Here is a 41,065-nt window from a genome sequence, read left to right on the forward strand (position 1 = left end):
GGTCGTTGGTGTCGTAGCGGCTTTCGCGGCCCATTTCCAGCACGTCGCGCAAGCCCTCGGTGGCCAGCAGCCCCACCTTCGCGCCGGTGCGTTCGAGCACGGTATTGGTGACCAGCGTGGTGCCGTGCACGATGCTGGCGATCTGCCCGGCCTGCGTGCCGGTCTCGTCCAGCAGGCGCGCCACGCCTTCGATGATGGCGCGGCTGGGCTGCTCGGGCGTGGTCAGCCGCTTGCCGGTGCGGGTGATGCCGCGCGTCTGGTCGTGCAGCACGAAGTCGGTGAAGGTGCCGCCGATGTCGACGCCGATGCGGGTGGTCTTTTTCATCGTCTTCATCGGGCCGCTCCGGCGCCGGCCAGGCCTTCCATCTGGCCGCGGTAATGGGTGGCGGCCGTTTCGCACGACACGTAGCCGTAGTCGATGTCGCGCCGGATGTCGGCCGCCGCGCGTTCTTCGCACGGGCCGTAGCCGCCGCCGCCGGCGAACCACAGCGACACGCTGGCGCCGGGCGCGAGTTCCAGCCGCGACTTCAGGTCCACCATGCGGCCGTCGTCCAGCGTGACGGCGGTCGGCGCGCCGGGCCCGCCGCCGCCGATGCCCAGCGCGGGATGGCGCTGCCTGTCGGCCGAGATGGCGACGTGGATCGGCTCGCCGGCGGCGTTCTCCACCTCGCACAACTGCCCCAGGCCGCCGCGGAATTTGCCTACGCCGCCGGAATCGATGCGGAATTCCTTCTTCCTGACCAGCAGCGGCGTCACCGCCTCGAGCGCCTCGATGCTGCCGGCCCCGGAATTGGTGGGGAAGGCGGTGGTCGACAGCCCGTCGCCATGCGCCGACGCCCCCATGCCGCCGCTGGCGAACAGGTTCTGCGAGAAGCGGCCGCGGCCGTGCTGGCGGCCGGTGAAGCGCACGCGCATGGCCGGCGCGCCGCCGCTGTCGGCGATGACCCGCTCCGGGATGACCTGCGCCAGCGCCTGGTAGATCGCGCAGCACAGCAGGTGGCCGGTCAGGTGGCGCGCCGCGACCGCAGCGGGATGGCGGGCATTCATGATGCTGCCCTCCGGCGCCTTGACCTCGATCGGCCGGTAGGAACCTTCGTTGCGGCGCGTGTGCGGGTCCAGCAGGCACTTGATCGGGTACACCGAATAGGCCTGCGTGTAGTTCATCGTGCAGTTGGTGCCGCGGTCGACCTGCGGCGAGCTGCCGGCATAGTCCACCGTCATCGAATCGCCGGCGATGGTGACCGCGCATTCGATATGGGTCGGGTGATGATCGAAACCGTCGGCATCGATGGCCGCGGCATAGCGGCCGTCGGGAATCGCGGCGATCGCGGCGCGCATGGCCGCCTCGGTGCGTTCGTGCACCGCCCGCGACAGCCGTTCGAGGGAATCCTGCCCGGTGTCGGCCAGGAAATCGACGGTGCGCCGGCGGCACACTTCATTGGCGGTGACCTGCGCCTCCAGGTCGCCCAGCACCTGTTCGGGCACGCGCACATTGCCCAGGAACAGCCGCAGCAGGTCTTCGTTGCGCTTGCCCGCGCGGTAGAGATGCATGGGCGGAATGCAGATGCCTTCCTCGTACAGCTGCCGGTTGCCGGCGCCCAGCGTGCCGCCCACGTCGGGCGAGTGCGCCGCCGAACCGGCGAAACCCACCAGCGCGCCGCGAAAGAAGATGGGCGTGACCATGGCGATGTCCGGCAGGTGGCCGGTGGCCAGCCAGGGATTGTTGGTGATCATGCAATCGCCTTCGCGCCAGTCCTGCGCCGGCACGGCGGCGAGGAAGGCGCGCGCGGTGCGGGGAATGAGGCCGGCGAAGGCCGGGATCCCGCCGCTGCATTCGGCGATCGATTCGCCGCGGCGGTTCATCAGGACCGTGGCGAAATCGTTGGACTCCCGCACGATGGTCGAGAACGCCGTGCGCAGGAGGGTGGTGGCGGCTTCGTCGGTGATCGCGATCAACCGGCTCCACCAGATTTCCAGGGTGATGGGGTCTATCCCGTTCTGATTGTCTCGGAGCATGTCTTTCCAGGTTTCTTCTCGTATCCCGCGCCGCGTGAAGCGGCGGCTCGGAAACCCGGACTTTAAGAAATGTCGCCGGCGCGCGGTTTAGTTTTGGAGACGCCGACGTTTTCCGAAACGCGAAAGCTCGTCAGGGGCCGGCCAGCAGCCAGGTCCGGACGGCCTTGCGCTGTACCCAGTCGCGGGTCAGCGCGTCGAACTCCCTGAAATGCGCCGAAGCCAGGTGCGCGGCGATCGCGTCCGCGTCGTCGTAGAGTTCGTAAAGGAAGAAGGCGCCCGCATCGGCGGGATCCCGGCAGACGTCGAAGCGTCTGCAGCCCGGTTCATCGCCGAGCGAGCGCCGCGCGTTGCGCGCGATGGCCCGGGCGAAGTCTTCGGCCCGCTCGGGCTTGATCTGGAAGTCGACGAGCAATGCGTGGGTCATGATGCCGCATCCGTGGGGCAGTTTGGAGGGACGGTGGCCGGCTGCGCGCCGCCGTCAGGCATGGGCCGGCCGCAGGGCGCCGGCGACGGCCTGCGCGATCGCGGCCGTGCCGTCGGTGCCGCCGAATTCCATCGGCCGCACCTGGCCGGACGCGAATACCTGTTCGACCGCATGCTGGATCATCGCCGCGCCGTCGGCCAGCGCTGCGTCGCCGCTGCGCCCGGCCAGCCATTCCAGCATCATGGCGGCCGACAGCAGCATGGCGGTCGGATTGGCCTTGCCCTGGCCGGCGATGTCGGGCGCCGTGCCGTGCGCCGGCTGGAACAGGCCGTACCTGTCGCCGATGTCGCCCGACGGTGCCATGCCCATGCCGCCCACCAGCGCCGCGATCAGGTCGGACAGGATGTCGCCGAACATGTTTTCGGTGACCAGCACGTCGTAGGTCCACGGCTTCATGACCAGGTTCAGGGCCATGGCGTCGACATAGCCGCTGTCGGCGGCGATTTGCGGGTGGCGCGCGGCGACTTCCTCGAACACCTTGCGGAAAAAGGCCATCGACGCGAAGACGTTGGCCTTGTCGACGTTGGTCACGCGGCCGCGGCGGCCGGAGCGGGCGGCGCGGCGCTCGGCCAGCCGGAACGCGAATTCGCAGATGCGCGCCGTGCCCTGCCGCGTGATGCGCATGGTGTCGCGCACCTCGTCATCGCCCCGCACGTCGCCCCGGCCGCGGGCGTAGAAAAGGCCTTCGGTGTTCTCGCGCACCAGCACCAGGTCGATGTGCGCGGCCTCGGGGCGCGCCAGCGGCGTGGGCAGGCCCTCGAAGGTGCGGATGGGGCGCACGCCGGCGTACAGGTCCAGATGCATGCGCAGGTCGATCTGCGGGATGATCTCGGTGCCGTCGGCGCCATGCACGTGCGGCAGGCCCATCGCGCCGAACAGGATGGCGTCGGCCTGTTCGCAGTGCCGCAGCGTGGCGTCGGGCAGCGCGACGCCGCTGTCGAGGTAGTGCTGGGCGCCGGCCGGCAGCCACTGCAGCTGAAGGATGCGGCCGATGCGGCGCTGCACGGTTTCCAGCACCGCGGCGGCGGCGTGCATCACTTCGATTCCGATGCCGTCGCCGGGCAGGACCGCGATCCGGTAGCTTTCCATGGTCGATTCCGTTTTTCCTGGTGAATGTGGGCGCCCGCCGCGTGCCGGCGGGGATTGTGCCCGCGTTAATGTATACGTTAATTTATTGGTTGTCACCACGAACGCCATCCCCACGACATGTCGTCGCCGTCGCTTCCCTTTCTCGATCCCGCTGCCTGTGGCTGGATCGGCCACGGCCTGGTCCGGCCCGAATGCGTGCTGGCCACGCGCACGGCCGGCCTGTTCACGGCCGACTGGCGCGGCGGCGTGGCGCACCTGCGGCCGGACGGCAGCCAGGCGCTGTACCGGGCGCAGCCCGTCGACGGCGAGGCGCTCAAGCCCAACGGCATCGCGCTGCGGGCGGACGGCTCGTTCCTGCTGGCGCACCTGGGCGACGGGCGCGGCGGCGTGTTCGAACTGCGGCGCGACGGCGCCACCCGGCCGCTGCTGACCGCGGTCGACGGCAGCGACCTGCCGCCGACCAATTTCGTCCACGAGGACGCGGCCGGGCGCATCTGGATCAGCGTGAGCACCCGGCTGCGCCCGCGGGCGCTGGGCTACCGCGCGGGCTGCGAAGACGGCTTCATCGTCTTGCTGGACCGGCGCGGCGCCCGCATCGTGGCCGACGGCCTGGGTTATGCCAACGAGGTGGCCCTCGATCCCGGCGGGCAATGGCTGTATGTCAACGAAACCTTCGGGCGCCGCCTGTCGCGCTTCAGGCTGCTGCCGGGCGGGGATCTCGGCCCGCGCGAGACGGTGGCGGTGTTCGGCGAGGGCACCTTCCCGGACGGCCTGTGCTTCGATGCCGAGGGCGGCGCCTGGGTGACCAGCATCGTCAGCAACCGGCTGCTGCGGGTCGCGCCCGACGGCAGCACGCGGCAGTGGATGGAAGACGCCGACGCGGCCTGGCTGGCAAGGGTCGAACAGGCGTTCCGCGGCGACGCGATGGGCCGCGAACACCTCGACAAGGTGCGCAGCCGCCGCCTGCGCAGCACGTCGAGCCTGGCCTTCGGCGGCGAGGACTTGCGGACAGGCTATATTGGCTGCCTGCTGGGCGATGCCATCGCCGTGGTCGCGATGCCCGTCGCCGGTATCCCGCCCGTCCACTGGAACTATTCATGAAGAGCGAAGCCGCGCCCGACGCCGACGTTCCCACCCTGGTGGAACAGGCCTACAAGGCCATGCGACAGCGCATCCTCGACAACGTATGGCAGCCTGGCTTCCAGGCGCTCGAACAGGAACTCGCCCTGCAACTGGGAATGAGCCGTACCCCGGTGCGCGAAGCGGTGATCCGGCTGCAGAACGAGGGGCTGGTCGAGGTGATTCCGCGGCGCGGGGTGCGCGTGCTGCCGGTGTCGTCGCAGGACATGGAAGAGATCTACGCAATTCTGACCGCGCTCGAATGCCTGGCCGCCGAGACCGTGGCGCGCCGCAAGCCCTCCAGCCAGGAACTCAAGCCGCTGCGCGATGCGACCACCCGGATGGAAAAGGCGCTGGCCAGGAACGACCTGGAAGCCTGGGCGCGGGCCGACGAGGATTTCCACTATGCGCTGGTCAGCCTGTCGGGCAACAGGCATCTGCTGAGCGCGGTGATGGGCTACCGCGACCGGGTGTATCGGGCCCGCATGTTCACGCTGCGGCTGCGGCCGCCGCCGGTGCATTCCACCCGCGAGCACCTCGCGCTGGTGCAGCGCCTGGCCGACGGCGACGCCGTGGGCGCGGCGCGCGTCAACCGCGAGCATCGCCAGCGCGCCAGCCGAGAACTGGTCGGCATCTTCCGCAATTTCCGCCTGCAGCAGATCTGAAGCCGCGGCCGTTCGCGGCCGGTCGTTTGGGATAACCCTATATCGACCCCTAGGGGGAAACTGCTATCTTTTACGTATACGTTAAATAATTTTCTAATGAATTTACATGACCTCGAAACCGGGTACCACCCTTAGCGAACGCGCCAACCGCTGGCTGTCGCACCTGCGGCACGAGGACGTGCCGGACGACGTGCGCCGCGCGACCCGTTCCAGGATCCTCGACATACTGGGCCTGATGCTGGCCGGCTCGTGCCGCCCGCCGGGCCAGGCGGTCCATGCCGCCGCGCTGAAGCTGGGCAGCGGCAACGACAGCCGCATCCTGTGGTACGGCGAGCGGACCTCGGCGTCGCTGGCCGCCCTGGCAAATGGCACCATGGCCCATTCGCTGGAGTTCGACGACACCCACAACCAGACCATCGTGCACGTCAGCGTGACCCTGGTGACCGCCGGGCTGGCCATCGGCGAGATGCTGGACATCCCCGGGCGGGAACTGGTGACCGCGCTGGCGGGCGCGGCCGAATTGTCGTCGCGGGTCGGCATGCTGGCGCCCGGCAGGCTGGAGCGGGTGGGCTTTCACCCGACGGCGATCGCCGGCGCCATGGGGGCCGCCTTCCTGGCGGCGCGTCTGTTCGGGCTGGGGGCCGAGCAGGCCAGGGATGCGCTGGGCATCGCGGGCAGCAAGGCCGCCGGGCTCATGGAGTGCTGGTCGGACGGCTCATGGGCGAAATTCATCCATCCGGGCATTGCCGCCGAAGCGGGCATCGTGGCCGCCACCCTGGCGCAGCAGGGCTTCAAGGGCCCCGCCACCATTTTCGAAGGCCGCTTCGGCCTGCTGGCCTCGCATGTCCAGGATCCTTCCTACGAAGTGGACTGGGACGGCTTCAGCCGCGGGCTGGGCGAGCATTGGGAGAGCCGGAACATTTCGTTCAAGCCCTATCCCTGCGGCCACGTGATCCATCCTTTCCTGGATGCGCTGCTCGATCTTTACCGGGAAGGACTGCGCGCCGACGAGGTCGACAGCATCGTCTGCCCGATCGCGGCCTTCATGGTTCCCATCGTTTGCGAGCCGGCCGCCGAGAAGCTCAATCCCCGCTCGGACTGGCAAGGGCGCGTCAGCCTGCAATTCGCGCTGGCCGACGCGCTGGTCCACGGCCGCTGCAATGTCCACAACTTCGCCACGCCCAGCCTTGCCGACCCGCGCGTGCTGGCGCTGGCGCGTCGCGTTTCTTATCGCATCGACGAGACGGCGCCGGGCCGCGAGCAATTCAAGGGCTGGGTCATCGTGCGCACCCGCGACGGCCGTACGCTGGAGCGCATCGTGCCCAACAACTGGGGCAGCCGCGAGAACCCCATGACCGCCGAAGACGTCGAGGACAAGTTCCGCACCAATGCGGGCCTCGTATTCGGGCCGCAGCGCATCGAAGCGGCGATCGAGGCCGTGCGCCGCATCGATTCGGAAATGCGCGTGCGCGCGCTCGTGGATTCATGCATCCGGTAGGAAAAGAACGACAGACTGGAGGAGGCCAGCATGACCGATAGACGCCGCTTTCTGCGGACCACCGCCCTGGCCGGCCTGTGCGCCGGGGCCCTGCCCGGCGCGGTGCGCGCGGCTGCGGGCGCCGGCGCGGAGCCGGCATTTCCCGGCAAGCCGATACGCGTGGTGGTGCCGTTTACGCCCGGCGGCGGCGCCGACATCGTGGCCCGCGTCATCCTGCAGCACGCCGGCCCTAAGCTCGGCCAGCCGTTCGTGGTGGACAACCGGGCCGGCGGCAGCGGCATCATCGGAACCGAAGCGGTGGCCAAGGCGCCGCCCGACGGCTACACGCTGCTGATGGGCCAGACCGGGCCGAACGCCATCAATCCGGCCCTGTACGCAAAGCTGCCCTACGACGCCATCAAGGACTTCGCGCCCATCACGCTGACCACCGCCTATCCGTATGTCGCGGTGGTGGCGCCGTCCCTGAACGTCGATAGCCTGCAAGCCTTGGCGGCGCTGGTGTCGGCCAAGCCCGGCACGCTGGCGTTCGGGTCGGCCGGCGTCGGCAGCTCCACCCACCTGGCCGCGCTGCTTTATCTGGGGCGGGCCCGGCTCAGCATGATCCACGCGGCGTACAAGGGGACCTCCGCAGCGTTGGCGGACGTGGCCGGCGGCCAGATCGCCATGATGTTCGCCGACATCACCTCCGCCTCGGCGCTGATCCGCTCCGGCCGCCTGCGCGCGCTGGCGGTGACGGGAAGCCAGCGCTCCCGGCTGTTCCCCGACGTGCCCACGGTTGCCGAGGCGGCCGGCCTGCCGGGCTTCGAGGCGTCCGCGTGGCACGGCTTTCTCGCGCCCGCCGGCACGCCGGCGCCCATCGTGCATACCTTGCATGAAGCGCTGGTCGGCGCGCTCACTTCACCCGAGGTGCGCGGCCGCTTTGCCCAGGACGGCATCGAGGTGGTCGGCAACACGCCGGAGCAATTTGCCGGCTTCCTGCGGGAAGAGATCGGCAAGTGGGGCGCCGTCGTCAAAGAGGCGGGCATCACGCCGGAATAGCGGGCGCAGCAGGCCTGGCCGCGCCGCCTGCGGCGCCGATCGTCACCCGACGCGGCACTGCTCCAGCACGGCCGGATCGGGGTCGACTCCCAGCCCGGGGCCATCCGGGATGTCGAGGAAGCCGTTTTCCGGTATGACGGCCTTGCCCAGCGGACTGGCCCCCAGGTCGGCCAGCGAATGTTCGATCAGGGTTTCGTGCTCGAAGGTGGCGGCGATATGCAGCGTCGCCAGCAGGCCGGGCCCGAAGTACGGGCAGTGCGGCACCAGCTGCGCGCCGTGGCGGCGCGCCAGTTCGACGATCTTCATGAACTCCGAGACGCCGCCGATCTTGGTGATGCTGGGCTGGGCGATGTCGACCGCCTGCGCGTCGAACAACTGCTCGAAATGCTTGGCGCTCATGGCGTTTTCGCCGGCGGCGATGGGGATGCCGGCGGCCTTGCGGACCGCGGCCAGTCCGGCGAAATCTTCGGGCGGCCAGACCGGTTCCTCGAACCAGGCCAGCCCGTAGGGCTGCAGTTCGCGCGCCACGGCGATGGCCTGCTCCACGGTCCATGGACAGTTGGTATCCATGGTCAGCGGCACGTCGGGGCCCAGCGCCTCGCGCGCGGCCCGCACGTGCGCCACCTCGGTCTCGTGCAGCTTGACCAGGCGATGGCCGCGCTGCTTGGCCCGCAGCGCGTTTTCCGCCACCAGCGCGGAATCGCCATAGCGTATCAGGCTCGCATAGGTGGGCAGCCGCCTGTGCCGGGCGCCGCCGAGCAGCGCCGAGAGCGGCTTGCCGGCGCGCTTGCCGGCCAGGTCCCACAGCGCGATGTCGAGGCCGGACAGCGCGTAGGTCAGGGCGCCGGTGCGGCCGAGCAGGTGGAACTGGCGCTCCATCGGCCCCATCACCGAGGGGATGTCGGCTTCGTCCTTGCCGATGGCCAGCGGCGCGACCAGGCTTTCGATCGCGGCGCGCGCTGCCGGCCAGATGGTGTAGCCGAACGCCTCGCCCCATCCCACCAGGCCGTCTTCGGTTTGCACGCGCACCAGCAGGATGTTCATCTTGCGCGGATGCCCGCAGAACAGCGGCTTGGGGCCGAACATCTCGTAGGGGATGTCGAGCACGATCGCGTCGACCGAACGAATCGTCATAGGTTTTCCAGAGTCGATGATGGGAAGGCGTGAGGCTCTATTCTGCCGTAAGGTGGTTGGCGCGGATCAGCTCGCTCCAGCGGCGGTGTTCGCCGTTGACGAACGCGGTGCATTGCTGCGGCGATCCGCCCATGGTTTCCGCGCCCTGGCGTTCGATCAGGGTCTGCTGGATCTTGGGGTCGGCCAGCACTTCGTTCATCGCGCCGTTGATGCGGTCGATGATGGCCTTGGGCGTGCCTTTCGGCGCCATCAGCACCTGCCAGGTGCCGATGTCGAAGCCCTTGGCCACGGTTTCCGACACCGTCGGCACGTCGGGCAGGACCGCCGAGCGCTTGGCCGTGGACACCGCCAGCGCGCGCACCTTGCCGGCCTCGATCATGGGCTTGGCCGCCTGCAGCGCGCCGGCGAACATGAAGCTGATGTTGCCGGCGATCAGGTCGGTGAGCGCGCCGGCATTGCCCTTGTAGGGCACGTGCGTGTATCGCAGGCCCAGTTCCTTCGCGAACAGCACGCCGGCAAGGTGGTCGGGCGAGCCGCCGCCGGACGAGCCCTGGAAGTACTTGCCGGGATTGGCCTTGACCAGCTGGACGAATTCCTGCGCCGTCCTGGCCGGGAAGTCGCTGCCGACCAGCAGCGCCAGCGGCACCTTGACCGTGCAGCTGATCGCTTCGAACGCCTTGTCCGGGATCAGGTCGGGGCGGTTGTAGAGGTCGGGCATGGTGGCCACCGTGGCGGTGCCGTACAGCAGCGTGTAGCCGTCGGGATCGGCGGCGGCCGCCTGGGTCGAGCCGATGGTGCCGCCGGCGCCGGGCCGGGTGTCGACGACGATCGACTGCCCCAGCTTCTTGGCCAGGTCGTTGAAGATGATGCGCGCGACCACGTCGGTCGGGCCGCCCGGCGCCCAGCCGCTGATGACGCGGATGGGCTTGGCGGGAAACTCCTGGCCGAGCGCGCGGCCGCCCGACACGGCGGCCAGCGCCATGGCGATCGCACCCGCGGCGGCCGGAATGAAGTGCTTCATGACGTCTCCTTGCTGTTGTTGTATGCGGCGGGGCCGCCCCGGGATTATGGGAGCCGGTTTTCCGCGGAAGAAGGAGCGCCTGGTTCAATTAGAATGAACCTCCGGTGCGGTCTGGTGACTGGGGCGCGATGGATACCACCTATTTGCGGACATTCGAACTGGTCGTGCAGACCGGCTCCATGGCCGAGGCCGCGCGGCGCCTGCACCTGTCGCCGACGGCGGTGGCCAAGCAATTGCATGCCCTGGAGCGGGAGTTCGGCGTCGCGCTCACGGCCCGCTCGGGCCGGACCGTATTGCCGACCGAGGCCGGGCACAACATCCTGGCGCTGGGCCGCTCGGTGCTCGGCGACATCCAGGAGATGAAGCGCCGCGCCCGGGCCGGGCAGGCCGCCGGCGAATTTCGCCTGGGCAGCATCAATACCTTCCTGCACGGCCTGGTGCCCGACATGCTGGCCAGCCTCGTCCACCGGCATCCCGGCCTGCGGGTATTCGTGCAGCCCGGCAGCTCGGCCTATCTGTACGACGCGTTGCACAACGAACAGGTCGACGCGGCCATCTGCCTGCACCCCCAGTTCGAACTGCCGAAGACGCTGTGGTGGGCCGGCCTGCGGCGCGAGCCCCTGGTGGCTCTCGTCCCGGCCGCGCTGCGGCACGAGGATCCGCATACCCTGCTGGAACGGGAACCGCTCATCCGGCTGGATCGCCGGCAATGGGGCGGCCGGCTGGCCGAGGAATACCTGCGGCAGGCCGGCATCCGGCCCATCGAGCGCTTCGAACTGAGTTCGCTGCCTGCCATCTCGAAGATGGTGGATCGCGGGCTGGGCGTATCCCTGGTTCCCGATATCGAACAGGGCTGGCCCGCCGGCCTGCGGATCCGCAGACTGGCCCTGCCGCTGCCCACGCAGCCGCGCGAGGTCGGCCTGCTGTGCCTGCGGTCTTCGTCGCGCCTGGACCTGGTGCAGGAACTGGTGGGCGACTATCACGCCGCGCGGCGGGCGGCCAGCCAAGCGCCGCCCGCGGCCGCGGCCAGCCCGCCGCCAACGAACTGCGCGCTGGCGGCACCGTAGACGACGGTCTGCTTTCCTACGCGGCAGCGGCCGTCGCCGGGGCCTGCCGCGCCTTGCGCCGGCGCGCCAGCCACAGGTAGACGCCGCTGCCCAGCACCACGATCGTCTCCACGTCCAGCGCTGCCCACAGCAGTTTCAGCGGCAGGCCGCCGTAGTCGCCGAAGTGCAGGGGCCGCGAGATTTCCAGGCTCCACAGGTACCAGGGCGGCGCGCCGATATCGACCAGCTGGCCGTCGGCGGCGTCGATCAGCACGGGATGCAGCAGCTGCGAAGTGGCCGGCGTGTTGCCGTGCAGATAGACGGCGTAGTGGCGCGGGGTGGCGAACATGGAGCCGGGAAAGGCGACGAAGCTGATGTCGCGGCCCGGCAGGAAGGCCGTCGCGCGGGTGACCGCGGCCTGCAGCAGGTCCGGGTCGCGCACGGGAGCCAGTTCGCCGTATTGCGCCTTCAGCGTCCGCGACACGTCGCGCTGCCAGGCGCCGAACACCAGCGAGTCGAGCGTGTTGACCACGCCGGTTGCGCCTACCACCACGGCCCAGGCGATGGTGGTGATGCCGGCCAGGTTGTGCAGGTCCAGCCATGCCACCCGCGCGGCCCGCGCGCGGCGCACGGTGCCGAATGCCAGCTTGCGCGTGAAGGGGGCGTACAGCACCACGCCCGACACCAGCGCCGCCAGGAACAGCAGGCCCATCGCGCCCAGGAACAGGCCGCCCCAGAGGCCCGACAGCAGGTCGGTATGCAGGGCCAGCAGCACCGCCATCACGCCGCCGTGGCGCCAGTCCTTTTCGCTCCAGGCCTCGCCCAGCAGGCGGTATTCGCTGTCGACGATGACGAAGGGCTTGTGGCCGGCGGCGGCCGGGCCGCGGCCCAGTCCGACGCGGAACTGGCCGGGTTCGTCGGCCCAGGCGACGAACTGCACGCGGCGGCCGGGATAGGCCTGCCGCACGGTGCGGATGACGCGGTCCATGTCCACCACCGCGCCGGCCGGCGGCGGCGCCGCGCTCTCGCGGCCCGCCAGCCAGTCGTCGATTTCATCGTGGAAGATCAGCGGCAGCCCGGTCAGGCACAGCATCAGCAGGAACACGGTGCATATCAGGCTGCTCCAGGTGTGGACCGCCCGCCAGCGCCCGATGGCGCGCGACGACAGCATGGCGTCCGCCCTCAGTAGCGGACCACGGCCGTCAGCACGGCGGCGCGGCCCGGCCCGAGGTCGCCCATGAAGTAGTGGACCTTGGTGTAGTAGACCTTGTCGAACAGGTTCTGCAGGTTCATCCGGAACTCCAGCCGCGGGTTGACGCGCCAGCCCAGCATGGCGTCGAAGCGCCAGTACGAGGGCGCGTAGCAATCGCGGTCGCATGCGGTGCCGAAGCGCTTGTCGACGAAGAAGGCGCCGCCGCCCACCGTCCATCCGGGCAGGAAGCGATAGGTGGACCACAGGCTCAGGCTGTTCTTCGGCGTGTCGGGCAGCGGCTGGCCGACGTTGGCGTCGTTGTAGGCGCCGCGCGCGATCTTGCTGTCCAGGTAGGTATAGCCTGCGAACACCTGCCACTCGGGCGTCAGGCTGCCCGACGCGCCCAGTTCGAAGCCGCGCACCCGCGTGCGGCCCACCGGCTCGACCACGCCGGGCTCCACCTGCACGCTGGCGTTCTTGCGGTCGGTGGCGAAGGCGGCGGCGGTCAGCGACAGTTTCTCGTCCAGCGCGTCCCATTTGCCGCCCACTTCGTAGGTCACGCTGCGTTCCGGATCGAGGTTGCGGTTGGCGGCGCTGACCTTGTCGTAGTCGCTGTTGCCCAGCGCCGCCGGCGTCGAGGCCGAGGCGGTGCTGACGTACAGGCTGGCCTCGCGGCGCGGCTTGTAGACCAGGCCCAGCTGGTAGTTGACGAAGTTGTCTTTCTGGCTGGCCTGGACCGCGCCCTGGCGGATGCTTTCGGTGCGGTAGGAATCCCAGCGCAGGCCGGCGTTGACCAGCCAGTGCTCGGTCAGCGTGATGGCGTCGAAGACGTAGGCCGCCTTGGTGTTGGTCTGGTAGTAGGTGGGGTTGTTGTTGCGGGTGACCGAGCCCGTCCACGGGTCGCCGGGATCGGGCGAGTACAGGCTGGTGCAGTCGTAGGAGTCGAACAGCGAGGGGTAGCCCTGGCACTGCGGCACGGCGCCGGTCTGCACCGCGGCGGCCGCGTTGGCGCTGGCCACCGTCCAGCCGTCGACGTTCCATTTCTCGCGGCCGATCTCGAAGCCGGCGTCGAAGCGGTGCTTGACCGAGCCGGTTTCGAGTTCGCCGAACAGGTCGGTCTGGTTGGCCAGGGTCTGGGTGCGCGTCCATTGCGACTTGGCCTGGCGGAACACCGTGCCCTGCAGCGTGCCGGGCATGTTGATGCCGGCGTACAGCGGCGAGGCGCCGTTCGGCGCCGTGGCCACGTAGCTGTTGGTGGACTGGCCGTAGCGGGTCATGTTGCGCAGCGTGAGCGAGTCGCCCAGGTCGTGCTCGATGCTGGCGGTGCCGATGTCGGTGCGCGTGTGGCGGAAGTCGCGGCCGCTCAGGCCGTAGAAGGCGTGGCGGTCCACGCCTTCGTACGGCGCGCCGGTGCGCGGGTCCAGCGGCACGCTGTAGTCGGGCATGCCGTCGTCCTGCAGGTGGTAGTAGCTCAGCGTGACCCGCGTGGGCGTGCCCAGGCCCAGGGCCAGCGAGGGCGCCAGGCCCCATTTCTGGTAGTCCACCGCGTCGTCGCGGCCGGCCACCTTGCCCTTGTCGCCCATCGCGTTCAGGCGGAAGGCCGCGTGGTCGGACAACTGCCAGTTGCCGTCGACGGTGGCGCGGCCGCTGGGCGCGGTGCCGGCGCTCAGCTCGCCCACCGCGAAGTTTTCCAGCCGCGGCGCCTTGGTGACGATGTTGATGCTGCCGCCGCCGCCCCCGCGGCCGAAGTAGACCGAATCGGGGCCTTTGGTCACCTCGACCTGTTCGAGGTTGAATACTTCACGCGTTTGCGCGCCGATGTCGCGCATGCCGTCCACCAGCATGTTGGAGGTGGAGTTGAAGCCGCGGATCACGGGGCGGTCGGCGATCGGCACGCCGCCTTCGCCGGCCGCGAAGGTGATGCCCGACATGGTGCGCATCACGTCCTGCAGCGAGGTGGAGGCCGTGTCTTCGATGACCGCCTTGGGGATCACGTTGACGGTGCGCGGCGTGTCGCGCAGTTCGGCCGTGAATTTGGGCGAGGCCGCGGCCGGGGCCTGGTAGGCGTTGGCGGTGCCGACCACGTCGACCGGCGGCAGCGTGGCGGCGGGCGGGTTGGCGCGGGCGGCGGGCGCGACGGCGGGCAGGGCGGGCGCCACCGTCAGGTCGCCTTGCGGGCCGACGATGAGCCGCAGGCCGGAGGGGCCGAGCGCCAGCCGCATCGCCTGTTCCACGCCGTAGCGTCCGCGCACGGGCGGCGCGGTCAGGCCGCGCACCAGCTCGGGCGGCACGGTCAGGCTGCGCCGCGCTTCGGCGGCGATGCGGTTGAGCGATTCGCCCAGCGGGCCGGCGGGCAGGTCGAAGTCGTAGCCGGCCTGGGGCTGGGCATAGACCGGCCCCAGCATGGCGAAGGCCAGGGACGAAGCGAGGCAGAGCGGAGCGGAGGAGCGGGAGGCGATGGCCATGGCGGTTCGGGGCAACAGGAGTGGTTCTTCCCGCTCTGTGCCGCGAGGGGCTCCGGCCGGACAGCTATTTACATACTGTTACGTTCGATCGAGGTCTATGGTGGTGAGCCAGCCGCCGTGGCGCACCACCCGCAGCGGCAGCCGGCGCGCCAGGATGTCCAGCGTGGCGGCGGCGTCGTCCAGGGACCATACGCCTTGCACGCGCAGGGCGGCTGCGCGGGAGGAGATGCGGATCAGGCCGCGGTCGTAGGCGCGAAGCTGTTCGACCACGTTGCCGAGGGGCTCGTCCAGCGCCTCGACCAGGCCGCGCTCCCAGGCCGCCGCCGCGCGCACCCGGCCCGGCGGCAGCGGGCCGGAGCCGTCGGCGCCCATCCACCAGCCTTCGCCCGCCTGCAAGCGCTGCCTGGCGCCGTGGCCGGCGCGCAGCATGACCGCGCCGTGGGTACAGACCGCCACGGTGCGCCCGGGCGCGCGGGCCAGCATGAGGCCGGCCGGCGTTTCCGCCTGGACGGCCAGCCGGCAGAACGGCGCCTTGGCCAGGAAAGGCGTTTGCGCGGCTGCCGCCTCGAGCTGCATGCGGCCGCGCGTTAGCGTGATCGCCCGGCGCGAAGATTGCAGGTCGACGTCCACCGCCGAACGCGCGTCCAGCAGCAGGCGCGAACCGTCGGCGAGCGCGACGCCGCGCCGTTCGCCGGTGGCCGTGGCGTGGCTGGCGAACGCCGCCTCCAGCGGCCATTGCCGCTGCGCCGCCAGCAGGGCCAGCCCCGTCGCGCCGCACAGGCCGGCCACGCCGAGCAGCCATTCGCGCCGGGCCGGGGCGGGCAGCGCCAGCGCCTGGCGGACGGCCTCGGCCTGGCGCGGGTCGCGGCGCACCACCGCCTTCAGGTCCCCCAGGCAGTCGGCCAGGCTGCGTTCCACCTTCTGCCAGGCGCGTTCGTGTTCGTCGGCGGCCCGGCGCCAGGCCAGACAGGCGTCCTCGTCGGCCCGGCTGGCGCGGCCGGACAGCAGGCGCGTCTTCCATTCGACCGCGCGTTGCAGGACCGGATCGGCGATCGCGCTCACCGGACACCTCCCGCTTGCCGCGCGGCAGCCTGGCCGCTTCCGGCATCGGCGCGGGCCGCCAGGTAGTGCAGCAGCGCGCGCTGCACGTAGCGGCCCACGGTGCGGACCGATACGCCGAGCCGCGCGGCGATGGTTTCATGGTCGAGTTCGTCGACCGTGCTGTAGAGGAAGGCCAGCCGGACGGGCACCGGCAGGCCCTGCATCCAGGCGTCCAGCGACTGGATGGTCTGCAAGACGATCAGCTGGTCTTCGGGCGACGGCGCGCGGGCGGCGGGCAGTTGCTGGAGGCGGGCCAGGTAGGCCGCCTCCAGCTGGCGCCGGCGGAACAGGCGCCACATCAGGCGTCTGGCGATGACCGTGAGGAAAGCCTGGGGCTCCCGGATCGCCGCCAGGTCGCTGCGCTGGATCACCTGCACGAAGGTATCGGCGGTGACGTCTTCGGCGTCGGCCAGGCAGGGCAGTTGCCGGCGCACGCGGCCCAGCAGCCACGGCTGGTATTCGGCGTAGAGACGGGAAACGGCATCGGCCATCGGACCGGAGGTTTTCATGCGCGGCGCCCGGATGCGAATGAGACTCAGGGGAACTGATATTGATTCTCATTATATATGCGGGGCGCGGCCATGTTTCCGGACGGCCTTGCGGCCGCCGCCATGCCACAGTCATTCGACGGTCATGCGCCGCGAGCGGACCAGCTGGGTGTACTTGGCGCTCTGCTCCTTCAGGTACTGGGTGTACTGCGCGGGCGACGCGCTGACGTTCGGATCGATGCCGCGCTCGCGCAGGCTCTTCTGCAGCTCGGGATCGGCCATCGCCTTGCTCAGCGCGGCGTACAGGCGATCGACCACCGGCTTCGGCGTTCCCGCCGGCAGCACGACGCCGTTGAAAGTCACGTCCTCGTACCTGGGCAGGCCCGATTCGGCAATGGTGGGAACGTCGGGAAAGGCCGGCGAGCGCGTCGCGGTGGTCACGCCCAGCGCCTTCAGCCGCCCGGCCTTGATGCCCGGCGCCGAACTGCCGAGCGAGTCGAACATCATCGTGATCTGGCCGCCCATGACGTCGGACAGCGCCTGCGCATTGCCCTTGTAGGGCACGTGCAGGATCTTGATGCCGGCCAGGCTGGCGAACAGTTCGCCGGCGAAATGGCTGGTGGAGCCGGCGCCCGCGGTGCCGTTGGTGGCCTTGTCGGGGTGCTGCCGCAGCATGGCCAGCAGTTCTTCCACGTTGGATGCGGGGACGCTCGGATTGACCACCAGCACCATCGGGATGGTGACGGTGTTCGACAGGCCGACGAAGTCCTTGAGCGGGTCGTAGCCGATGTTGGGAATCAGCGCCGCGGCCGACACGAAGGTGTTGCCGATGGCCAGCATGGTATAGCCGTCGGGCGCGGCCTTGGCGACCGCGACGGTGCCGACCACGCTGCTGGCGCCGGGCCGGTTCTCCACCACGACCTGCTGGCCGAGTTCCTTCGACATGCCCTGGGCGAGCAGACGCGCGACGATGTCGACGTTGCCGCCAGGGCTGAGCGGGACGATCAGGCGCAGCGGCCGGCTGGGGAAGTCGTCGGCGGCCAGCGCCTGCGGCGCGGGCGCGATCAGCGCGGCCGCCAGGCACAGGGCGGCGCCCAGCGCGGAGCGCCGGTGGCTGCCGCCGGCGGACGGGCGGCGTACGGAATGAGGCATGGTTTTCCTCCTTGGGCGAATGGCGGTTCGGTTTTCAGTCCCGTGCGATGGGTTCGATGTGGGCGAAGCGGTCGTAGCGTTCGTAGATCGTCCGGCGGTCGTCCTTGCCTTCGATCAATTCCTTGCGCTGTATCTGTTCGATCTCGTCGACCCTGGCGGCGTAGTCGGCCACGCGCGCGGCATGCTGCCGGGGGACGATCACCACGCCGTCGCGGTCGGCCAGCACGAAGTCGCCGGGATGGACCGGCACGCCCGCGCTGGTCTGGCCCGGCAGCGTGATCGGTACCTCGAAATGGGTGATCGACCATCGGCCGGCGGAGCTGGCCGGCGTGACGAAGCGCTTGAAGACCGGGATGCGCTGGTCGACCAGCGACTGGGCGTCGCGCGTGGCGCCGTCCAGCACGAAGCCGGCGCAGCCGGCGGCGACCGCGCTGATGGCGAAGTTCTCGCCCATCAGCACGGCCTCGCCGTACCGGCCGCTGTCGACGACCATGATGCAGCCCGGGTAAAGGTGATCGAACAGCTCGTAGCGGGGCTGGGGAAGACGCGGATCGGGCTTGGGCAGCGCGCCGAGCCAGGTCTGGCCTTTCACGCAGAACGCGGGACCGCACAGCGCCATCGACGATTCGAGGCCGGCGATCGAGGCGTCGACCGCCTGGTGCGGCAGGCCCATGACGCGCAGCACGTCCCAGACGACGCCGGTGGGAAGCTTGGCCAGCCGCGCGGCGAGCCCCGGATCGGCCGCTTCGGGCCGGGCAGAACGGATGGCGTCGTTCATGCGGCCCTCTCGTCGGCGATGGGCACCCGGCGCATCGCGCGCTTCTCGGTGGAGGGAAAGTCGTTGCGCGCGTGCTGCAGGATCCGGTTGTCCCAGACGATGAAGTCGCCCACCTGCCATTTGTGCTCGTAGTCGTCGGGACGGCGCTCGATGTGATCGAACAGCTGGCCCAGCAGCTCATCGCTTTCGGCGCGAGGCATGCCGACGATCGATACCGTGAACAGGCGGCACACGAACAGGATCTTCTTGCCGGTCGCGGGGTGGGTGAGGACCACGGGATGCACGGCGGTGGTCGCGGTCGGCGCAATCGCGTCGCGGCTGGGCGGCTTGTTGGCGGTATTGGCCGAATAGTCGTAGACGTGCAGCGCCTGCAAGCCTTCCAGCCGGCGCCGGGTCGACTCGGGCAGCGCCTCGTAGGCCGCGGCCATGTCGAGGAAGCGGGTCTCGCCGCCCTGCGCCGGCACCGCCATCGCATAGAGCGAGATCGCCTTCAGCGGGTGCGGCAGGAACATGTGATCGGCATGGAACAGCAGTTCGCCGTCGGGCAGGCGGCCCTCGGGGTGCACGTTCGAGATCAGGGTGAAGCGCTTGCCGCCTTTCATGTTGGCCCCGGCATCGGAAATGCGGCCGATCCGCTCGGCCAGGCCGACGCTTTCGTCTTCGCTCAGCTCGTGGCCGCGCACCAGCACGAAATGCTTTTCGTCGAAGGCGCGGCGGAATGCGGCGATGCCGGCGTCGTCAGGCCTGCGCGGATCGAGTCCGCGCAGTTCGACCCCGAGGGTCGGGGAAAGGGGATGGATGGATAGGCTCATGCGTGCTCCTGGTGTGAATACATGGCGCGCCCGCGGCAGGGGATGCGGGCCCGGTAGATCGCGCCGGTATCGATTTCCGTGATGTAGATCGTGTCCGGTTCGGCCGGATCGAAGGCGACGTTGGTGACGCTGCGTCCGCCGACCGCGACGCGGGCCACCGGCACGCCCAGCGGGTCGAACACCCAGACGGCGCCCATGCCGATATGGGCCACCACCAGGTGGCCTTCGTCCGATATCGCCATGCCGTCGGGGCCGGTGCCGCCGGAAAGGTGGATGTACACCCCGACCCGGCCGGCCTCGCCGCCGGGGTACAGGTTCTGCGGCACGCGCCAGACCGCATTGGCGCGCGTCACGGCAACGTAGAGGTTGGCGTCGTCCGGCGTCAGCACCAGGCCGTTCGGGCTGGGCAGGTTGTCGAGCAGCAATTGCAGCCGGCCGTCGGCGCGCAGGCAGAACAGCCGTCCGTCGGGCTTGTCCATGGCGGACTGCCCCTGGTCGGTGAAGTACAGATCGCCGTTGGCCGCGAAGAACAGGTCGTTCAGGCCGCGGAACGGCTCGCCGAACGCCCGCGGCAGGCGGGGCTCGATGGTGCCGGCGGCCAGGTCGGCCACCAGCAGGCCGTCGCGGTCGGCGACGAATACCGTGCCGTCGCGGTGGATCTTCAGGCCGTTGGGATTGCCGCGATACTGCAGCGCGACCGAAAAGCGGCCGCCGCGGTCGACGCTGAGGATGCGGGAGTTGAGCAGGTCGACGCACAGCAGGTCGCCGGCGCGGGTGAAGGAGGGGCCTTCCAGCAGGTTGTCGCGGCGCACGCCGTGGCGGTCGACCGGCTCGGCCAGGCGCAGCGCGGGAGGGAGAAGGGCGAAACGTTCTGCTTCGATGACCGTGGGGGATGGGAACATGAAAGACTCGTATCGGCGTTGCGCGCGATGGCGCGGTTCAAAGGACGGTCGTGACCGCGCGGCTCAGGCCCCACGGCACGGCCACTTGCGACTGCGGACCGGCGCCGCCGGCGACCGCGATCAGGATGTCTTCCGGCCGGTGGCAGACCGGGACCGGATCGAGTTCGCGGAAGGCCTCCGGCCAGGTCGGCGAAAGCCCCCGTCCTTCCAGCAGCCGGCGGGGGTTGCGCGCCCGGCGCCAGATCCAGTCCTGCAGCCGGGCGCGGCTCCAGCCGGCGCGTTGCAGGATGCCCGCGTGGTCGGGGCACAGGATCACCAGCAGTTCGGCCGGGCAATAGGCATTGTTGGCGGCGATCGAGGTGGCGGCCGCCGCCAGGCCGTCGGCCAGGCTCTCCGGGGTGCGGCTGCGGTGGTCCATCAGGTTGTGCGGCGTGGCGCAGCGATGCACGGTGACGGTGCTGCGGCCCGGGCCGGCGAGGACTTCGTGCAGCGCCGGCCAGTCGCCGCAGGCCGTGTCGGCGAAGCAGATGCCGAGCTCGGCGACCGAGCCCTGCGTGCCGAGGTCGGTGCGGCCGGGGATCGATCGCAGCACGTTGATCAGGCACAGGTTGACCGCGCGCGAGACGGCCAGGTTGGCGCGGTGCCCCAGCCCCAGGCAGCCCGCGCCGGAAGCGATGCCGGCGCGCGCGGCCGCCGGGCCGCTGGCCAGGATCATGGTGGCGCTGGGATGGGTGGTGATGGCCGCCTGGTGCAGGCGGAAGGCCGGTTGCCCCATCGCCCGCAGCGCCGCCAGGACCACCTCGAATTGTTCGGGCTCGCAGCCCGCCATGACCGCGTTGACGGCGGCGAGCCGGACCGTGACCGGATGGCCGCCGGGCGGCAGCGGCGGGATCGGCGCATCGTCGGCCGGGCATCCGGCCCGTTGAAGCATCGCCTCGACCAGGCCGCGGACGGGAGGCACCAGCGGCAGGCCGTCGCCCAGATGGAAGGCCGCGCTGGCCTGCATGAAGGCCATGGCGCCGAAACCCGCGGGCAGGGCCGCCGCCTGCGCCCAGCGGCGCCTGACTTCGGCGGCGTCGGGAAAGAGCTCGAGGGCGTCGCCCGCGGCGGGTGGCGCGGTCAGCGCCCGCGCCACCGCAGGCGCATGGGCGGCCACCGCCGCGGCCGCCTCGGCCGGGGTGTCGTGCGGACGGATGCCGAGGTCGACCAGCGGCAGCCCCGGCATCAGTTCGGCCGCATAGCTGCGCGCCAGTTGCACGCCGGGATCCGAACACAGCGTGACGGTCGGCAGGCCGGCGCGCTCCAGCTCGATGGCCAGCGACACGGTGGGCTGGGTGATGCCGGATTCGGCCAACCCGATGACCACGCCCTGCGGCCTGGCGGTGGCCACGGTGGCGGCGAACTCGCGCAGCTGATCGCGCGTGCAGGCCATCAGGTTGTAGCCGAAACGCGTGAGCGCGCCGTGCCGCAGGACGCGTTCGAGGGCCTGCGCAATGGCACTGTAGGGCGACACGCTCATGCGCGTGTTGTCCACCAGGGCCAGTCTCGCGCCGTCCAGCGTCGCCAGCCTGGCGGCGGTCGGCGCGGGCGCGTGGCGCGCGTCGGGATAGGGCAGATCGAAATCCGCCGCGCCGCTTGCCGCCGGGGTCATGGCAGCCGTGTCCTCGCTACTGGGGGGAGATGCCGAGCCGGCTGACCATGTCCGCATTTTCTTTGATCTCTTTTCCGAGGATGTCGTCGGTTTCCACCGGACCATGCCGCATGGGCTCGCCGCCCACCTTGGCCAAGGCCTGCCGGAACGTCTGTGTTTCGCGGACCTTCTCGACCGCCTGATACAGCCGCCGGACGATCGCGTCGGGCGTGCCGGCGGGCGCGAACAGCCCCATCCACAGGCTGTAGTAGGCCTCGGGCGCGATGCTGGAGACCGGGGGTACGTTCGGCAGCACGGACGACGGCACCGACGAGATGGCGAGCGCGTTCAGCTTGCCCGCGTTGATGTGGCCGATCGCCGAAGTGATCTGGGTGTATCCGTAATCGACGCGGCCGGCGATGACGTCCGCCAGCGCATCGGTGGTGCTCTTGTAGGGAATGTGGCGCACCTTCATGCCGGTGGCGATGTGCAGCTTTTCGGCGCCGATGTAGGTGCCGGTGCCGACGCCGGCCGACGCGAAGGTCAGCGCGCCGGGCCTGGCCCTGGCGGTGTCCACCAGTTCGCGGATCGTCCTGATGCCGCTGCCGGCCGAGGCGACCAGCACGTAGGTCATGTCGGCGTAGATCGATACGCCCCGCAGTTCGCTCATCTTGTACGGGACGTTCGGGGTGTACGCCGGCACCGAGGTGATCGACGAGGCGTGCACCAGCAAGGTATAGCCGTCGGCGGGGGCGTTGGCGACGTAGGCGGTGCCGACCGATCCGGCCGCCCCGGGCCGGTTCTCGACCACGATGGCCTGGCCGAGGGCGGCGGCCAGCGGCGTGGTCAGCAGCCGGGCCGCCACGTCGACGCCGGTGCCGGGGCCATAGGGCACGACGACCTTGATCGGCTTGGCCGGATAGGGCTGCCCCTGCGCGGCCGCGGCGGCCACGGCCAGGGTGCCCGCGGCCATCCATTTGGCGATCATATTCTCCTCCTCGTTTTAGAATGTATACCTCATGTATACAAAGTATGAGACTGGCGCGAGATTTTCCGCAAGAATGAGGGTTGTTTGTACGGGAAAACACTAGGCAAACGATTGTTGTTCTCCATTAAATGTATACTTTATGAAAACGAGGATGAGACGTGACACCTGATATCGCTCCCGCCGATCCCCACCCGCGCCCCCCGCGTTTCGATGTCCCTTCCCCCGCATGGGACTGCCACGCGCACGTGTTCGGGCCCGTCGGCCGTTTTCCGTACGCGGCGCGGCGTGAATACACGCCGCCCGACCAGCCGCTGGCCGCCTATCTGCGCATGCTCGACGCCATCGGCGTGCGCCATGGGGTGCTGTCGCAGCCCAGCGTCTATGGCGACGACAATCGTTGCCTGCTGGATGCGCTGCGGGCCGCCGGGGGGCGCCTGCGCGGCATCGTGGTGGCCGATGTGCTGGCGATGGACGATGCCCGGCTGGAGGCCCTGACGGCCGACGGCGTGCGCGGCGTGCGCATCAACATGGCGCTGCCGGGCGGCCTGCCGGTGGCGCTGCTCGACGACGTCGGCGCGCGGCTGCGCGGCAGCGGCTGGCACCTGGAAATCGTGCTCGACAAGGTGGGCAGCCTGCCGGCGTTGATTCCGGCGCTGCGCCGCGCCGCGGTGCCGGTGGTGATCGAGCAGATGGGCAGCGTGCGGGTGGCGGCCGGGCCGGCGCCGGCCGGCTTCGCCGAGCTGGCCGGATTGCTGCGGGACGGGGCGGTGTGGGCCAAGATCTCGCACCCCTATAAAATTTCCGCGGCTCCGCCTGCCTACCGGGACACGGTCCCGCTGGCGCGCGAGCTGGTCGCCGCCGCGCCGACGCGGCTGCTGTGGGGCTCCGACTGGCCCCATCCGCGCGTTCCCGGTCCCATGCCGAACGATGGCGCGCTGCTCGATCTGCTGTACGACTGGATCGATGGCGATCGGGCGATAGCCGAAACAATCCTGTGCCGCAATCCGGCGCAGCTCTATGGCCCGCATGCCGGCGGCGGGCGCACTGACGAGGAAGGAACGACATGAGCACCGGTGCGGACCGCGCCTACCAACAGATTCGCGCAAACATCATCAGCGGCGTCTATCCGGCCAAGTCGCACCTGCGCGAGAAGCAGCTGGCCGAAGAACTGAACATGAGCCGCACGCCGATCCGCGAGGCGCTGCGCCGGCTCGCCGCCGAGGGCGTGCTCGATTTCTCGCCGCAGCTGGGCATCTTCGTGCCGTCGTGGGGCGTGGAGCGGGTGGAACAGCTGTACGACCTGCGCTCCATGCTGGAAAGCAATTGCGCCGAGCTGGCGGCCACGCGCATGACGCGCGCCGACATCCTCGACCTGCAGGACCTGGCCGAGCGGATGGAAATGGCGGTCCACAAGCAGGAGCCCGACGCGCTGGACCGCCTGACCGAGCTGAACAAGGCGTTCCACGAGCGGATCATGACCTGCTCGGGCAACGACCGGCTCAAGGAACTCACGCTCAACGCCATCAACCAGCTGCCGATCCTGCACCGCAGCTTCCGCCGCTACGAGCCGGCCCAATGGCAGCGCAGCCTGCGCCATCACCGCGACCTGATCGACGCTTTCATCGTGCGCGACGCCCATTGGGCGGCGGCCATGATGCGGGCCCACATCCTGGCCGGCAAATACCAGCTGCGCCTGGCCAACGAGGGAGACCTGCCGCATGCCGACGAGGCGGCGCGCGCGTCGGCCGACCACTCCGCTTCCTAGAATCGCCTTTGGAAAGCCAATGCCTATGTCAGACAAATTGAAAGTCGTCGTCGCCGATCCGATGCACGAGGCGGGGATCGACATGCTGCGCCGCGAATTCGACGTGGAAGTGTTCTCGCCGGCACAGAGCGAAGCCCGGGCGGCGGCTGTCGAGCAGGCCGATGCGGTCATCGTGCGGACTTTCGAGGTACGCGCCGAACTGATGGACCGCGCGCCTCGCCTGGCGGCGATCGTCAAGCATGGCGCCGGGGTCGACAACATCGACGTGGCGGCCGCCACCGAACGCGGCATCGTGGTCGCCAACTCGGGCGACGCCAACGCACCGTCGGTGGCCGAGGCCTCGGTCTGCCTGATCCTGGCCGCGCTGCGGCACACCACGCGCATGCACCGGGCGGTGGTCGAGGGGCGCTACGACATACGCTGGGGGCTGCTGCTGGAAGGCATCAGCGGCAAGACGCTGGGCGTGGTCGGCTTCGGCAACATCGGGCGGCGCGTGGCGGCCATGTGCCGCGACGGCTTCGGCATGAAGGTGCTGGCCTACGATCCGTTCCTGTCGGCCGGGCAGGTGGCCGAGCATGGCGCCGCGAAGGCCGAACGCCTGGAAGACCTGCTGCGCGAGGCCGACGTGGTCTCGCTGCATGCCAGCCTGTCCAGCCAGTCGCATTACCTGATCGGCGCGCCCGAGATCGCCTTGATGAAACGGTCTGCCGTGCTGGTCAATACGGCGCGCGGCGGCGTCGTCGACGAGGCCGCGCTGGCCGCGGCGCTGTCGGAAGGGCGGCTGTTCGCCGCCGGGCTCGACGTCTACGAGCACGAGCCCCCGGGGCCGGACAATCCCCTGTTCAAGCTCGACAACGTCGTGCTGTCGCCGCATATCGGCGGCGCCACCGAGTCGGCCCGCCAGCTGATGGCGACCCGCGCGGCCGAGGCCGCCCTCCGGGCGCTGCATGGCGACGCGCCCGAGTTCTGGCTCAATCCGCAGGTCGTGCGCCGCGCCTTTCACGGCGCATGAACCGGCGCCTTCTGTCCAAGGGGCAGCGGACCGGGCGGAGCGGTTTCGCGCCTAACCGTGCAGCGACGACAGGAACTGCCTCAGCTCGGCCGTCCGGGGATCCCCGAACAGCGCTTCGGGCGGCCCCATCTCGTGCACCTTGCCCTGGTGCATGAACACCACCCGGTCGCTGACCTTGCGCGCGAAGTTCATTTCGTGGGTGACCATGATCAGGGTCATGCCGTCTTCCGCCAGACCCTCCACCACGCGCAGCACTTCGCCCACCAGTTCGGGGTCGAGCGCCGAGGTGATTTCGTCGCACAGCAGCACCGCCGGGTCCATGGCGAGCGCGCGGGCGATGGCCACGCGCTGCTGCTGGCCGCCCGACAGTCGATCGGGATAGCTGTCGAACTTGTCGCCCAGGCCGACGCGGCCGAGCAGCTTGCGGGCGCGGTCGTGCGCCACCTCTTTCGGCAGGCGCTTGACCAGGCTGGGCGCCAGCATCACGTTCTGGCCGGCCGTCAGGTGGGGAAACAGATTGAAGCTCTGGAAGATCATGCCTACGTGCTGGCGCAGCTGTCGCATGGCGCGCGGATCGTCGTGGCGCAGCGGCTGGTCGTCGACGCGCAGCGATCCTTCCTGGAACGCCTCCAGCCCGTTGATGCATCGCAGAAGCGTGCTCTTGCCGGAGCCGCTCTTGCCGATGATGGTGACCACCTCGCGGCGGCCGATCGACAGGTCGATGCCCTTGAGCACTTCGTTGTCGCCGAAGCGCTTGCGCAGGCCTTCGATGCTGACCAGGGCATAGTCCGGGGCGGCGCGTTCGTCAGCGGCGTGCATGGTCGAGTCTCCTTTCCAGGCGGCGGCTCCATAGCGAGATGGGATAGCACAGCGCGAAGTACAGCAGGCCCACGCAGCTGAAGACCAGGAAGGGCCTGAAGGTGGCATTGGCGATCATCGAGCCGGCCTTGGTCAGTTCGACGAAGCCGATCACCGAGGCGAGCGCCGTGCCCTTGACCACCTGCACCGCGAAGCCGACCGTGGGCGCGACGGCGATGCGGCCGGCCTGTGGCAGGATGACGTGCAGCAGCTGTTCGCGCAGGTTCATCGCCAGGCTGGCCGAGGCTTCCCACTGCCCGGCCGGGATGGCGTTGACGCAGCCGCGCCAGATCTCGGTCAGGTAGGCGCTGGTGTACAGGATCAAGGCCATCGACGCGGCCACCCAGGCCGAGGTTTCGATGCCGAACAGGGCGATGCCGAAATAGGCCAGGAACAGCTGCATCAGCAGCGGCGTGCCCTGGAACAGCTGCACGTACAGCATCACGCCGCGCTGAGCGCCGGGCAGCCGCGCCAGGCGGATCACCAGCAGCAGCATGCCGACCGCGCCGCCGCCGGCGAAGGCGATCAGCGACAGCACCACCGTCCAGCGCAGGGCCAGCAGCAGGTTGCGCACGATGTCCCATAGCGAGAAATCGACCATCGGCCTCGCCTCAGCGGTTGAACAGGAAGCGTGGCCCGGCCCAGGTGAGCAGGCGCCGCAGCAGGATGGCCAGCGCCAGGTAGATGGCGGTGGCGACGATGAAGGCTTCGAAGGCGCGGAAATTGCGGCTCTGGATCAGGTTGGCGGCCAGCGACAGTTCCTCGGTCGAGATCTGGCCGCAGACGGCCGAGCCGAGCATGACGATGATGATCTGGCTGACCAGTGCCGGCCAGACGCGGGCCAGCGCCGGCGGCATGACGACCCGGCTGAATACCTGCCAGCGGTCGAGCGCCAGGCTTTGCGCTGCCTCGATCTGGCCGCGCGGCGTGGCCTCGATGCCGGCGCGGATGATCTCGGTGGCGTAGGCGCCCAGGTTGATGACCATGGCGAGGATGCTGGCCGTTTCGGCGTTCAGCTTCAGGCCGAGCGCGGGCAGGCCGAAGAAGATGAAGAACAGCTGGACGATGAATGGCGTGTTGCGCACCAGCTCCACGTAGGCGCCCACCGGCAGCCGCAGCCAGCGGGGTCCTTGCGCCCGGGCCCAGGCGCAGCCGATGCCGAGCGCGCCGCCCAGCGCGGTGGCGATCGCCGTCAGCTCGATGGTCACCAGCGTGCCGCGCAGCAGCAGCGGCCATTCGGCCAGCACGGCCGGGAAGTCGAGCTCGATCGTCATCGGCTTATTCGGGCAGCTCGCCGGTGGAGCGGCCCAGCCATTTCTGCGACATCTTTTCCAGCGTGCCGTCCTTCTTCGCGTCGGCCACGATCTGGTTGACCCGCAGGCGCAGGGCGTCCTCGCCCTTGGCGACGGCCATGAAGTTGGGCGAGTCCTTGATCAGCAGCTTGTACTCGGTGCCCAGCTGCGGATTCTTGAGCAGGATGGCGCCGGCCACGGCGGCGCCGACGGCGATCAGCTGGGTCTGCCGCGCCACGTAGGCCGAGACGGTGACGTTGTTGTCTTCGAAGCGGCGGATGTCCACGCCCGGCGGCGCGAGTTTGCTCAGCTCCTGGTCTTCCATCGCGCCGCGCGTGACCGCGACCGACTTGCCGACCAGGTCGGCGGGCGTCTTGACCGCGATGTCCTTCGGCCCGAACACGGCCTGGAAGAAAGGCGAATAGGCGGAGGTGAAATCGACGACCTTTTCGCGCTCGGCATTCTTGCCCAGGGTCGAGATGACGAGGTCGGCCTTCCTGGTCTGCAGATAGGGGATGCGGTTGGCGCTGGTGACGGGCACCAGTTCGGCCTTGACGCCCAGCTTGGCCGCAACCAGCCTGGCCATGTCGATGTCCAGCCCCCGGGGCTGCATGTCGGGCCCGATATAGCCGTAGGGCGGGTAGTCGGTCGGGATCGCGATCTGGATGGCCTTCCTGGCCTGGATGCGTTCGAGCGCGGTCTGGGCCAGGACGGGCATCGACAAGGTGGCGGCGAGCAGGGTCGCCAGCAGGGCGGGTAATTTCATGGGCGCGGGTCCGGAAGATGACGCCAGCGTTCAAGCGATTTCCATGCCAAGCCGGAATCGGCATGAAACGCACCGGTGTGGGGCGCGGCTGGCCGCTTTCCCGGCCGGCGCGGGGGAGCGGTGCACTGTGATGGGCGCACGCGGAGGAAGGCTGGGACCAACTTTTCACGAAACGAAAAGTGCCGATAAAACGCTTGAACCGGCATGGGCCATGGCGCATCCTCGCTTGCGCACGGCGGCCAGCGGCAGCCGGAAGATCAGGGAGACGACACATGCAACACGGGGACCAGGCCCGCTTCTTCGAAGACTTCCAGGTGGGCGAGCGCTGGGTCAGCAAGCCCGTGACGGTGACCGCCGACGCGATCATCGAGTACGCGCGCGCCAACGACCCCCAGCCCATGCATCTAGACCCGGAGGCCGCACGGGCCGGCCCGTTCGGCACGCTGGTGGCCAGCGGCTGGCAGATCGCGGCGCTGTCGATGCGCGTGTTCCTGGATGCGGGCGGCTACGGCAAGACGCCGATGGTCGGCATGGGGATCGACGAACTGCGCTGGACCAGGCCCGTGAAGGCCGGCGACACGCTGGTGGTGGAGCGCGAGGTGATCGACGCCACGCGTTCGAACACCCGCCCCGGCGTGGGCACGATCCGTACCCGCGTTACCGTGCGCAACCAGCACGGCGAGACGGTCATGTCGCTGGTATCGCTGGGCCGGGTGCCGGCCCGCGCGCCGGCCCGCGCGCCGGCCTGATCCTGTCGCCTCGAATCAAGGAGTCTCCATGGTGGTTCTCGACCGCCCGGCCGATCTGCGGGAATGGATCGGCAAGGAAATAGGCGCCAGCCAGTGGCTGGCCATCGACCAGCAGCGCATCGACGACTTCGCGCGGATCTCGGGCGACGATCACTGGATCCACGTCGACGTCGGCCGCGCGCGGCGCGAGATGCCCGACGGCAGGACGATCGCGCACGGCTTCCTGACCCTGTCGCTGATCCCTTACCTGGTCCGTTCGATCTACACCATCACGCACCGCGGCCGCGGCCTGAACTACGGCACCAACCGCATCCGCTTCACCAGTCCGGTCCAGGTGGGCGACCGGGTCCGCCTGCGCCAGTCGATCAAGGCGGTGGAGCGGGTGGAGGGCGACGGGCGGGAGGGTGCCACCCGGGTGGTCTCGGATTGCACGATCGAGATCGAAGGCAAGCCGCGTCCGGCGCTGCTGGCCGAATTCCTGCTGCTGGTGTACGACGAGTGAGGACGCGATGACGGAAAACGTCCACGACATTCTCGCCCGCATGGCGGACCAGCCCTTCGTCGATTTCCCGGCGCTGATCGCGCGCCACGCGCGCGAGCGGCCCGAGGCGCCCGCCTTCCTGTGCGAGGACGAAGCGCTGGGCTGGGCCGGGCTGGCGCGGCAGATGGATCGGGTGGCGGGCGCCTGCCGGGCCTGCGGCCTGGCGCCCGGCGACAAGCTCGCCTTGCTGGCCGCGCCGTCGATCCACGCGGTCGAGGCCTTCTTCGGCACGGTGCGCGCCGGCTGCTGCATCGTGCCGCTGGCGACCTCGGCCACCGCGGAGGCGCTGCTAGGCATGCTGCGCGATTCGGACGCCAAGGTATTGGCGGTCGATGCCGCGGCGCGCGAAACGCTCAGGCCGGTGGAGACGGCGCTGTTCGAAGCGTTCTCGGGTCGCCTGGTCGCGCTCGATTTCAGCGCGCTCGGCTGGATCGAATGGGACGCCTGGCTGGCGCAGGGCCAGGTCCCGGCGGCAGTCGACCACCGGCCCGGGCAGCCGTTCAACCTGATCTACAGCTCGGGCACCACCGGCAAGCCCAAGGGCATCCTGCACGACCACGGCATGCGGGCGCGGCAGGCGATGCGGCGCAATTTCGGGCTCGGCCCCGGCAGCGTCATGCTGTTGTCGACGCCGCTGTATTCGAACACCACGCTGCAGCCCATGCTGGCCACGGTGGCCGGCGGCGGACTGACCGTCCTGATGCGCAAGTTCGACGCCGCCGGCTACCTGCGCCTGTGCGCGGCGCACAAGGCGACCCATACGATGCTGGTGCCGGTGCAGTACCAGCGGCTGCTCGCGCATGAAGACTTCCCGCGCACCGACCTGTCGTCGTTCGTGCTCAAGCAATGCACCGGCGCGCCGCTCGACGCGCGGCTCAAGGCGCAGATCCTGGCGCAATGGCCGGGCGGCCTGCGCGAGATCTACGGCATGACGGAGGGCGGGGTCAGCTGCGTGCTGGACGCCCATGAGTTTCCGCACAAGCTGGGCACCGTCGGCCGGCCCGCGCCCAACCACGACATGCGCATCATCGACGACGACGGGCGCGTGTTGCCGCAGGGCGAGGTGGGCGAGATCATCGGCTGGTCGCCGTACATGATGGCGGGCTACTACAAGCAGCCGGCCGCCACCGAGGCCTTCTACTGGCGCGACGAGACCGGCGTGGCCTTCCACCGCAGCGGCGACATCGGCCGCTTCGACGAAGACGGCTTCCTGGTGCTGCTCGACCGCAAGAAAGACCTGATCATCTCGGGCGGCTTCAACATCTACGCGACCGACCTGGAGTCGGCCACCGCCGCGCATCCCGACGTGGCCGACGTCGCCGTGATCGGCATTCCCAGCGAGCAGTGGGGCGAGACGCCGCTGGCGCTGGTGGTGCTCAAGCCGGGCAGCGCGCTTGCGGCCGAGGCGCTGCGGCAATGGGTCAACGCCCGCGTCGGCCGCACGCAGCGGCTGGCCGCGGTGGAATACCGGCAGGAGCTGCCGCGCTCGGCGCTGGGCAAGCTGCTCAAGCGCGAACTGCGCGAGCCGTACTGGAAGTAGCGGGACCGGAAATGAATGCGGAGGCGACCATGCAGAAAGCATGTCTGGTGACCGGCTCGACCGGCAGGAACGGCGCCGGTTCGGCCATCGTCAGGTGGTTCGCGAAGAAGGGCTGGCGCGTCGTCGTCAACTACTCGCGCGATACGCAGGCGGCCGAAGCCGTCGCTGCCGAATGCGCGGCCCTGGGCGCGGCCGACGTGCTGGTGGCCAAGGCCGACGTGACCAGCGACGAGGCCTGCCGCGCGATGGCCGCCGAGATCGAGCGGCGCTGGGGCCGGCTCGACGTGCTGGTCAACAACGCGGCCGTCACCACGTTCAACGACCACAAGAACCTGGACGGCCTGTCGTTCGACGACTTCCAGCGCGTGTTCGCCGTCAACGTGTCGGGCGCGTACGTGGCGACGCGCGCGGTGGCCGCGCTGCTGCGGCGGACCGGCAATGCCTCGGTGGTCAACATGTCGTCGGTCGGCGGCCTGCGGGGCACCGGCTCCAGCATGGCCTATGCGGCGTCCAAGAGCGCGCTGAACGCGATGACCTTCTCGTTCGCGCGCGTGCTGGCGCCCGAGGTGCGGGTCAACGCGCTGCTGCCCGGCTTCATCGAAGGCGACTGGCTCGTCAACGGGATGGGGCGCGCGCGCTACGAGTCGGTGCGCGCCGCGCTGATCGCCAAGAATCCGTTGAAGTCGGTGCAGACGCCGGATGAGATCGCCGAAGCGATCTGGTGGCTGGTCAACGGGCCGGCCGCGCTGACGGGCGAGCTGATCCAGCTCGATGCGGGCGGTCGGCTGGTGGTGTAGGCCTCCCGCCGCGCGCCGGCTGCTTCATGCATATATCGCCAAACCATAACAATGGATCGAAAAGAATTGTTTTAGCTGCATGAAACCCTCCACCTAGAATCGCCTTCGACGTGTCGATACTCACGACGGGAGCGAAGGCAGTGCGTAGGCAGACGGCGGTGCATAGGCGGTGGACGGACAATGCAATCGAACAGGCCCATGCCTGCCGCCGGGGAGGGCGGCGAAGAAGCCTGATGACGGCCGCGCTGGCGGCCATGGCGGCGGCGGCAATGCTGGCCTCGCCGCGCCATGCGGCGGCGGCCGATGCCGACAAGTACCCGCAGAAGCCCATCCGGCTGGTGGTGGCCTATGCGCCGGGCGGCGTGACCGACGGCGTCACGCGGATATTGGCGCTCGAGCTGTCGAAGGTATTGGGGCAGACGGTGATCGTCGACAACCGCGCCGGCGCCGGCGGCACGATCGGCGCCGGCATCGTCGCCAAGGCCGAGCCGGACGGCTACACGCTGCTGGCCACCAGCCCGCCGCAGATCGCGGTGGCGCCGCTGCTGATGCCGGTGCGGCCCTACGACGCGGCGCGCGATTTCACGCAGATCGGCACCTTCGTCACCACGCCCAACATACTGGTGGTGAACCCCTCGGTGCCCGCGAAGAACCTGGCCGAGCTGGTGGCCTATGCCAAGGGAGCCGGCAAGGGCAAGCTGAGCTATTCCTCGGGCGGGCCGGGCAGCACGGGCCAGCTGAACGGCCAGACGCTGTGCAACGCGGCCGGCATCCAGATGGTCGAAGTGCCCTATAGCGCGTCGTCGTCGATGGCCTTTCCCGATCTGATCGCCGGGCGTGTGGACGCCAATTTCGGCTCGCTGCCGTCGACCATCGGCTTCGTGCGCTCCGGCCAGGTGCGTCCCATCGTGGTGATGTCGTCCCGGCGCTCGCCCACGCTGCCCGACGTGCCCACCGTGTCGGAAGCCGGCTACCCGGCGGCGGCGCGCGAATTCTGGCAGGGCATCGAGGGCCCGGCGCACATGCCGGCGGCCATCGTCGCGAAGCTGAACGCGGCGATCCGCACCGCGATGGCGTCGCCTTCCGTGATCAAGGGCATGGAAAACCTGGGCGCGCAGCCGTACCTGATGTCGCCGGAGGCGTTCACCGCCATGCGCGACCGCGATCTCGCCAACTACAAGAAGCTGGTGGCCCAGCTGGGGCTGGCCGCAACGAACTGACGAACCGCAATCCAGGAGGAGGTCTCTTCCCATGGCAGCCAGTATTGGCATCAACGTGAATGGCCAGGAGCGCCTCGTCCAGGCCGGCCCCGACACGCCGCTGCTTTACGTATTGCGCAACGAACTCGGATTGCACGCCACGAAGTTCGGCTGCGGCCTGGCCCAGTGCGGCGTCTGTTCGGTGCTGATGGATGGGCGGGAGATCCGCTCCTGCGTGACTCCGGTGTCGGTCGCCGCGGGGCACCGGATCACGACGGTGGAAGGCCTGGGCGCGGCCTGGGCCGGCGGCGGCGCGCCGGCCGCGGGCGGCGCGCCGCCGCTGCACCCCGTGCAGCAGGCGTGGATCGACATGCAGGTGCCGCAATGCGGCTATTGCCAGAGCGGCATGATGATCCAGGCCGTCAGCCTGCTCAACGCCAACCCGCATCCCAGCCGCGACGACATCCGGGCCGGCATGGAAGGCCATATCTGCCGGTGCGGCACGCACATGCGGATCATCGCCGCCGTCGAGCATGCCGCCACGCAGATGAGCAAGGAGGGCTGAGCCATGCGCTGCGAGGATATTCCCCTTGTGGCCGGCGGCGTCGGGTCCCCCGGGCGGCGCGGCTTCCTCAAGGCCGGCGGCGCGCTGGTGGTGGCCTTCGCCTTGCCGGTGGCCGGCGCCGAACAGGCGCGCGCCGGCGCTGCCGGGCCCTTTGCCGAGGTGCCGCACGACCAGCTCGATTCCTGGCTCGCCGTCGCGCAGGACGGCTCGGTGTCGGCCTTCACCGGCCGCATCGACATGGGCACCGGCGTCGAGACCGTGTTCACCCAGGCGGTGGCCGAGGAGCTGGACGTGCCGCTGGGCGCCGTCGCCTTCGTGATGGGCGACACCGCCCGCACGCCGGAGCAGGGCAAGTCCACGGCCAGCAACAACATCGCGCGCAACCTGCCGCCGATACGCCAGGCCGCCGCCGAGGCGCGGCTGGCCCTGCTGGAGCTGGCTGCCGCCAAATTCGGCGTGCCGGTGTCCGCCCTGAGCGTCGAGGACGGCGTCGTCAGCACCGGCGACGGGCGCGCCGTCCGCTACGGCGAACTGGTCGGCGGCAAGCGCTTCGACATCAGGCTGGGCGTCAAGGGCGAGGGCAACAGCCTGACGCTGAGCGGACGCGCCAAGCCCAAGGACCCGAAAGACTTCAAGATCCTCGGCACCCCGGCGCCGCGCGTCGACATCCCGGCCAAGGTGCGCGGCGAGTTCCGCTACGTGCACGACGTCGTGGTCGACGGCATGGCCTACGGCACCGTGGTGCTGCCGCCGGCGCGCGGCATGAAGCTGGTGTCGGTGGACGGCTTTGCGCAGCCGGTGCCGGGCGTCGTCAAGGTCGTCTCCAAGGGCAATTTCGTCGGCATCGTGGCCGAGACCGAGCAGGCCGCGGTGCGTGCGCGCATGGCGCTGAAGGTGAACTGGGCGCAGGCGGAGCAAGCCGATTTCGACGACATGTACGCCCTCATCGACAAGGCGCCTATCGTCAAGGACGTGACCGAGGGCGAGCTGGGCGACATCGAGGCCGGCTTCGCCAAGGCCGCGCACGTGGTCGAGGGCACCTATTACCTGCCCGACAACTCGCACGGCATGATGGGGCCGTCGTGCGCGGTGGCCGACTTCCGCGCCGAGGGCCTGACGATCTGGTCGGGCACCCAGTGGCCGGACGGCACCCGGCGCGACGTGGCGGCCATGCTGGGCCTGCCGGTGGAGAAGGTGCGGGTGGTGTGGGTGCAGGGGGCCGGCTCGTACGGCCGCCTGGGCGTGGACGACGCGGCCGCCGACGCGGCGCTGCTGTCGCAGGCCGTCGGCCGCCCGGTGCGCGTGCAGTGGCAGCGCGCCGACGAGCACCAGTGGTCGCCGTTCTGCCCCGCGGCCGTCATCCGCACCAAGGCCGGCATCGACCGCGGCGGCGCCATCGTCGCCTGGCAGTTCGAGAACCGCACGCCCGGGCATTCCACCGGCGAGCGCGGCAACATCCTGGCCTGGCGCGCGCTCGGCACCAGCCCGGGCCACAAGCGCCTGAGCGGCGGCGCCGATACCCCGGGCTACGGCATCCCCAACCTGCGCGTGGTGACGCACTACACCGAGGAAACCGTGCGTGCGATCTACATGCGTTCGGTGGCCGGCATCCAGAACACCTTCGCGATCGAAAGCATGATGGACGATCTGGCGGCCAAGGCAGGCGTCGATCCGGTCGAGTTCCGGCTCAGGCACACGCCCAGCGAACGCGCTCGGCACGTGATCGAGACCGTGGCGAAGGCGGCCGCCTGGAAGCCGAAGCAGAAGCCGGTCGTCAAGGGCGACCTGATCGAGTGCCGTGGCATCGCCGCCATGTGCCCGGGCGACGGCGCGCTGTCGAACCACGGGGCGTGGGGCAACCTGGCCACCATCGTCGACGTGGCGATCGACAAGCGCACCGGCCTGGTCCGCGTCAAGCGCGCCTTCGTCGCCTTCGACGCCGGCCGGATCGCCAATCCCGACGGCCTGCGCGCGCAAGCCGAGGGCGGCACCATCATGGGCATCAGCCGTACGCTGAAGGAACAGGTGCTGTACCGCGGCGCCAGTGTCGCGTCGACCGACTGGCTGACCTATCCGGTGCTGCAGTTCAGCGAGATGCCCGAATCGATCGAGGTCACGCTGATCGATTCCGACCGGCCGCCGCTGGGCGCGGGCGAGGTGCCGAACGTCACGCCGCCGGGCGCCATCGGCAACGCGATCTTCGCGGCGACCGGGGTGCGCCTGCGTTCGCTGCCGCTGACGCCGGACAAGGTCAGGGCGGCGCTGGCCTCGGCCTGACGGATGGCCGGCGTGCGCCGGGCCATCGGCCCCGGCGCTGCGCACGGCGACCGACATGAGCAGCGACCGCGCCATCATCCTGCAGATGCGGTAGCGGGCATCGGGCATCACTTTCCAGAAGGCAGATCATTGCATGAAGAATATTCAATTGACGCTGGCCGTGGGCGATTACGAGATCACCCGGCCGCTCAAGGACGGCACCGTGCAGGCCGAGGGCATCGACCTGACCGTGCTGACTGGCATGGATTCGATCACGCGGCACTGGCGTTTCCTGCGCAACAAGGAATTCGACGCCGCGGAGGTGTCGGGTTCGTCGTACATCGTCGCGCGCGACCGCGGCATGCCGTTGCGCGCGATTCCGGTTTTCCCGCACCGCCGCTTCCGGCACGGCTTCATCTACATCAACAAGAACAAGGGCATCGCCAAGCCAACCGACCTGATCGGCCGCAAGGTGGGCGTCAAGGCCTACCAGGTGACGGCGGTATTGTGGCTGCGCGGCATGCTGGAGCACGAGTACGGCGTGCCGCACACGTCGATCGACTGGTATTCCGACCTGGACGAGGACATCGATTTCACGCCGCCCAAGGGGCTGCGGCTGACGCGCGTGCCCGACGACAAGTCCGTCGAGACCATGCTGGCCGAAGGCGAACTGGATGCGTTGCTGCACCCCGACATCATCGAACCCATCGTCAGGAAGGATCCGCGGGTGGGGCGGCTGTTCGAGAACCCCAAGGCGGCCGAGATCGAGTATTACCAGCGCACCGGGATCTTTCCCATCATGCACGTGGTGGGGATCAAGCAAGAGATCGCCGAGCGTCACCCCTGGATCCCGCGCAGCCTGTACAAGGCCTTCGAGCAGGCCAAGGCGGTGGGCATGAAGCGCATGCGCAATCCGCGCGTGGCGCCGCTGGCGTGGTGCCAGGAGGCGCTGGAAGAACAGGAGCGGCTGCTGGGGCCCGATCCGTGGGTGTACGGCCTGACGCCCGAGAACGTGAAGAACTATTCGACGCTCATGCAGTATTCGCACGAACAGGGGCTGATCGGCCGCATGATTCCGATGGAGGAATTGTTCCTCGACCTGTCGGAAGGCCGCAAGCGCGGGACGTTCCGGACCTGATCCCCGAGGGCGGCTAGCGCGCCCGGCGCGGGCTCTTCCTGGCCGGGCTCGCGGCGGGAGCCTCCTTGCCGGCGTCCTTCATCTGCTCCAGCCACGACAGGCTGTCGGCGTAGGCGGCGAAGTGGTGCAGGTATCCGGGCGAGAGCTCGCGCATCAGTTCGAGCGAGCGCTGCACGAGATGGCTGGAATTGAGCGGGCCGGCGTTGGCCGGCACCTGCGCGCGCGACTGGCGCAGCAGCCGGTCGGCGCCCAGCCTGGACCAGATTGCGCGGAACTCGTCGAGGGCGGGGAGTTCGGGATAGGCGGGCTGGTCGGCGGCGGAACCGCTGGCGCGCGCCGGCGAGCGGCAGGCGATGTCGTCGGCCAATGCCGCCAGCGGCCCGCGGCCCCGGCGGGGGGGCGGTTCGACCACGGGGCTTTCGAGCATCCGGCGATAGTCCGCCAGCAGCGCGGACAGGCGTGCGTCCAGCACGCGGCGCGTGTCGCCGTTGCGGGCCATGGTGCGGCGGGCCAATGCTTCGATGAAGTGAAAGCGTATGGGGTCGAGCCGGTCGGCGCCCTGTTCGCGCCATGCGGCCAGCTGGGCCTGGGCGCTATTCACGGGCCTGGTCCGCGCGGGGTTTCGGCCGCGGCGTGGGCGTGATTTCCACGCGGCGGTTCCTGGCCCGCCCCACGGCATCCGCATTCGAGGCCACCGGCTGCTCCTCGCCGAAGGCGGCGGCGAAGACCGACGAGGAAGGGACGCCTTCGTCGATCAGCGCGCGGGTCACCGTCAGCGCGCGCTGGGCCGACAGCTCCCAGTTGTCGGCGAAGCGGCGGTTGGTGTCGCGCACCTGGCGGTCGTCGGTGAAGCCGCTCACCATCAGGACTTCGTCGCGGGCGCGCAGGTATTCCGCCAGGGGCCGGGCCAGGCTGTGCAGGACTTCGCGGCCGGCGGGCTGCAACTGGTCGGAGTTGAGCGCGAACAGCACGCTGCCGCTGATGCCGATGCGGCCGTCGACGAAGGTTACCCGCCCGGCCGCCAGCGGTCCGGCCAGCGCCTGTTCCAGGGCCTGGCGGCGCTGGGTTTCCTGCTGGCGCTGCCTGATCTCGTCTTCCAGCCGGGCCGACAGTTGCAGCTGCATGCCGATCACGCTGACCAGGATCAGCACGAAGGCGCCCAGCAGCGCCGACATCAGGTCGCCGAACACGGCCCAGACGGGGGCCGGGGTTTCCAGGCCGGCGTCGACGTCGTCGTTCACCGCACGGGCCTCCCGGGGCGGGGCGCGGCGGGCGCGCGCCGCAAGCCGGCCGGACGGGCCTTCATGCCGCCTCCGGTCCCGCGGCTTGCGCTTGGCCGGCCAGCTGCTGCAGGTTTTCGATGATCTGCTTCTGCGACAGCACGCTCAGGTCGATGGCTTCCCTGGCCTGCGCCACGTAATAGGCCAGTTGTTCGTCGCTGCGCGCCATCGATTTTTCCAGCGCGGATTCGATGCGCTGCAGATGCTCGGTCAGCTTGTCGCTGGACTGGCCGAACTGCTGCACGGCGGCGCCGAACGCGTCGCCCAGGCTGGCGATTTCCACCGCGCCGCCGGTGGCTTCGGCGGCGGCCGTGGCCAGCCTGTCCGTTTCGGTTTCCAGCCGCTCGGCGAAGCGGGCGCCGACGCGGTCGAGCAGCTCGGCCGAGCCGGAGACCAGCGCGTCGACGGCCTGGCGCTGTTCGGTGGAGGCATGGTTGACGGCGTCGAGCAGGGTGCCCAGCGTATCGAGCAGGCGGCTGCGTTCTTCCAGCATCGCATTGTCGCGCGCCATGCTGTCGGAAAGCTTCTGCCGCAGTTCGGCCACCACCTCGGCCGCGGCCCGCGGGGCTTCCGAGGCGGCCTGAACCAGCTGGCCGATCTCGGCGATGGTGAGGCTGGCCTGTTCCTGCGTGCGGGCCGAGACCTCTTGCGCGGTACGGGCCAGCGTGTCGCAGATTTCCTGCTGCCGGCCGGCGGCGGCGGCGCCCGTCTGTTCCCATTCGCGGCGCAGGCCGGCGGCCATCGTGTCCAGCGTTCCGGCCCATTGTTCCAGCCGCTGCCGGTCGGCCGCCGCCAGCGCGGCCTGCAGCTCGGCATGCGAGCCGCCTATCGTGCCCACCAGCGATGCCGCGTGCCGTTCGAAGGCTTCGGCCGCGGCTGCCAGGGCTTGCCGGTTGTCGTGCGCCAGCTTTTCGCCGCTGCGTTCGTGCTGGGCGAGCGCGTCGCGCCACGATTGCGACAGGCGGCCGGCGGCGGCTTCCAGCCGGGCCGAGACGTTCTCCACCAGGTCGGCCGAGCGGCGTTCGAACGTGCCGGCGAAGCCGTCGAGCGACTCGCGCAGGCCGGCCGAGAGCGCGTCGCCGGCGCGCCGGTGTTCCGCCAGGGCGTCGGTCCACGTCGTGGCGACCGTGGCGGTGGCGGTTTCGAGCCGCTGCGTCACGCCGTCCAGCTGCTGCCCCACGGCTTGCGTGACGGTCTGGTGCAAGGCGGCCGTCTCGCGCGCGATGCCGGCCATCGCGGCTTCCACCGCCGGCCGGATGGCTTCGCCGGCCGCGCGGGCGCTGGCTGTCACGCTGGTGGTCACGCTTTCCTGCAGCGACTGCCGCACCGAGTCGGCCAGTTGCTCGTAGGCGGCGCCGGCCTTGCCATGGAAGGCCTCCTGGCCGGCGGCCAACCGCTCGTTCAGGGCCTGGCCCTGCTGCGCCATGGCGGCCGCCATCGCTTCCAGCCGGTCGACCAGGGCGGGCATGGTCTCGGCCTGCCGCTGCAGCAGCCGGAACATCTCGTCGCGCCGGTGGGCGGGCGAGAACACGCGCAGCGTGGTGGCGATGCGGGCGTCGAGGGCCTGCGCCGCCCGCAGCCGGTCGCGCCGGCACAGCGCGGAAAGCAGGCCCAGCATGGCGGAAGTGGCCACGCCGGCGATCGAGGTGCCGAACGCGAAGCCCAGGCCTTCGACCGGCGCCGCCAGCGAGGCCCGGATGGCCTGCAGATCGGTCGCGCTTTCCAGCGCCAGTCCGGTGCCGCGCAGGGTGGCCACCATGCCGAGGAAGGTGCCCAGCATGCCCAGCAGCACCAGCAGGCCCACCAGATAGGGCGTCAGTCCCGGGCCCGGCAAGGCGGCGCGCTCGCCTTCGATGCGCAGCCGCACCGCATTGCGCAGGCCGGCGGGCAGGCGTTCCAGCCAGGCGCCGAGGCCGGCGGGCGGCTCCGACAGGCCGGCCAGGGCATCGCACAGCGCGGCCGTGGCCTGCCGGTAGCGATACAGCTCCAGCGCCCCCGCCAGGTAGAAGGCGACGATCAGCAGGGTGACGCACAGCGCCAGCAGATGGCCGCCGGCATAGCCGGCCGCGATCCAGCCGGCCACGGCCAGGCCGGCCATGAAAACGCAAAGCGGGAAAAGGTGTCGGGTCATGGCGTCGTGATCAGGCGGCGCGCAGGGCGGCCAGCAGCCCCTCGACCGGTTGTAGGCGGATATCGAGTTCGGCCAGCAGCACGCGCTGCATGTCCTTGCGGAACACGGCCAGCCAGGAGCCGGGGGGCGGGTCGCCAGCGGCATCGCCCTCGGTGCCGGCGTCCTGCGCGGCGGCCCGGCGCAGGCGGTCGAAGCGGGTTTCCAGCAGCGCGGGCACGCCGGCCAGCAGGCCGCGTTCGCGCGCGCCCAGCGCGCGTTCCATGACGGCGTCCAGCGCCGCCAGCCGCGCCATGCCGGGCGTGCCGGCCGCCAGCGCCCCCCGCAGCCGGCCGCGCAAGGCCGCGATGGCCGTCTCCATCGTGTGCTGCAGCGAAAGATAGCGCTGGCGGTACATGGAATAGTCGGCGACCTCGCCTGCCGGTTCCGGCAGGGCGGCGCGGCGGGCGCGTCCGCCACGCCCGGCGCCGCCCGCTGCGCCATCGGCGGCGATGGCGTTCGCCAGCGCGGCGCGCACGCGGGCGCATTCGCGCTCGTGCTCGTCGTGCCCGCCGCGCGCGG

40 protein-coding genes (1 of these 40 only partly in view) are annotated in these 41,065 nt (G+C 70.0%); 16 read left to right on the forward strand and 24 right to left on the reverse strand.

The annotated features are described in order from the left end of the window. From ABD927_RS17865 to ABD927_RS17880, 4 genes are all read right to left on the reverse strand, one after another. Positions 1–334 carry the start of a hydantoinase/oxoprolinase family protein gene (locus ABD927_RS17865; protein ID WP_345251204.1) on the reverse strand. The gene continues 1,805 nt to the left of window position 1, outside the view, so only the first 334 of its 2,139 coding nucleotides appear in the window; it begins with the start codon at positions 332–334; its stop codon lies beyond the left edge, outside the window. After that, positions 331–2,016, reverse strand: coding sequence for a hydantoinase B/oxoprolinase family protein (locus ABD927_RS17870; RefSeq protein WP_345251205.1), 1,686 nt, complete (start codon positions 2,014–2,016; stop codon positions 331–333). The genes ABD927_RS17865 and ABD927_RS17870 overlap by 4 nt, the downstream gene beginning before the upstream one ends. Positions 2,017–2,146: 130 nt before the next feature. Beyond that, positions 2,147–2,440 carry a putative quinol monooxygenase gene (locus ABD927_RS17875; protein WP_345251206.1) on the reverse strand — a complete coding sequence of 98 codons (294 nt, stop codon included), beginning with the start codon at positions 2,438–2,440 and terminating at the stop codon, positions 2,147–2,149. 54 nt (positions 2,441–2,494) lie between these two features. After that, a complete protein-coding gene (locus tag ABD927_RS17880; protein WP_345251207.1) occupies positions 2,495–3,589 on the reverse strand; it encodes an isocitrate/isopropylmalate dehydrogenase family protein in 1,095 nt (364 codons plus the stop codon). 117 nt (positions 3,590–3,706) lie between these two features. Between ABD927_RS17880 and ABD927_RS17885 the strand changes: the two genes are divergently transcribed. From ABD927_RS17885 to ABD927_RS17900, 4 genes are all read left to right on the forward strand, one after another. Continuing rightward, complete coding sequence (locus ABD927_RS17885; protein ID WP_345251208.1) at positions 3,707–4,690, forward strand: SMP-30/gluconolactonase/LRE family protein; 984 nt, start codon at positions 3,707–3,709, stop codon at positions 4,688–4,690. Then, positions 4,687–5,373: a GntR family transcriptional regulator gene (locus tag ABD927_RS17890; RefSeq protein ID WP_345251209.1), complete on the forward strand. Its 687-nt coding sequence runs from the start codon at positions 4,687–4,689 to the stop codon at positions 5,371–5,373. Before ABD927_RS17885 ends, ABD927_RS17890 begins: the two co-directional genes overlap by 4 nt. 106 nt (positions 5,374–5,479) lie before the next feature. After that, positions 5,480–6,871: an MmgE/PrpD family protein gene (locus ABD927_RS17895; protein WP_345251210.1), complete on the forward strand. Its 1,392-nt coding sequence runs from the start codon at positions 5,480–5,482 to the stop codon at positions 6,869–6,871. A gap of 30 nt (positions 6,872–6,901) precedes the next feature. After that, on the forward strand, positions 6,902–7,909 hold the full coding sequence (locus tag ABD927_RS17900; RefSeq protein ID WP_345251211.1) for a Bug family tripartite tricarboxylate transporter substrate binding protein: 1,008 nt from the start codon (positions 6,902–6,904) through the stop codon (positions 7,907–7,909). Between the two features lie 42 nt (positions 7,910–7,951). On the opposite strand, the gene ABD927_RS17905 is transcribed toward ABD927_RS17900, so the two are convergent. Both ABD927_RS17905 and ABD927_RS17910 read right to left on the reverse strand, forming a co-directional pair. Then, positions 7,952–9,043 carry a mandelate racemase/muconate lactonizing enzyme family protein gene (locus ABD927_RS17905; protein WP_345251212.1) on the reverse strand — a complete coding sequence of 364 codons (1,092 nt, stop codon included), beginning with the start codon at positions 9,041–9,043 and terminating at the stop codon, positions 7,952–7,954. 37 nt (positions 9,044–9,080) lie between these two features. After that, on the reverse strand, positions 9,081–10,064 hold the full coding sequence (locus tag ABD927_RS17910; protein WP_345251213.1) for a Bug family tripartite tricarboxylate transporter substrate binding protein: 984 nt from the start codon (positions 10,062–10,064) through the stop codon (positions 9,081–9,083). 128 nt (positions 10,065–10,192) lie between these two features. Here ABD927_RS17910 and ABD927_RS17915 point away from each other — a divergent pair, with 128 nt between their 5' ends. Continuing rightward, the gene (locus ABD927_RS17915) at positions 10,193–11,131 is read left to right on the forward strand and encodes a LysR family transcriptional regulator (RefSeq protein WP_345251214.1); all 939 of its coding nucleotides are present in this window, start codon (positions 10,193–10,195) and stop codon (positions 11,129–11,131) included. Between the two features lie 16 nt (positions 11,132–11,147). Here ABD927_RS17915 and ABD927_RS17920 read toward each other — a convergent pair whose 3' ends face one another. From ABD927_RS17920 to ABD927_RS17965, 10 genes are all read right to left on the reverse strand, one after another. Next, complete coding sequence (locus ABD927_RS17920) at positions 11,148–12,281, reverse strand: PepSY-associated TM helix domain-containing protein (RefSeq protein WP_345251215.1); 1,134 nt, start codon at positions 12,279–12,281, stop codon at positions 11,148–11,150. 11 nt (positions 12,282–12,292) lie between these two features. Continuing rightward, a complete protein-coding gene (locus ABD927_RS17925; protein WP_345251216.1) occupies positions 12,293–14,767 on the reverse strand; it encodes a TonB-dependent siderophore receptor in 2,475 nt (824 codons plus the stop codon). 78 nt (positions 14,768–14,845) lie between these two features. Continuing rightward, positions 14,846–15,829 (reverse strand): FecR family protein, encoded by a 984-nt coding sequence (locus ABD927_RS17930; protein ID WP_345251217.1) that lies wholly within the window; start codon positions 15,827–15,829, stop codon positions 14,846–14,848. After that, entirely contained in the window at positions 15,826–16,377 is a 552-nt protein-coding gene (locus ABD927_RS17935) for a sigma-70 family RNA polymerase sigma factor (protein ID WP_345251218.1), read from the reverse strand. The genes ABD927_RS17930 and ABD927_RS17935 overlap by 4 nt, the downstream gene beginning before the upstream one ends. Positions 16,378–16,488: 111 nt before the next feature. Continuing rightward, a complete protein-coding gene (locus ABD927_RS17940) occupies positions 16,489–17,508 on the reverse strand; it encodes a Bug family tripartite tricarboxylate transporter substrate binding protein (RefSeq protein WP_345251219.1) in 1,020 nt (339 codons plus the stop codon). Between the two features lie 34 nt (positions 17,509–17,542). Further along, positions 17,543–18,286, reverse strand: coding sequence for an RraA family protein (locus ABD927_RS17945; RefSeq protein ID WP_345251220.1), 744 nt, complete (start codon positions 18,284–18,286; stop codon positions 17,543–17,545). Next, entirely contained in the window at positions 18,283–19,098 is an 816-nt protein-coding gene (locus ABD927_RS17950; RefSeq protein WP_345251221.1) for a TauD/TfdA dioxygenase family protein, read from the reverse strand. The genes ABD927_RS17945 and ABD927_RS17950 overlap by 4 nt, the downstream gene beginning before the upstream one ends. Then, on the reverse strand, positions 19,095–20,000 hold the full coding sequence (locus ABD927_RS17955; RefSeq protein ID WP_345251222.1) for an SMP-30/gluconolactonase/LRE family protein: 906 nt from the start codon (positions 19,998–20,000) through the stop codon (positions 19,095–19,097). The genes ABD927_RS17950 and ABD927_RS17955 overlap by 4 nt, the downstream gene beginning before the upstream one ends. Positions 20,001–20,037: 37 nt before the next feature. Then, positions 20,038–21,651 carry a UGSC family (seleno)protein gene (locus tag ABD927_RS17960; RefSeq protein WP_345251223.1) on the reverse strand — a complete coding sequence of 538 codons (1,614 nt, stop codon included), beginning with the start codon at positions 21,649–21,651 and terminating at the stop codon, positions 20,038–20,040. 16 nt (positions 21,652–21,667) lie between these two features. Next, the gene (locus ABD927_RS17965) at positions 21,668–22,618 is read right to left on the reverse strand and encodes a Bug family tripartite tricarboxylate transporter substrate binding protein (protein WP_345251224.1); all 951 of its coding nucleotides are present in this window, start codon (positions 22,616–22,618) and stop codon (positions 21,668–21,670) included. A gap of 158 nt (positions 22,619–22,776) precedes the next feature. Between ABD927_RS17965 and ABD927_RS17970 the strand changes: the two genes are divergently transcribed. Genes ABD927_RS17970 through ABD927_RS17980 form a run of 3 tightly spaced genes read left to right on the forward strand, consistent with a single transcriptional unit; the run spans position 22,777 to position 25,395 of the window. Next, positions 22,777–23,685: an amidohydrolase family protein gene (locus ABD927_RS17970; protein WP_345251225.1), complete on the forward strand. Its 909-nt coding sequence runs from the start codon at positions 22,777–22,779 to the stop codon at positions 23,683–23,685. Then, positions 23,682–24,383 carry a GntR family transcriptional regulator gene (locus tag ABD927_RS17975; RefSeq protein ID WP_345251226.1) on the forward strand — a complete coding sequence of 234 codons (702 nt, stop codon included), beginning with the start codon at positions 23,682–23,684 and terminating at the stop codon, positions 24,381–24,383. Before ABD927_RS17970 ends, ABD927_RS17975 begins: the two co-directional genes overlap by 4 nt. Before the next feature lie 25 nt (positions 24,384–24,408). Then, positions 24,409–25,395, forward strand: coding sequence for a hydroxyacid dehydrogenase (locus ABD927_RS17980; RefSeq protein ID WP_345251227.1), 987 nt, complete (start codon positions 24,409–24,411; stop codon positions 25,393–25,395). A 51-nt stretch (positions 25,396–25,446) separates the two neighbouring features. On the opposite strand, the gene ABD927_RS17985 is transcribed toward ABD927_RS17980, so the two are convergent. Genes ABD927_RS17985 through ABD927_RS18000 form a run of 4 tightly spaced genes read right to left on the reverse strand, consistent with a single transcriptional unit; the run spans position 25,447 to position 28,311 of the window. Then, positions 25,447–26,214 carry an amino acid ABC transporter ATP-binding protein gene (locus ABD927_RS17985; RefSeq protein WP_345251228.1) on the reverse strand — a complete coding sequence of 256 codons (768 nt, stop codon included), beginning with the start codon at positions 26,212–26,214 and terminating at the stop codon, positions 25,447–25,449. Next, positions 26,201–26,854: an amino acid ABC transporter permease gene (locus ABD927_RS17990; protein ID WP_345251229.1), complete on the reverse strand. Its 654-nt coding sequence runs from the start codon at positions 26,852–26,854 to the stop codon at positions 26,201–26,203. The genes ABD927_RS17985 and ABD927_RS17990 overlap by 14 nt, the downstream gene beginning before the upstream one ends. A gap of 10 nt (positions 26,855–26,864) precedes the next feature. Further along, positions 26,865–27,527: an amino acid ABC transporter permease gene (locus tag ABD927_RS17995; RefSeq protein ID WP_345251230.1), complete on the reverse strand. Its 663-nt coding sequence runs from the start codon at positions 27,525–27,527 to the stop codon at positions 26,865–26,867. 4 nt (positions 27,528–27,531) lie between these two features. Then, positions 27,532–28,311, reverse strand: coding sequence for a transporter substrate-binding domain-containing protein (locus ABD927_RS18000; protein ID WP_345251231.1), 780 nt, complete (start codon positions 28,309–28,311; stop codon positions 27,532–27,534). 272 nt (positions 28,312–28,583) lie between these two features. Here ABD927_RS18000 and ABD927_RS18005 point away from each other — a divergent pair, with 272 nt between their 5' ends. The 8 genes from ABD927_RS18005 (at position 28,584) to ABD927_RS18040 (ending at position 37,096) form a co-directional block, all read left to right on the forward strand. After that, entirely contained in the window at positions 28,584–29,060 is a 477-nt protein-coding gene (locus ABD927_RS18005; RefSeq protein WP_345251232.1) for a MaoC family dehydratase, read from the forward strand. Between the two features lie 28 nt (positions 29,061–29,088). Continuing rightward, complete coding sequence (locus tag ABD927_RS18010) at positions 29,089–29,562, forward strand: MaoC family dehydratase (RefSeq protein WP_345251233.1); 474 nt, start codon at positions 29,089–29,091, stop codon at positions 29,560–29,562. 7 nt (positions 29,563–29,569) lie between these two features. Continuing rightward, a complete protein-coding gene (locus tag ABD927_RS18015) occupies positions 29,570–31,141 on the forward strand; it encodes a class I adenylate-forming enzyme family protein (protein ID WP_345251234.1) in 1,572 nt (523 codons plus the stop codon). Positions 31,142–31,170: 29 nt separating this feature from the next. Further along, the gene (locus ABD927_RS18020; protein WP_345251235.1) at positions 31,171–31,938 is read left to right on the forward strand and encodes an SDR family NAD(P)-dependent oxidoreductase; all 768 of its coding nucleotides are present in this window, start codon (positions 31,171–31,173) and stop codon (positions 31,936–31,938) included. A gap of 233 nt (positions 31,939–32,171) precedes the next feature. Further along, positions 32,172–33,158, forward strand: a complete 987-nt coding sequence (locus ABD927_RS18025) for a Bug family tripartite tricarboxylate transporter substrate binding protein (RefSeq protein ID WP_345251236.1) — start codon at positions 32,172–32,174, stop codon at positions 33,156–33,158. A gap of 31 nt (positions 33,159–33,189) precedes the next feature. Beyond that, on the forward strand, positions 33,190–33,702 hold the full coding sequence (locus tag ABD927_RS18030) for a (2Fe-2S)-binding protein (protein WP_345251237.1): 513 nt from the start codon (positions 33,190–33,192) through the stop codon (positions 33,700–33,702). Between the two features lie 3 nt (positions 33,703–33,705). Then, on the forward strand, positions 33,706–35,979 hold the full coding sequence (locus ABD927_RS18035) for a xanthine dehydrogenase family protein molybdopterin-binding subunit (RefSeq protein ID WP_345251238.1): 2,274 nt from the start codon (positions 33,706–33,708) through the stop codon (positions 35,977–35,979). A gap of 133 nt (positions 35,980–36,112) precedes the next feature. Next, a complete protein-coding gene (locus tag ABD927_RS18040) occupies positions 36,113–37,096 on the forward strand; it encodes an ABC transporter substrate-binding protein (RefSeq protein ID WP_345251239.1) in 984 nt (327 codons plus the stop codon). 13 nt (positions 37,097–37,109) lie between these two features. Here ABD927_RS18040 and ABD927_RS18045 read toward each other — a convergent pair whose 3' ends face one another. The 4 genes from ABD927_RS18045 to ABD927_RS18060 form a co-directional block, all read right to left on the reverse strand. Then, positions 37,110–37,697, reverse strand: coding sequence for a DUF2894 domain-containing protein (locus ABD927_RS18045; protein WP_345251240.1), 588 nt, complete (start codon positions 37,695–37,697; stop codon positions 37,110–37,112). After that, positions 37,690–38,337, reverse strand: a complete 648-nt coding sequence (locus tag ABD927_RS18050; protein WP_345251241.1) for an OmpA family protein — start codon at positions 38,335–38,337, stop codon at positions 37,690–37,692. Before ABD927_RS18050 ends, ABD927_RS18045 begins: the two co-directional genes overlap by 8 nt. A gap of 61 nt (positions 38,338–38,398) precedes the next feature. Continuing rightward, positions 38,399–40,507, reverse strand: coding sequence for a DUF802 domain-containing protein (locus ABD927_RS18055; protein WP_345251242.1), 2,109 nt, complete (start codon positions 40,505–40,507; stop codon positions 38,399–38,401). 10 nt (positions 40,508–40,517) lie between these two features. Continuing rightward, positions 40,518–41,065: DUF3348 family protein (locus tag ABD927_RS18060; RefSeq protein WP_345251243.1), on the reverse strand; the 548-nt coding region annotated here is incomplete at its 5' end.

The organism is Pigmentiphaga soli, assembly GCF_039541095.1.
Lineage (GTDB): Bacteria > Pseudomonadota > Gammaproteobacteria > Burkholderiales > Burkholderiaceae_B > Pigmentiphaga > Pigmentiphaga soli.

What these genes read in the sequence shown, in the direction of transcription:
- ABD927_RS17990 (WP_345251229.1), bottom strand. Translation starts at nt 26,854, where the DNA reads ATGGTCGATTTCTCGCTATGGGACATCGTGCGCAACCTGCTGCTGGCC.
- ABD927_RS17910 (WP_345251213.1), bottom strand. Translation starts at nt 10,064, where the DNA reads ATGAAGCACTTCATTCCGGCCGCCGCGGGTGCGATCGCCATGGCGCTG.
- ABD927_RS17995 (WP_345251230.1), bottom strand. Translation starts at nt 27,527, where the DNA reads ATGACGATCGAGCTCGACTTCCCGGCCGTGCTGGCCGAATGGCCGCTG.
- ABD927_RS17985 (WP_345251228.1), bottom strand. Translation starts at nt 26,214, where the DNA reads ATGCACGCCGCTGACGAACGCGCCGCCCCGGACTATGCCCTGGTCAGC.
- ABD927_RS18005 (WP_345251232.1), top strand. Translation starts at nt 28,584, where the DNA reads ATGCAACACGGGGACCAGGCCCGCTTCTTCGAAGACTTCCAGGTGGGC.
- ABD927_RS17870 (WP_345251205.1), bottom strand. Translation starts at nt 2,016, where the DNA reads ATGCTCCGAGACAATCAGAACGGGATAGACCCCATCACCCTGGAAATC.
- ABD927_RS18000 (WP_345251231.1), bottom strand. Translation starts at nt 28,311, where the DNA reads ATGAAATTACCCGCCCTGCTGGCGACCCTGCTCGCCGCCACCTTGTCG.
- ABD927_RS17940 (WP_345251219.1), bottom strand. Translation starts at nt 17,508, where the DNA reads ATGCCTCATTCCGTACGCCGCCCGTCCGCCGGCGGCAGCCACCGGCGC.
- ABD927_RS17880 (WP_345251207.1), bottom strand. Translation starts at nt 3,589, where the DNA reads ATGGAAAGCTACCGGATCGCGGTCCTGCCCGGCGACGGCATCGGAATC.
- ABD927_RS17900 (WP_345251211.1), top strand. Translation starts at nt 6,902, where the DNA reads ATGACCGATAGACGCCGCTTTCTGCGGACCACCGCCCTGGCCGGCCTG.
- ABD927_RS17965 (WP_345251224.1), bottom strand. Translation starts at nt 22,618, where the DNA reads ATGATCGCCAAATGGATGGCCGCGGGCACCCTGGCCGTGGCCGCCGCG.
- ABD927_RS18020 (WP_345251235.1), top strand. Translation starts at nt 31,171, where the DNA reads ATGCAGAAAGCATGTCTGGTGACCGGCTCGACCGGCAGGAACGGCGCC.
- ABD927_RS17975 (WP_345251226.1), top strand. Translation starts at nt 23,682, where the DNA reads ATGAGCACCGGTGCGGACCGCGCCTACCAACAGATTCGCGCAAACATC.
- ABD927_RS18015 (WP_345251234.1), top strand. Translation starts at nt 29,570, where the DNA reads ATGACGGAAAACGTCCACGACATTCTCGCCCGCATGGCGGACCAGCCC.
- ABD927_RS17915 (WP_345251214.1), top strand. Translation starts at nt 10,193, where the DNA reads ATGGATACCACCTATTTGCGGACATTCGAACTGGTCGTGCAGACCGGC.
- ABD927_RS17935 (WP_345251218.1), bottom strand. Translation starts at nt 16,377, where the DNA reads ATGAAAACCTCCGGTCCGATGGCCGATGCCGTTTCCCGTCTCTACGCC.
- ABD927_RS18010 (WP_345251233.1), top strand. Translation starts at nt 29,089, where the DNA reads ATGGTGGTTCTCGACCGCCCGGCCGATCTGCGGGAATGGATCGGCAAG.
- ABD927_RS17945 (WP_345251220.1), bottom strand. Translation starts at nt 18,286, where the DNA reads ATGAACGACGCCATCCGTTCTGCCCGGCCCGAAGCGGCCGATCCGGGG.
- ABD927_RS17905 (WP_345251212.1), bottom strand. Translation starts at nt 9,043, where the DNA reads ATGACGATTCGTTCGGTCGACGCGATCGTGCTCGACATCCCCTACGAG.
- ABD927_RS18040 (WP_345251239.1), top strand. Translation starts at nt 36,113, where the DNA reads ATGAAGAATATTCAATTGACGCTGGCCGTGGGCGATTACGAGATCACC.
- ABD927_RS17890 (WP_345251209.1), top strand. Translation starts at nt 4,687, where the DNA reads ATGAAGAGCGAAGCCGCGCCCGACGCCGACGTTCCCACCCTGGTGGAA.
- ABD927_RS17925 (WP_345251216.1), bottom strand. Translation starts at nt 14,767, where the DNA reads ATGGCCATCGCCTCCCGCTCCTCCGCTCCGCTCTGCCTCGCTTCGTCC.
- ABD927_RS17980 (WP_345251227.1), top strand. Translation starts at nt 24,409, where the DNA reads ATGTCAGACAAATTGAAAGTCGTCGTCGCCGATCCGATGCACGAGGCG.
- ABD927_RS18030 (WP_345251237.1), top strand. Translation starts at nt 33,190, where the DNA reads ATGGCAGCCAGTATTGGCATCAACGTGAATGGCCAGGAGCGCCTCGTC.
- ABD927_RS18025 (WP_345251236.1), top strand. Translation starts at nt 32,172, where the DNA reads ATGACGGCCGCGCTGGCGGCCATGGCGGCGGCGGCAATGCTGGCCTCG.
- ABD927_RS17955 (WP_345251222.1), bottom strand. Translation starts at nt 20,000, where the DNA reads ATGTTCCCATCCCCCACGGTCATCGAAGCAGAACGTTTCGCCCTTCTC.
- ABD927_RS17920 (WP_345251215.1), bottom strand. Translation starts at nt 12,281, where the DNA reads ATGCTGTCGTCGCGCGCCATCGGGCGCTGGCGGGCGGTCCACACCTGG.
- ABD927_RS18035 (WP_345251238.1), top strand. Translation starts at nt 33,706, where the DNA reads ATGCGCTGCGAGGATATTCCCCTTGTGGCCGGCGGCGTCGGGTCCCCC.
- ABD927_RS17875 (WP_345251206.1), bottom strand. Translation starts at nt 2,440, where the DNA reads ATGACCCACGCATTGCTCGTCGACTTCCAGATCAAGCCCGAGCGGGCC.
- ABD927_RS17950 (WP_345251221.1), bottom strand. Translation starts at nt 19,098, where the DNA reads ATGAGCCTATCCATCCATCCCCTTTCCCCGACCCTCGGGGTCGAACTG.
- ABD927_RS17885 (WP_345251208.1), top strand. Translation starts at nt 3,707, where the DNA reads ATGTCGTCGCCGTCGCTTCCCTTTCTCGATCCCGCTGCCTGTGGCTGG.
- ABD927_RS17895 (WP_345251210.1), top strand. Translation starts at nt 5,480, where the DNA reads ATGACCTCGAAACCGGGTACCACCCTTAGCGAACGCGCCAACCGCTGG.
- ABD927_RS17960 (WP_345251223.1), bottom strand. Translation starts at nt 21,651, where the DNA reads ATGACCCCGGCGGCAAGCGGCGCGGCGGATTTCGATCTGCCCTATCCC.
- ABD927_RS18055 (WP_345251242.1), bottom strand. Translation starts at nt 40,507, where the DNA reads ATGACCCGACACCTTTTCCCGCTTTGCGTTTTCATGGCCGGCCTGGCC.